Genomic DNA, 57,420 nt, shown 5'->3' on the forward strand with positions numbered 1-57,420 from the left:
GCCGGGATGCTGGCCTTTCGCGGTGTACTCATCGGCATTACCAACGGCACGACCATATCGCCAACCAGCGCGGCGATGTCGCAAATTGGCCAGAGCTACCTGCCGGACGGTATCGGCTTTGGCGTTGGCGTCATCGGGCTGATGGGGTTCATTGCCTGGCAGTGGCGGCTGCGCATGCGCCGCCAGGCACTTGGGCTTGTCGCTCCTGCATCCAGCGGCATGGTGAGTCGCCAGGCGATAACCGCCGTGATTATCCTCGGGGCTATCTGGCTGCTGAACGACTACCGTGGCGTGCCAACCCCGGTATTAATCCTCGCCCTGCTGCTGCTGGCCGGCATGTTCATGGCGACGCGTACCGCCTTTGGCCGCCGTATTTACGCCATCGGCGGCAACATCGATGCCGCGCGCCTGTCCGGGATTAACGTCGAACGCACCAAGCTCGCGGTCTTCGCGATTAACGGCCTGATGGTGGCGATTGCCGGGCTGATTTTAAGCTCGCGCCTCGGTGCGGGTTCCCCTTCTGCCGGGAATATTGCCGAACTGGACGCCATCGCCGCCTGCGTTATCGGCGGCACCAGCCTGGCAGGAGGCATCGGCAGCGTGGCCGGCGCGGTAATGGGGGCTTTTATCATGGCCTCGCTGGACAACGGCATGAGCATGATGGATGTGCCCACCTTCTGGCAGTACATCGTCAAAGGGGCCATTTTGCTGCTGGCGGTATGGATGGATTCCGCGACCAAACGTCGAGCTTAAACGACCAGCGGCAAAACGTGCAAGCGATCACAATGCCGGGGCGGCGTTCCCCGGCGCTGTTATGGCTGTGATATTGAGACACGAGGCTATTTTCAGGAAACCATCAGCATGTTTGAGAAACGTCATCGCATCACGCTGTTATTCAATGCCAACAAAGTGTACGACCGCCAGGTGGTCGAGGGCGTCGGTGAATATTTGCAGGCGTCTCAATCCGAGTGGGATATTTTCATCGAAGAGGATTTCCGCGCTCGTATCGACAACATAAAAGAGTGGCTGGGCGACGGCGTTATCGCCGACTTCGACGACCGGGAAATTGAGCGCCTGCTGGCCGGTGCCGGCGTACCAATTGTCGGCGTGGGCGGTTCATATCATCTTCCTGAGCACTACCCGCCGGTGCATTACATCGCCACCGACAACCACGCGCTGGTGGAAAGCGCTTTTTTGCATTTGAAAGAGAAAGGCGTACAGCGCTTCGCTTTTTACGGGCTGCCTGGCTCCAGCGGTAAGCGCTGGGCCGCGGAGCGTGAGCACGCCTTCCGCCAGTTAGTGGCGCAGGAAAAATATCGCGGCGTGGTTTATCAGGGCATCGAAACCGCACCGGAAAACTGGCAGCACGCGCAAAATCGGCTCGCCGACTGGGTGCAAACCCTGCCTCCGCAAACCGGGATAATCGCGGTGACGGATGCGAGGGCGCGCCACCTTCTCCAGGTTTGCGAGCATCTTCATATCCCGGTGCCGGAAAAGCTGTGTGTCATTGGAATCGATAATGAAGAATTAACCCGCTACTTATCGCGGGTGGCACTCTCCTCCGTTGCCCAGGGCACCCGCCAGATGGGCTACCAGGCGGCCAAGCTGCTGCACCGGCTGCTGGCTGATGAAAACCTGCCTTTGCAGCGCGTGCTGGTGCCGCCGGTGAGGGTGGTGGAGCGCAGCTCAACCGACTACCGCTCGCTGCACGATCCGGCGGTCATACAGGCGATGCATTACATCCGCAATCATGCCTGCAAGGGTATTAAGGTCGAGCAGGTGCTGGATGCGGTGGGTATTTCTCGCTCCAATCTGGAGAAGCGCTTTAAAGAGGAAGTGGGGGAAACGATCCACGCGGTTATCCACGCGGAAAAACTTGAAAAGGCGCGCAGCCTGCTAATTTCGACCTCGCTCTCTATCAACGAGATATCACAAATGTGCGGCTACCCTTCTTTGCAATATTTCTATTCGGTATTTAAAAAAGAGTACGACGCGACGCCAAAAGAACACCGCGACCGATTTAGCGAAGTTTTAGTTTAACACCATAAATAACAATGCCCTCCTGAGAGGGCATTTGTATTATTTCGCTAGCGTACCGACTTTAATTTGGCACCATTAAACGCTGGTTAGTCTGGAACATAGCAAACAGATAATTGTTATAGCTTGAACCCTTAGTCGAATACCCTTTCAGCTTATGGATCATATTGTTGGCGGTAACTTCCTGGTCCGCTTTACGCAGCTTGGCGCGCTCTTTGCGGAACGAAGAATAGGCCGGATGGGTATTCAGATTGGCAACATAAGAGCTCACGCCTTCTTTCAGCGAGCCGTAATGCAGGTAGCCCTTCACTTTTCCAGGCTCGCTGTTGCAGTGGCGCTTAGTGCACTTCATGCCAAACAGGTTGTTATTGCTTCGCGCCAGCTTCGAGGTTCCCCAGCCGCTTTCTGCAGCCGCCATCGTCGCCACCATATTGGTAGGGATGATATCAACCTTCTCCAGCAGATTGTTCCACGGCACGCGATTGGTGTTGCCGCGCCATGCTACCTTGTAGCGCTGGGTGATTTCTTTCAGACGAGCACGTTCGCTCGGCGACCAGCGCTTCTCGTACTGTTTTGAAATCAACCAGTTACGATCTGCGGTAATCGCTGCATTTTGGCGGGTAATATATGGCATGACCGTCCGGAGAAACGCTTTTTTCCTTGGTGTTCCGGAAGGGTATTTTCGCAAATCAGGAAGCGAACCATTTTCACTATTGCGAGAATACTCTTTTTTACTACTTGCCAGTTTACTACTTACCGTTTTTTTACTGCTTACTTTCGTTATATGGGCTTTACTGTGCGACTTAGGCTCATGTTTACTGGCTAATACCTGGCTTGAAAAGCCCACGGTCAGTAACATGAGTATCGCGGCCCCGAATCGTCGGAATGGGGGTGATATCATGAGTTCTCCTAGTCGGATCGATCGTTTCCAGTGCCTTATTTTATAAAAGGTTTTAGAAAATTAGGGGCGAATACTATCAAATTTAACCGTTCAGAGCACGTTAAGAAATAGTCCCATTCCGAAACAATGTCACCTAAGAACTTCTTATAGTGGCAAAAAGTATTGTAAAATTCGGGGGTTAATCACAGTTCAGCATTTCAGTAAAAAATGGACTGTTGAGGCTTATTCCTGGGTTTAGAGAGTTTAATTTTTGGTTATATTTTTAAGATGGCGGCAGCTGTGCTTCGGCGAGGTGTGACCGGGCAAAAGCGCTCAGATAACATTTAATACAGGAAAACTGGCAAACATGAGCCTGGTTCAGAACCTGATAAAAAAAGCCTTCGCTACCGCTAATGCAAATGAAGCCGCAAGCTTCTTAGCCAGCGCATGCAACCGTATGAAGATGCATAATAAAGAGCAAATTCAGGCGGAAGTCAGCGCGGCCCTGGTGAACGTGAATCTGGTGCGCATTAGCGAGAAACCGCCGCAGGCCAAAACGGTTTATCAGGACTCTCCGGAAACCCTCAAACGCCTCAGAGAAGCCGAGTCGCTCTCCGCCAGCCTGCTTGCCCAGTTGCGCCAGGCGCAACAAAACGCAGGTCAACAACCCTTACAGCAGGACAGGCCGGAAACCACCGAGCGCCTGCGTAGATATGAAAAACAGGTCTCCGAACTGCAAAAAGCCCTGAACATTAGCCAGGAGATGCACCTTAAGGAGTCGGCCCTGGTGCGCAGCGTCATGCAGCGCGAAATCGACGAGCTTAAAAGCCTGTTTAACCGCCAGAGGGAGTCAGGCTCCGGGCTAGTTGAAAGCCACCAGCGTGAAAAAGCCGAGCTAAACCAGCGCCTGCAAGCCGCCGACGAGCTGATCAAAACCCAGCAGGAAGCACGCCACAGGGCCGAGGCGGAAGTCGCCAGCCTGCACGAAAAACTCGAAAATCTGCGTGCCGACAGCCATTACAACTTCGAACAGTGTGAAACCCTGAACGCCAGGCTGACCAAAACCATCGACGAACTGCTGGCGACCCGCAATACCCTGAGCGCCCATTTCGGCCAGTGGCTGCCGAACAAATAGCAAAACGTTATCTCCGTCACTCACCCTCTCTGCTCCACCCCGCATAACGGGCAGGCGGGATGAGCGAAAAAACTTCATCCGGTGGCACACTGCGCAATAAATCCTCACCGGACGACGCGTATGAAACGGCTTACCCTCAGTCTGCTACTCGCTCCCTGCCTGGCCCATGCGGGCTGGAGTGCCTCTGGCCTGCCTCCCTTTCAGGAAACCAGCCCCGGCCTGTTTATCAGCAATGCTCAGTTGGATAAAGGCGCGCGTCCGCTGAGCCTGATGCTGGATAGCCGCTGCTGGCAGCCCGCAGAAGCCATCAGGCTGAATCAGGTACTCTCGCTTAAACCCTGTGAAGGCGATGCACCCCAGTGGCGGCTTTTCCGTGCCGGGCAGTATCAGATTCAGGTGGATACCCGCAGCGGCACGCCAACCCTGCTGCTGAACGTTAAACAGGAAACCAGCAGCGAGCCTGAGCAAATCGTCAAACAGTGCCCGCGATGGGATGGCCAGCCGCTCACGGTTGACGTCAGCAGCACCTTCGCGGAAGGCTCTACGGTGCGGGACTTCTACAGCGGCGCAACGGCGAAAGTCGAACAGGGCCACATTACCCTGACTCCGGACGCAGGAAGCGGCGGCCTGCTGCTGCTCGAGCAGGCCGCCACGACCGGCACCGCGCCGTTCAGCTGGCATAACGCCACGGTTTATTTCGTCCTTACCGACCGCTTTGAGAACGGCAACCCGGCCAACGACAACAGCTATGGCCGCCATAAAGACGGCATGCAGGAAATCGGCACCTTCCACGGCGGCGATCTCGCCGGGCTAACCGGCAAACTGGACTATCTTCAGCAGCTTGGGGTCAACGCGCTGTGGATAAGCTCGCCGCTGGAGCAAATCCACGGCTGGGTTGGCGGCGGCACTAAAGGCGATTTTCCACATTATGCCTATCACGGTTATTACACCCAGGACTGGACGCGTCTCGACGCCAATATGGGCGACGAGGCGGATCTACGAAGACTGGTCGATGAGGCGCACAAACGCGGGATGCGTATCTTATTCGACGTAGTCATGAACCACACCGGTTATGCCACGCTCGCCGACATGCAGGAATACCAGTTTGGCGGACTCTATCTCAAAGGCACAGAGCTTACGGCGATTCTCGGCAAGCGCTGGACAGACTGGAAGCCGGGTCCCGGCCAGAGCTGGCACAGCTTTAACGACTACATCAATTTCAGCGACAAGGCCGCCTGGGATAAATGGTGGGGAAAAGCGTGGATAAGAACCGACATCGGCGACTACGACAACCCCGGCTTTGACGATTTAACGATGTCTCTGGCCTTCCTGCCAGACCTGAAAACCGAAGCTACTGCGCCCGCAGGGCTGCCAACCTTCTACGCCCATAAGCCGGATACCCATGCTAAGGCGCTGCCCGGTTATACCGTGCGGGACTACCTGACCCATTGGCTTAGCCAGTGGGTACGCGACTACGGCATTGACGGGTTCCGCGTGGATACCGCCAAACACGTTGAAAAGGCCGCGTGGCAACAGCTAAAAGACCAGGCCAGCGCGGCATTAGTCGAATGGAAAAAAGCGAACCCGGAGAAAAAACTCGACGACGCGCCGTTCTGGATGACCGGCGAATCCTGGGGCCACGGCGTGATGAAAAGCGATTACTACGCCAGCGGCTTCGACGCAATGATCAACTTCGACTATCAGGAGCAGGCGGCGAAGGCGACGGACTGCCTGGCAAACATCGGCCCCACCTGGCAGCAAATGGCGGAGAAGTTGCAGCAATTCAACGTGCTAAGTTATCTATCCTCCCACGACACCCGCCTGTTCCGCGAGGGCGGCCAGAAAGCGGCTGAGCTATTAATGCTCGCACCCGGCGCGGTGCAGATATTTTATGGCGACGAAACCGAACGCCCATTTGGCCCAACAGGCTCCGACCCGCTGCAGGGCACGAGGTCAGACATGAACTGGCAGGATATCAACGGCAAGAGCGCCGCCACGCTCGCCCACTGGCAAAAACTCAGCCAGTTCCGCGCCCGCCACCTGGCCGTGGGAGCCGGAAAACAGACGACGCTAAGCGCGAAGCAGGGTTACGCCTTTAGCCGGAAGAGCGGAGATGACAAGGTGATGGTGGTTTGGGCGGGTAACCGGTAGCCGCCATTATGAAAGTAAGCGTGGCGTTGAATCCCGCAGCGATGCCCTTATCCCCGGCACTCAACGCACACGGGTTTAACCCGGTGCAGGTGGGGTGGAGCTGCCGTTTATGTAAATCCGAAGATGATTCCGTTCACTTCCAGCGCTGCTTCATATGCAGCCACCGAACCGGTGAACGTCTCAGGGGAGTCGCCGTCACTCCCCTGAGAACCCGGACTCCCGGCGAGATAAATCGCCGCAAGCGGTAAACCTCCGTTTTATCTCCCAGCCCTGGGTCGGCTGCGATGCGTTCCCGACGCTCACAGCCTCCGCCCGCTCCCGGCGTCCGGACCCTGGTCAGTCGGAGAGAAAACGGAGGCGATTTAAGCCGGAACAAGTGCCGCGCCTTAATCCCACAGCCACTCTGAACCTCCGCGTCGATTAAATCTCGCAGCCACGCCCTTGTCCCCGGCTCTCAGCGTCCCCGGCGTTGACCCAGTACAGGCGGGGTGGAGCTGCCGGGAGCAGCGAAAGAGAGCGATCGTCGGGAACGGATCGCGAACGACCGTGACTGTTGGGTGACAGCAGGGGGTTTACCGCTTTAGCGGCGATGAGTTTGCCGGCGCCGGGGGTTGTCAGGGGGAATGGCGTAATTTCCCCTGACACGTTCACCGTTCTCTGCGCGTGCAGGGAAAACAAATTTACGGGTGAACGGAATATAACCGGGCTTGCAGAGGTTATTTGTTCTGTTTAGCTAACAGCCATCCTGAAAGTAAGCGTTGCTTTCAATCTCGCAGCTATGCCCTCACCATTCAACAGATCCTGCTGCATAGCACGAATCACACAGCACATTCACAAATAGAGGCTACGATTACCGGGTTTGCACGGCGTTATTTGTAGCGCTATGGTTAGCCTCTTTCTAAAAGTATTCAGCAGACCCACGTTATGACGTTTTCACTTTTCGGCGACAAATTTACCCGCCATGCAGGCATTACACGCCTGATGGAGGATCTCAACGACGGTTTACGCACCCCCGGCGCTATCATGCTCGGCGGCGGCAACCCTGCGCAAATTCCGGCGATGAACGATTATTTCCAGCAGCTGCTCTCCGGGATGCTGGCCAACGGCCAACTGACCGATACGCTCTGCAATTACGACGGTCCGCAGGGGAAAAGTGAACTGCTAAAACTGCTGGCCGAAATGCTGCGCGAAGAATTAGGCTGGGATATCGAACCACAGAATATTGCACTGACAAATGGCAGTCAGAGCGCGTTTTTCTACTTGTTTAACCTTTTCGCCGGACGTCATGCGGATGGCAGCACCAAAAAGGTGCTTTTCCCGCTTGCTCCTGAATACATTGGCTACGCGGATGCCGGGCTTGAAGAAGACCTGTTTGTCTCAACCCGCCCGAACATCGAACTGCTGCCGGAAGGCCAGTTTAAGTATCATGTTGACTTCGAACACCTGCATATCGGCGAAGATACCGGCATGATTTGCGTTTCGCGTCCGACCAACCCAACCGGCAACGTGATAACAGACGAAGAGCTGATGAAGCTCGATGCGCTGGCAAATCAGCACGGCATTCCGCTGGTTATCGATAACGCCTACGGCGTGCCGTTCCCCGGCATTATCTTTAGCGAAGCTCGCCCCCTGTGGAACCCGAACATCATTCTGTGCATGAGCCTTTCCAAGCTCGGTCTGCCGGGAAGCCGCTGCGGCATCATTATCGCTAACGAGAAAATCATCTCCGCCATCGGCAACATGAACGGCATTATTAGCCTGGCGCCAGGCGGTATTGGCCCGGCGATGGCCTGCGAAATGATTAAGCGCAAAGACCTGCTGCGCCTGTCAGAGACGGTTATCAAACCGTTCTACTACCAGCGCGTGCACGAAACTATCGCCGTTATTCGCCGCTATCTGTCGCCAGAACGCTGCCTTATCCACAAGCCGGAAGGCGCAATCTTCCTGTGGCTGTGGTTTAAAGACCTGCCTATCACTACCGAGCTGCTGTATCAGCGCCTGAAAAAGCGCGGCGTGCTGATGGTGCCGGGGGACTACTTCTTCCCGGGGCTGGATAAGCCGTGGCCGCACACGCATCAATGCATGCGCATGAACTACGTGCCGGAGCCGGAGAAAATTGAAGCCGGAGTGAAAATTCTGGCAGAAGAAATTGAGCGAGCCTGGGCGGAAGCTTAAAAACAAAACGGGGCTTTGCGCCCCGTTTTTCATATTAATGAACAGCTAAAGAGTCATACCCCTTCCAGCGGTAGTTGAGCATCGAAATCCCCCAGCAGGCGATAAACAGCGCCACCACCACAAAACCGGCGTTGCCGAGGTTGTCATTCAGCATGCCGACCCATTCCCAGACGCCGCCCTGAAGATCCAGCTTATCCACCAACAGGCCAAGCGCCTCAAGGCCGCCGATGAACAATGCCACCACCACGGAAGTGCCGGTGATGGTCATGTTGTAGTAGAGCTTGCGCTGCGGCTTGTTGAAGGCCCAGCCGTACGCGCCCACCATAATCACGTTGTCGAGGGTGTCTATCAGCGCCATGCCGCTGGCAAACAGCGCCGGAAATACCAGAATTGACCAGATGGACATCCCGCTGGATGCGCTGGCGGCCGAGATACCAAGCACCCCAATTTCGGTGGCGGTGTCAAAGCCCAGGCCAAACAGGAAGCCCACCAGATACATATGCCAGCTTTTACCAATCAGTCGGAAGGTGGAGTTAAACAGCCAGCTCATCATGCCGCCGCCGGTGATTTCCGTCTGCTCGGCCGTTAACGCTCCGCCGCGCCTGAACTGGCTGAAGTTACGCCAGATGCCTTTCAGGATAATCAGGTTCACCAGCGCCATTGCCAGCAGGAAGCAGGCCGATACCGCCGTACCGATGGTGCCGCCGACATCATGGAACCAGCCCATATTTTTCTGGAAAGCCGCCGCCGTGGCGGCAATCGCTATCGACGCCAGGATAACAATGCTGGAGTGCCCGAGCGAGAACCACGCGCCGACGCCAAACGGGCGCTTGCCCTCCTGCATCATCTTGCGCGTAACGTTATCGATAGCCGCGATATGGTCGGCATCTACCGCATGGCGCAGGCCATAACACCAGGCGAGCAGGCTTGCCGCCATCAGCGCCGAACTGTGGTGAAAGGTCACCAGCGCCCAGGCCCAGGCCGCAAGATTAGCCGCCGCTAAAACCGCCAGCAGGAGACCGGCGCGTGGATTGGCACGAAGAACACGCAAAAACATCTTTTTATCCTTGTGGGTCGTTCATAAGACGGGCGGCAGCAACCACTGCCTGCCCCAGAGAAAGAGCACCGTCGCCCGCAGGCAACCGTGTCGGGAACAAAACATTTAAATCGCAGAGATAGAAGGCGAGACGTTCGCGCATCAGGCGGTTATGCAGCACGCCGCCGCAGCAAACAACGGTTGTTGTACCGGCAAGTGCCGCATGGTGGCGAGCCAGCTCCGCCAGGCCTTTAGCCAGCGCGTCGTGGAACGCCCAGGCGCGGGCAGCGGGCGGCGCCTGCCAGCCAAGCCACTGCTGCCAGAAAACGGCCATATCGTGATGACCGTTCATCAACCGCAGCGTCACCGGGTGGCGGCAAAAGCCGCTTTCCAGCGCCAGCGTTTCAAGTCGGCAGGCGGCCTCGCCTTCGTAGCTTTGCTCAAGGGGTGCGCAGCCAAGCGCGGCGGCAACCGCGTCGAAAAGGCGGCCACAGGAGGAGGCAAGCGGCGAGTTAACACCGCGCACAATGGCCTTCGCCAGCGGCTGCCAGTTCTGCTCGCGCAGCACCGCAGTTTCACAATACTGCTCCCAGCCGGGGACAAACGCCTCGCACTGAGCCAGCAGGTTGCGCCAGGGCTGCCGCGCCGAGAGGTCACCGCCGGGCAGCGCTACCGCAGGCAGGCCGCCAGCGTGAACGCACGTCTGGTAATCCACCAGCAGGCATTCCCCACCCCAGAGCTGGTCATCCGCGCCGTAGCCAATTCCGTCCAGCGCCAGGGCGATAATCTTGCCGCCGTCTAAAGGCCAGCCATGCTCGGCCAGGCAGGCGGCGGCGTGGGCGTGATGATGCAGAACCGGGCTAACCGGGAGCGCCATCTCGCGCCCCAGGCTCGCACTACGGTAAGCAGGATGAGCATCCAGGGCGACGTGCTCCGGCCTGAAGCTGTAAATATCGCACATCAGCGTCAGCGCCCTCCGCCACTGCTGCTCTACGCCTTCCTGAGCGAGATCGCCCAAATGCTGACTCAGCACGGCCTGCCCGCCGCGAACCAGGCAGAAGGTATTTTTGAGATCGCCCCCCAGCGCCAGAATCGGCGGCACGCCGCTAAATCCCGGCGGGAGAGGCAGGGCATCCGGCACAAAACCTCGGGCGCGGCGCAGCACCTCGCCGCTGGCGCGCACCACGGAATCATCCATGCGCTGGAGTATGTCCCGGTTATGCAGCAGCCAGCCGTCGGCAATCTCCGCCAGCTCATCCAGAGCCTGCTGGTTGTCGATAGCGGGCGGCCTGCCGTTCACATTCCCGGAGGTCATCACCAGCGGGCCGTCGAAATCCTGCATCAGCAGGTGCTGAAGCGGGTTGGCGGGCAACATCACGCCGATTTCATTACGCCCCGGCGCAACGGCGCCGCTCAGCCCTTCCAGAGTGCTGCTCGCCACAAGAACAATGGGCGAGGCAGGCGTGGCAAGCTGGCTGACGGCCTGAGCCGGTAATCCTTCGGCATCCGGCACCATCACGGCCAGCGGTTTTGCAGGCCGCTGTTTACGCTTGCGCAGCCGCTCAACCGCAGCGGTGTTGCGGGCGTCCACCGCGAGATGGAAGCCACCCAGCCCTTTGATTGCGACAATACCGCCGCTTTTCAGGATGCTAACGGCCCGCTGAAGCCCCTGCTCACCCCCAATACGCTGCTTGCCGCACTGCCAGAAGATCTGCGGCCCGCAGTCCGGGCAGGCCACCGGCTGGGCGTGAAAACGCCTGTCCATCGGGTTGCGATACTCTTCATCGCAGGCGGCGCAGAGCGGAAATGCCGCCATCACGGTTGCCGGGCGGTCATAAGGCATGGCGCGGATAATGGTAAAGCGCGGCCCGCAGTGGGTGCAGTTGATAAACGGATAGCGATAGCGCCTGTCAGCTGGATCGTTGAGTTCCCGCAGGCACGCCGGGCAGGTTGCGGCATCCGGCACAATCTGGGTATCCATCGAGCCGCTATTGCTGTGGCGGATAGTAAAGCCCTGGGGCAATGCCTCTCCCTCTAAGGGCCACTGTTCCACGCTGTCGATCCGCGCCAGCGGAGGGCATTCACGGTAAAGCGCGGCAATAAGCTCGTCCGGGCCGCAGCCAAGGCGCACCAGTACGCCTTCGCCGTCGTTGCAGACGTCGCCGCTTAGCTTAAGGCGCTGTGCAAGCTGCCAGACGAATGGCCGGAAGCCAACACCCTGCACTTTGCCGCGAATACGGAGTACGGTGCCCCTCACCCTCTGCCCAAAGGGACTGGAGGACGGATCGAGTTTTGGCTCTGCTCCGGACTCCGATCGTCCCTCGCTCTCTTCCAGAGAGAGAGCCGGGGTGAGGGTAAAGATCACGCTTCTACCGCCTCGCGCAGGCGAGCTTTCATCGCGTTATAGGTCGTTTGCGCATAATTCTCAGCCCAGGTCTGGTCCTCAATCGCGCTCACGTTTACCGCGCAATATTTGGTCTCCGGCGTTTTGGAGATAGGGTCGAGGTTGTCCTGGGTAAGTTCGTTGCAGGCCCCGATCCACCACTGGTAGGTCATATATACCGAGCCTTTGTTAATGCGCTCGTTGACGTCCGCCCGGCTAATCACCTTACCCCGGCGAGAGCTAACCCAAACCAGCTGATTGTTTTTGATCCCCAACTCGTCGGCATCCTGCGGGTTGATTTGCATAAAGCCAGGCTCGTCGGCGAGGGTTTGCAGCGCCGCGCAGTTGCCGGTCATTGAACGGCAGGAGTAGTGGCCCACCTCGCGCACGGTACAAAGCACCAGCGGGTAAGTCTCGTCCGGGACCTCGGCAGGCGCACGCCACTCGGCGGCAAACAGCTGGCCTTTGCCGGTCGGCGTATCGAACTTGCTGTCTTTGTAGAGATAAGGCGTACCGGGGTGATCCAGCGTCGGGCACGGCCATTGTACGTGCCCCATATCGCCCATTTTTTCGTAGGTCACGCCGTAGAACAGCGGGCATAGCTCGCGCAGCTCGTCCCAGATTTGCTGGTTATCTTCGTAGTGCATCGGGTAGCCCATCTCTGTGGCGAGAAGGCTGATGATTTCCCAGTCACGCTTGACGTTGTATTTCGGCTCAATGGCTTTTTCGAAGCGCTGGAAGCCGCGGTCGGCGCAGGTAAACACCCCGCCGTGCTCGCCCCAGGAGGTCGCGGGCAGCAGCACGTCGGCCACTTCGGCGGTCTTGGTCATGAAGATATCCTGCACCACGACAAAATCGAGCGCCTCAAAGCCTTTGCGTACCTGGCCCAGGTCCGCTTCGGTCTGAAGCGGGTCTTCACCCATGATGTAGTAGGCTTTTACCTTGCCTTCCATCGCCAGGTGCGGCACTTCGGTAATGCGCACGCCGACTTTGTCATCCATCACCGCCGGGTCGATTCCCCAGGCTTTGGCGAATTTAGCGCGAACCTCCGGGTCAACCACGTCCTGGTAGCCGGGGAACTGATTTGGCAGCACGCCCATATCACAGGCACCCTGCACGTTGTTCTGGCCGCGCACCGGGCCAACGCCGACATTCTCACGCCCGAGGTTGCCGGTCAGCAATGCCAGGCTCGACAGCCCTTTCACCACGTCTACGGCCTGGCCAAACTGGGTTACGCCCATGCCCCACATAATGGTGGCGGACGGCGCGGCGGCGAAGGTGCGCATCGCCTGGCGAACCTGCTGAGCAGGAATGCCGGTTAAATGCTCCACGTCTTCCGGGGCATAGCCTTTAACGGTTTCGCGGTAGGCCTCCAGCCCTTCGGCATATTTCGCCACGTATTCTTTGTCGTACAGCTGCTCTTCCAGCAGCACATAGCCAAAGGCGTTGACCAGCGCCATATTGCAGCCGTTTTTGATTTGCAGATGCTGGTCTGCGATGCGGGCGGTTTCGATGCGACGCGGGTCGCAAACGATAATTTTTGCCCCGTTGCTTTTGGCCTTAATCACCCGGCGAGCCACGATGGGATGCGAGTCGGCGCAGTTGTAACCCACCACCAGCAGGCATTTGGAGTTTTCGATATCGCCGATGGAGTTGCTCATCGCCCCGTTCCCTAACGTGGCTTGTAGCCCGGCAACGGACGGCCCGTGGCAAACGCGGGCGCAGCAGTCTACGTTGTTGGTATTCAGCACCGCGCGGGCGAATTTCTGCATCACGAAGTTGGTTTCATTCCCGGTACCGCGGGAAGAGCCGGTAGTCATAATGGCGCGAGGGCCAAACTGTTCTTTAATCGCCTTCAGGCGTTTCGCGGTGTAGCTAATCGCCTCTTCCCAGCTTACCGGCTGAAGCTTGCCGCCTTTCTCGTAGCGAATCATCGGCTGAGTGAGCCTTGGCGTCAGCAGCTTGGTGTCGTTGAGAAAATCCCAGCCGTAATAGCCTTTCAGGCACAGCTGGTTCTGGTTAGTGACGCCTTCTGCCGCTTCGGCGCGAATGATTTTATTGTTCTCTACGACCAGTTTCAGTTTGCAGCCCGCACCGCAGTATGGGCAGACGCTGGTAATCTTTTTCATCAGTAACAGACCTGTTAAAAGTTGAAATGCTTGGGATTAAAAACTCAGGGAGACGTTGGTATCGAACGCGGCACGGCGGCGTTTTTCGGCGCTCATCTGCTCCAGCATATTGCGGTCAATGCAGAGGATGGCGTTGGTCGGGCAGGCTTCCATACAGGCAGGGCCAGCCTCGCGGTGATGGCAAAGGTCGCACTTGTTGGCTTCGGCTTTTTCAGCGCGCACCTTAAGCCCTGCGCCGCTGTTGCGGATAACCGGGCGGACAACGACTTCCATCGCACCGTACGGGCAGGCAACAACGCAGGTTTTACAGCCGATGCAGCGTTCCTGCATGACGTGGACAAAGCCTTTATCGCGGCTGATTGCGCCGTTCGGGCAGACGTTAGCGCAGGGCGCGTCTTCGCACTGGCGGCACATGGTTGCGGTGGAGATATCTACGCCTTTGATGACGTGAATACGCGGCAGAAAAGTTTGCGCGGTCAGCGCAGAGCAGTCCTGTTCTTCCTGGTGGGATACAACACAGGCTACCTCACAAGTGCGGCAGCCAATACATTTGCTCGAATCAGCAATGATGAAGCGGTTCATCATAAACTCCTGCAATAAGTGCGTTATTGCTGACTCTTATTCATAAACCGTGCCAGTTTTTAAAACTCAATATTTTCATTATGTTATAGAGAATCCCTTCTCTAACTTCGGTGACGTCGACACTTATGACGATGACATCACGGGCGACTTAGTCACCCGTGTCCTCGAAGGAAGCCTCCAGCGCCGCAAAACCACCGTCACCTTCCCAGCTCGCCAACCGCTGATAAACGGTTTCCACCGCCGTTTTTATCGCTTCGGTCATCGGGTAGTAAAAACCGACGATATCCGGCTGAATGCCCAGGAAAATAACTTCACCCACATCTTCTTTAAGCTGATCGACCAGATAATTCAGCGGCATATTGTGGGTGGTCATCATAAACATCTCGGCAATATCGTTCGGGTCGATAGTGCGAGTCTCGCCGGGACTGAGCATCATGTCGGTAGCATCGACAATCAGCAGCAGCTCCGGGCGCAGCTCGCGAATAGCAACCACGTCGTTTTCCGGCGCGGTGCCGCCGTCAATGACAATCCAGTCGCCCTGAGGGGAAGCCTGGCACTTTTCTGCCAGTAGCGGGCCTGCGCCGTCGTCGCCCATCATGCTGTTGCCGACGCAGAGTAAAACTTTAGTCATAACGCCTCCGAACCATCAGGTAGATGGCGGGTTCCTGTTGAATGGCCTGAAGCATGTCGAGCAGCGCCTGGCTCCAGGCCTGCTGCTCCGGGGTCTGAGTCGGTTTGGCCGCATCCAGCGCCCGCGCCAGCATCACAACGTGGTTCTGGTCGATGACGATTTCGCCGTAGCGCGGCACGCCTTCCATTTTGCGCCGCGCCTCGCTGCCGCCTTCAAGCGTGGAGATCCACTCCCGGTAAGCCTCATACGGGCAGACCAGACTCTCTTTCAGGCAATCAATGATGCCAAGATGATGGCCGATAGCCAGGCTGTAATAGACCACCTGCTGCGCGTCAGCCGGGGTATTGTCGTTATCATCGACAAATTTGCGGCTGAGCTGGCAAAACACCACCGACTCGCTCATTACACGCGCTCCTGATGCACCAGATTTTCAAGATTGGCCACAATCTCGGTCAGGCGCGGATCGTTTTCCGTACTCAGCCACCGCTGCACGGCATCGCCGCCTGCGGTCAGGTTTGTCATGTAGTTGTCGGCAATCTGGCGGCCATAGCGGTAGCCCGCCAGGCGACGAGCGGCCCGGTCAATGCGCACGCGCAGCGGCTGAACCATATCCGGGTGCAGGATTTTAGCCGGTTCCACATCCAGCTCGCTTGCCGGACGGGCCTGAATTTTCTGCTCCAGCAGGCCGAGCGCCATCGCAAAGCCGTACAGCGTGGCGGCGGGCGACGGCGGGCAACCTGGGATATAAACGTCTACCGGCACTATTTTATCGGTGCCGCCCCATACGCAGTAAAGGTCGTGGAAGATACCGCCGCTATTGCCGCACGCGCCGTAGGAAATGCAGATTTTAGGGTCAGGAGCCGATTCCCACGCCCTCAGCGCCGGGGAACGCATAGCGCGGGTTACCGCTCCGGTAAACAGCAAAATATCGGCATGACGCGGAGAAGGAACCACTTTGATACCAAAGCGTTCTGCATCGAAAAGCGGAGAAAGTGTGGCAAAAATCTCAATTTCACAGCCATTGCAGCCGCCGCAGTCCACGCGGTAAACGTAGGCCGAGCGTTTGATGTTTTTCAGCAACGAAGCCTTCATGCTGGCGATGGACTCGTCCACCGTCAGCGGCACCGGAATGCCGTTATGGTCGCGTGGCCCAAGTAAATCACTCATTAGCTGGCCTCTCTCATCTGGCGGGTAAAATCAATACGGTCGGAAGACACCAGGCTCTGCTGGCGTTTGCAGTCCGGGCAGGTTTCAAAGCCCTGGCGGCGAGCCTGCGCGCGTGCATCGCCGTTGTGCTCCAGCAGCGCAATCGCGTAGTCGATCTCTTTTTGAACCGCGAATGGCCGCCCGCACTCCCGGCAATGACACAGCGGGAAATGGGCTTCCTGGAGGAAGTCCGCCTTGTTCCACACCGCCAGCTCGTACTGCTGAGAAAGCTTAATGGCGGCGGTCGGGCAGACTTCTTCGCAGCGGCCGCAGAAGATGCAGCGTCCGAGGTTAAAGCGCCATGCCAGTTGCCCTTTAGCCAGATCGGTTTCCACGCTAAGAGCGTTGGAAGGACAGGCATTTACGCACGCCGCGCAGCCGATGCACTGCTGCGGGTTATGTTCCGGTTTACCGCGGAAATTTGGGTCAACGGCAATCGGCTGAAGCGGATATGACTCGGTTGCGACGCCGCCCTTGATGGCTTTTTTAATGAAGTTAAACATGCGTTTTCCTTGTTTGCCTGGTCTTAGTGATTGACCCTCACCCCGGCCCTCTCCCTGGAAGGGAGAGGGGGGAAAGCTAGCTCGATCCAGTTCCCTCTCCCCTTTGGGGAGAGGGTTAGGGTGAGGGGCTACTCATCACCGACCAGGCATCAAAATCATTTCAGCGGCGAATTCGTGCGCTCAATGCTGTAGCGCTCCAGCTCTTTGTAAGGCACCACCTTGCTTTTCTTCTTGCGTACATCGACCACCGTCATGCGGTCGGTGCAGGAATAGCAGGGGTCGAGGCTGCCGATAATCAGCGGCGCGTCCGATACCGTGTTGCCACGCAGCATATAGCGCAGCGTTGGCCAGTTGGCATAGGTCGCCGCACGGCAGCGCCAGCGGTAGAGTTTTTGGTTGTCGCCGGTCATGCTCCAGTGGATATCATCCCCGCGAGGCGCTTCGGAGAAACCGAGCGCAAAGCGGTTTGGAATATAGGTGAAACCCTCCACGGCAAGCGCGCCGCCCGGCAGGTTATCCAGACCAAAATCAATCATATTCAGCGCGGTGAAGACTTCGTTGATACGCACTTTCAGGCGTGAGAGCACGTCGCAGCCGTCGAGGCTGTGTACTTCCATCGGCAGCAGGCCGTAACCCACAAAGGGATGATCGGCTCGGGTATCCCTTGCATGGCCGCTGGCGCGAACCATCGGGCCAACGTTGCTGAAGTCGCGCGCGATTTGCGGGTCGAGGCGGCCAATCCCGACGGTGCGCTGCTCAATGTTCGGCGTACTCATCAGGATATCCACCAGATCCTTCACTTCCCGGCGCATCTGCTGCGCCAGTTGCCGGGTCTGGATCATGTCGTCTTTCAGCAAGTCGCGGCGGATGCCGCCGATCAGGTTAAGGCCGTAGGTTTTACGCGCGCCGGTGAGGATTTCCGCCATCTTCATCGACATTTCACGCACCCGGAAGAACTGCATAAAACCGGAGTCAAAGCCGACAAAGTGGCAGGCCAGGCCGAGATTAAGCAGGTGGCTGTGCAGACGTTCGACTTCCAGCAGGATGGCGCGGATCATTTGCGCACGCTCCGGCACCACAATCCCCATCGCGTTCTCGACTGAAGTGGTATAGGCGGTGCTATGGGCAAAGCCGCAGATGCCGCACACGCGGTCGGACAGGAAAGTCACTTCGTTGTAACCCATGCGGGTTTCCGCCAGCTTTTCCATGCCGCGATGGACGTAGAACAGGCGGTAATCGGCGTCGATAATGTTTTCGCCGTCTACAAACAGACGGAAGTGGCCGGGTTCATCGGAGGTGACGTGCAGGGGGCCAATCGGCACCACGTTGTTCTTTTTCGTCCCCAGTTCGTTAATGAACTCGTAGGTTTCTTTATCCGTGGTTGGAGCCGGGCGCTGGCGGTAGTCCATGCTGTCTTTACGCAGCGGATACAGGTCGTCCGGCCAGTCGTCCGGCAGCACCAGGCGGCGCTCGTCCGGCAGGCCAACCGGCTGAAGCCCGTACATATCACGCACTTCACGTTCGCCCCATACGGCGGCGGGCACGCGCGGCGTAACGGACGGGAATTCAGGCTTGTCGGCATCCACTTCCACACGCACGGTAATCCAGCACTTCACGCCGCTTTCCATCGACAGCACGTAATAAACCGCATAGTTGCCGCACAGCTGGCGCTCGTCGTTGCCAAACAGCACCGACAGCCAGCCGCCCTGCTGGTAGTAAAGCCACTCCACCACTTCCGGCAGCATGTTGAGCTTCACGGTGACGGTGATTTGATCTTTAGTCTGCCAGGCCTCGTCGATCACGGCATGCGGAAATTGCTGATGCAGCGCGGCGAGGTAATGTTGACCAATCTTTTCTTCAGACATCGATAAATTCTCTTAAATCACGCCGCCAGCAAGGAGACGAAGGCTAAAAAGGCAAAGCCAAAACCGGCCCAGGTAATGCGGGAGGTTTCGAGCATCCGCAGGCGCGCCATGCTGTTTTCGAACAGCGCGATGATAAGTACGCCCGCCACCAGCTTCACGACCGCCAGCACCACGGCGATAGCCAGCCCGCTCCAGCTGAAGGCGCTCATCTGGCCCCACGGCAGGAACACGCCGACAAACATTTGCAGCACCACTAACTGCTTGAGGGAAATGCCCCATTTGAGCACCGCAAAGCCCGCGCCGCTGTATTCGGACAGCGGGCCTTCCTGTAGCTCCTGCTCGGCTTCAGCGAGGTCAAACGGCAGCTTGCCCATCTCGATGAAAGTGGCAAAAGCGCAGGCGGCAAACGCCAGAATCAGCGTCAGGCTCTGGGCAACCGGCCAGGCATGAATCGTGCCTGCGATATTGCTGATGTGCGTGCTGCCGGCAACCTGCGCGGCAACCCACAGGCCAAGCAGCAAAATCGGCTCCACCAGCACCCCAAGCATGGCTTCACGGCTGGCACCGATGCCGGTGAACGGGCTACCGGTATCCAGCCCGGCAATCGCAAAGAAGAAACGGGCGATGGCGAACAGATAAATTAAGGTGATCAGGTCACCTAATGACGGCAGCGGCGAGGCGAGAGTGACAACGGGCAGCGCGGTGGCGATAGTCAGCATCACGCCGACCATCACAAAAGGCATCAGGCGGAATACCCAGCCGGACGCCGCCGGTGCCACACTCTGGCGGCCAAACAGCTTGAACAAATCACGGTATTCCTGGAGCACGCCAGGCCCGCGGCGGTTATGCAGCCGGGCGCGGGTTACGCGGGTAATGCCGGAGAGCAGCGGCGCGGCCAAAAACAGCACCAGCGCCTGGGTCAGGGCAAAGTAAAACGTAGTCATATCAGCTCCTCAGGCAACCATCGCGACCAGCAGAATCGCCAGCTCGACCATCGCCAGGCGGCGGAACGTACCGGCGAGGCAGTCACACTGCCAGCCCGGCACCCATTTCCCCGGATTCAGGGTATTGCGCAGCCTGAGCAGGGGCGCAAAAGCCGCTTTCACCGGCTGTGCGAAGCCCGTCGCGGTGATAACCATCGCCTGTTCATGATCGTAGCCGCAGACCCATGCCGCGCCGCGCGAACGGTTCGGTAAACGGTCGCCACGGAAAACGATCATCAAAATAAACGGCAGCAGCGGAGAGGCCACCAGCAGCAGCGTAATCATCGGTTGGGAAACGGCGGTATGCGCGGTTTGCAGCGGCAACGGAACGGCATGTTGCAGCAGCGGCAGCAGCCACGGAGCGGCAACACCTGCGGCAACGCAGCTCAGCGCCAGCAGGCCAACGGAGAGGTTCATCAGCCACGGCGCAGAGGTGGCGTTTTCAGCCTCCTTGCTGCGCGGCGCGCCGAGGAAGGTCACGCCGTAAACCTTCGCCATGCACATCACGGCCAGCGCTCCGGTTATAGCCAGCCCGACGGCCAGCAGCGGGCCGATAAAACGCCCGACAAACAGCGGCAGGCTGCCAAGACGGAAGAACGACTGGTAAATCACCCACTCACCGGCGAAGCCATTGAGCGGAGGCAGGGCCGCCATCGCCATCAAACCCACCAGCATAAAGAGCGAAATCAGCGGCATACGTTTGCCGATCCCGCCCAGTTTTTCGATGTCGCGATGCCCGGTGCGGAACCACACCGCGCCTGCGCCGAGAAACAGCGTGGTCTTAAAAAGGCTGTGGTTGAACAGGTGATACAGCCCACCAGTCATGCCAAGCGCCAGCAGCACCGGCTCGTTAAGCGCGATGCCTATCATGCCGCAGCCCAGGCCCAGCAGAATGATGCCGATATTTTCCAGCGAGTGGTAAGCCAGCAGGCGGTTGATATTGTGCTCCATCAGCGCGTACAGCCCGCCGATGAACGCCGTCACCATGCCAAGCACCACGATAAGCACGCCCCACCACAGCGGCAGCACGTTGCTGATAAGCGAGAAGCACATAATGCCGTAGAGGCCGATTTTCAGCACCACGGCGGAGAACAGCGCGGCGGCAGGAGCCGAAGCATTGGCGTGCGCCTGCGGCACCCAGCCATGCAGCGGGATTATTCCTGCGAGAAGGCCAAAGCCGAGCAGCGCGAGAATCAATACCTGCGGAGGAAGAGAGGCCCCGCTGGTTAAATGGCGCAACTCGCCATAGCCGAGCGTGCCGAATTCCCGCCACAGCAGCCAGCAGGCAATCACCAGCAGCACGGTGCCAAGGCGCCCGAGCGCAAACCAAAGCTGCCCGGACTTCTGGCAGCCGGTAAGGAAGTAGCCCGCCAGAGAGATGATTTCCGCCATCGCCACCAGGGTGACGAAGTTATCGGCCACCAGGGCAGCCACGCTGGCGGCCAGGATCAGATTAATCAGCAGTCCGTTGGCTTTTACCGCGTGATGGCGATGCCATGAGAGGTTAAACAGCGAGATAAACAGGCCGCAGAACGCCACGGTGACCAGCCAGATGCCGTTGAAGGCGTTAAGCTGAAGGTGCCAGTGCCAGATTTCTGCGTCGCCGCTGAACCCGAGCAGGCCCTGCGCGCCAGCAATCAGCAGCAGTACCGAGCTAATTGCACCGCCAATTCCGGCGATAAAGCCGCTAACTGGCTTATAAAATGCGCTAACACCGGCCAAAACAGCGCTAATAACAAATCCCAGTAGCGCCCAGTGAATCAATAGAAAAGCATTCATTTTCTCGCCTCTGGCTGGGTAAACAGGGTCAGATCGCCGAGCGAGGCCCCAAGAGTTAGCTCACGTTTACGCTTGCTCGCCTGCGCGATGTCGCTATTGTCGATAACCCGCAGCGCGCCGGTCGGACAGGTGCGAACGCACGCCGGGCCGCTTTCGTCGAAGCTGCACAGGTCGCATTTCACCGCGATAGCGCGAATGCCGGGAACCCAGTCAAGCAGGGTGCTGACGCGGGCAGGAGCCGGTGGCGCAGGTGGGGCTTTCGGGCTGTTGACGTTAGCGGGGATGTGCAGCGGGCGGCTGCCGGAAAATTCAATAGCGCCGAACGGGCAGGCAATGCCGCAAAGCTTGCAGCTTACGCACAGGCTTTCATTCAGCTGTACCGCGCCGTCCACCCGGGTAATTGCGTTCACCGGGCAGACCCCGGCGCAGGGCGCATCTTCGCAGTGGTGGCACATCTGCGGTGCGGATTCTGTCGCACTGCGCATAACTTTCAGGCGCGGCATAGACTGCAAACCGTGCAGGCGGTGCGTCTCTGCACAGGCGGCTTCACAGGTGTGGCAGCCGATACATAATTTGGAATCAGCGATTACAAAACGGTTCACCAGGACTTCCTCAGGTGACTGTCGTCATTTTTGACGAAAACATGCCGAAAAGCTGTCGTTTCGACAGGCTTCCGACACCCCAGAGCGCATTCACGCCACGGCAGACTGCTGAAGCAGCGCCAGGGAAAGCGGGGTGTTGTCATGCACCGCCTGATAAAGGCTGTCGTACACCGGGCGAATAAGCTCGAGGTAATGGTCGAGCACTTTTTCGCGATCGCGGTTGCTGATGAGGTTGTCGATACGGCCATCGTCATCGATAACGGCTTTTGCAATCAGCACCTTATCGCTACCGTCCCGCAGGGCAATGGCGTACTCAATGGTGTGGCTGTTAAAGCCTTCGGCCAGGCTGATATGGATGGCGAAGTGGTCAAATAAAAAGAAGCGCAGGCTTTCGTCGGCATTGCAGCCCACGGAGTGGTGCAGCTTCGCTTTCGACAAGGTTATTCCCTGAATCAGGGTGTTACCGTAGTGATGCCACTGCGAAAGTAAGCGCTGATGCTTATCGGCAATATATTCAGCTTTCTCGCTCAGTTCCCAAATGTTCATTCTTTATTCACTCTGTATGTACTTGTTCCTCCGTAAGGCATGTTTCATGCCATGTTTTTAATTAACTGTATTTAAAGGGTTTTATAACTTAATCCTTCGGAATATGTGCGGGAGTGACATGTCATTTCGTCATCTTTGACTTTCAGTGACGGAGGTTTTTACCCTCACCCTAACCCTCTCCCTGGGAGGGAGAGGGAACAAACAAAAGGCCCTCTCCCACGCGAATTCCCCAGGGTAGAGAGGCAAAGAAAAGGCCTGGCACCGTCTTTGCATTACCTCCCCCAGTTAACCCGGAGGCACCATGCACGAAATCACCCTCTGCCAGCGCGCAGTCGAATTAATTGATACCCATGCCCGTCAGAATCATGCCCGCCGCGTCACCGGCGTCTGGCTGGAAGTGGGTGCTTTTTCCTGCGTAGAAATCAGCGCCATGGAGTTCTGTTTTGAACTGGTCTGCCGGGGCACGCTGGCGGAAGGCTGTGAACTCCACATCCACCAGCAGGAAGCGGAATGCTGGTGCTACGACTGCCAGCAACACATCACCCTGCTGACCCAGCGAGTGCGGCTTTGCCCGCTCTGCGACGGCAGCAACCTGCGTATTGTGGCGGACGATGGCGTGCAGATTAAGCGTCTGGAAATTGATCAGGAGGTAGCTCATGTGTAGCACTTGCGGTTGCGGCGAAGGCAACCTGTATATCGAAGGGGATGAACGTAACCCGCATTCAGGATTTCGCAGCGCCCCTTTTTCCCCGGCATCCCGTCCGGTATTACAAATTACCGGCGTAAAATTTGCCCCAACGGCGGACGAGCAGGGTGACCTGCATTACGGCCACGGCGCGGCGGGAACCCATGCGCCCGGCATCACCCAGCGCAAAATGCTGGAAATCGAACTCAACGTGCTGGATAAAAATAACCAGTTGGCGGCCCATAACCGGGAGCAATTCGCCAAACAGAATCAGCTTGTGCTTAACCTCGTCTCAAGCCCCGGCTCCGGCAAAACCACCCTGCTGACCGAAACGCTAAAACGGCTCAATGGCGATGTGCCCTGCGCGGTCATTGAAGGAGACCAGCAGACGGTTAACGATGCGGCGCGCATTCGTGCCACCGGCACCCCGGCAATTCAGGTGAATACCGGCAAGGGCTGCCACCTTGATGCCCAAATGATCCGCGACGCCATGCTGCGCCTGCCGCTGGAGCGAGACGGCGTCTTGTTTATCGAGAATGTAGGTAATCTGGTGTGTCCGGCGAGTTTTGACCTTGGCGAACGCCACAAAGTGGCGGTGCTGTCGGTAACCGAAGGGGAAGATAAGCCGCTGAAGTATCCGCATATGTTTGCCGCCGCCTCGCTGATGCTGCTGAACAAAATCGATCTGCTGCCATACCTGCAATTCGACACTGAAAAGTGCATGGCTTACGCCCGGGAAGTTAATCCGGACATCAAAATTATTCTGGTTTCCGCCACCAGCGGCGAAGGCATGAACGACTGGCTGGCCTGGCTGGAGGCGGAAAGATGTGCATAGGCATTCCCGGCCAAATCGTTGAGCGCCTGGCGGACGGCAGCGCAAAAGTTGACGTCTGCGGCGTGCAGCGCGATGTCAACCTGGCCCTGGTGGGAGACGCCACCGTCGGGCAATGGGTGCTGGTTCACGTAGGCTTTGCCATGAGCGTTATCGACGAAGCGGAAGCGAGGGACACGTTAGACGCTTTGCAAAACATGTTTGAAGTAGAGCCGGACGTGGGCGCGCTGCTGTACGGCGAGGAGCGTAGCTAATGCGCTATGTGGACGAATATCGCGACCCCGAACGCGTGATGCAGCTGATTGAGACCCTGAAACAGCGCGCACCGCTGCTGGCTAACACCGCTTCACGCCCGCTGCGCATTATGGAAGTCTGTGGCGGCCATACTCACGCTATTTTTAAATTTGGCCTCGACCAGTTGCTCCCGGAAAACGTTGAGTTTATCCACGGCCCCGGCTGCCCGGTTTGCGTCCTGCCGATGGGCCGCATCGACAGCTGTATCGAAATAGCCAGCCACCCGGAAGTGATTTTCTGCACCTTTGGCGACGCTATGCGCGTGCCGGGTAAAAATGGCTCGCTGATGCAGGCGAAAGCCCGCGGAGCCGACGTGCGGGTAATTTATTCGCCGATGGACGCCCTGACGCTGGCGAGCCAGAACCCGCAGCGCAAAGTGGTGTTTTTCGGCCTCGGATTCGAAACTACCATGCCCGCCACCGCCATCATGTTGCAGCAGGCGAAAGCTCAGGGGCTGGAGAACTTTTACTTCTTCTGCCAGCACATCACGCTGATCCCAACTTTACGCAGCCTGCTTTCCGAGCCGGACAACGGTATTGATGCATTCCTCGCTCCCGGCCATGTCAGCATGGTGATTGGTACAGCCGCCTACGATTTTATTGCCTCGCAGCACCAGCGCCCGCTGGTTGTCGCCGGTTTTGAACCTATGGATCTTATGCAGGGCGTGCTGATGCTGGTGGAGCAAAAAATTCGCCAGCATAGCGAGGTGGAAAATCAGTACAAACGCGTGGTGCCCGACGAAGGCAACTTGCTGGCGCAGCGAGCGATTAGCGAAGTCTTCAGCGTGCAGGGCGAGGCCGAATGGCGCGGCCTGGGCGTTATCAGTGAATCCGGCGTGCGGCTTACCCCTGCCTATCGCCAGTTTGATGCCGAAGCCCACTTTAAACCGCTTCCGCAGCAGGTTTATGACGACCCGCAGGCACGCTGCGGCGACGTGCTGACCGGGCGCTGCAAACCGCAGCAATGCCCGCTGTTTGGCAGCGGCTGTAATCCGCAAAACGCCTTCGGCGCGCTGATGGTTTCCTCCGAAGGAGCCTGCGCGGCGTGGTATCAGTATCGTTCGCAGGAGTGTGAAGTATGAAAACCATTGAGCTGGCCCACGGCAGCGGCGGCCAGGCGATGCAGCAGCTGATCGCCGGGTTGTTTATGCGGGAGTTTGCTAACCCGTGGCTGGCAGAGCAGGAAGATCAGGCCCGGCTTCCGCTTGCACAACTGACCGCCAGCGGCGACAGGCTGGCGTTTTCTACAGACAGCTATGTTATCGACCCGCTATTTTTTCCCGGCGGGGATATCGGCAAGCTGGCCGTTTGCGGAACCGCCAATGATGTGGCAGTAAGTGGAGCCATACCGCGCTGGCTTTCATGCGGTTTTATCCTCGAAGAAGGGCTGCCGCTTGAAACGCTGGAGCGCGTGGTCACCAGCATGGCCGGAGCCGCCCGCGCGGCGAATATTGCCATTGTTACCGGTGACACCAAAGTCGTGCCGCGCGGCGCGGCGGACAAAATTTTCATCAACACGGCAGGGATAGGCGCCATCCCGACATCCGTTAACTGGGGTGCGGCTCAAATAGAAGCCGGGGATGTGCTCATCGTCAGCGGAACGCTGGGCGACCACGGGGCGACGATCCTTAACCTGCGCGAGCAACTGGGAATGGACGGCGATTTACAAAGCGACTGCGCGGTGCTGGCACCAATGATTGTCCCGCTGGTTAACATCCCGGGCGTAAAAGCCCTGCGTGACGCCACCCGCGGTGGAGTGAATGCGGTTCTGCACGAATTTGCCGATACCAGCGGCTATGGTATGGAAATCGTTGAAAATCAGCTTCCGCTAACGCCCGCGGTGCGCGGCGTTTGCGAACTCCTGGGGCTGGATGCCTTAAATTTTGCTAATGAAGGCAAGCTGGTTATTGCCGCCTCACGCGAGGCCGCTCCCGCCATTTTAAACGCGCTAAAGCAGCATGAGCTCGGTAAACAAGCCGCAGTTATCGGCGAAGCCGTAGAACGCAAAGGCGTAAGGGTGACGGGGCTTTATGGCGTTAAACGCTCACTCGACCTGCCGCATTTTGAGCCGTTACCGCGCATTTGTTGACCTGTGCCATGACGCGTCCGCCCGGCACTGATTAAACTTAAACTATATTTATATTAATAAAATATTTTAACCCTGTGTTTTGCACAGGGTTTTTCAATGGAAAGCAAAATGCCATACACCCCGATGAGCGATCTCGGGCAGCAGGGGTTGTTTGATATCACCCGGACTCTGCTGCAACAACCCAGTCTTACTGAACTCGCTACCTGCCTGACCCGGCTTGCAAAACAGTCCGGCCTGGCGGAGCGGGTCAACGTCCTGCTTTACCACCCTCAGCACCAGCGGGTGAGCTTTTATGGCAAGGATAAGCAGGGTAAAGAGCTGCACTACGAAGATGAGATGGCGCTGGCAAACGGCCCTGTCCGCCGGGTACTTTCACGCCCGGAGGCGCTGGTTTGCAGCCAGGATGAATTTTATGAAACCTGGCCCCAGATGACAGACCTGGAGCTGTATGCGCCCTTTGGCCGCTACTGCCTGCTGCCGCTGGCCGCCGAGGGGCGGATCTTCGGCGGCTGCGAGTTTATTCGCAATAGCGAGACGCCCTGGAGTGAAAAAGAGCTTAACCGCCTGCACACTCTGGCCCAGGTTGTAGGCCTGGCGGCCGAACAGATCCAGACCCGGCTGGACACCAATCACGACCACCAGCTTTTATGCCGCGAGCGTGATGATTTTCGCATCCTTGTTGCGGTAACCAATGCGGTGCTGTCGAAGCTCGATCTGGACGAGCTGATTAGCGAGATTGCCCGCGAGATCCATTACCACTTCTCCATTGATTCCATCAGCATTGTGCTGCGAAGCAGCCGCAAATCCCGGTTAACTCTCTACTCAACCCATTTTGTTGATGAGGCCTCACCGATTCATGAGCAGAGCGATGTGATTGAAGCGGGCACGCTCTCGGAACGGGTGTTTAAAAGCGGCGAAATGCTGCTGCTTAACCTGTGTCCGGGAGACAAACTGGCGCCTTATGAACGTATGCTGCTGGAGATGTGGCGCAACCAAACCCAAACGCTTTGCCTGCTGCCGCTGAAGTTCGGCAACAATATGCTGGGCGTGCTCAAGCTTGCGAAGTGCGGCGAGCAGGGCTTTACCCCAGCCAACCTCAAGCTGCTGTGCCAGATTGCCGAGCGCATTGCCATTGCGGTGGATAACGCCCTCGCCTACCAGGAAATTAACCGCCTGAAAGAGAATCTGGTGGATGAAAACCTTTATCTCACCGAGCAGATTAACAATGTCGGCAGCGACTTCGGCGAAATCATCGGCCGGGGCGAAGCGATGTCTATCGTGCTCAAACAGGTGGAAATGGTCGCCAATAGCGACAGTACGGTGCTGATCCTCGGCGAAACCGGAACCGGCAAAGAGCTAATTGCCCGCGCCATTCATAACCTGAGCGAGCGCAATAGCCGCAGGATGGTAAAAATAAACTGCGCGGCGATGCCTGCCGGGCTGCTGGAAAGCGACCTTTTCGGCCATGAACGCGGGGCGTTTACCGGGGCCAATACGCAGCGTATCGGGCGTTTTGAACTGGCGGATAAAAGCTCGCTGTTCCTTGATGAAGTCGGCGATATGCCTCTTGAGCTACAGCCCAAACTGCTGCGCGTATTGCAGGAGCAGGAATTTGAACGCCTTGGCAGCAACAAAATCCAGCAGGTGGATGTGCGCCTGATTGCCGCCACCAACCGCAATCTCAAGCAGATGGTGGCCGACCGGGAGTTTCGCAGCGATCTTTATTATCGGCTGAACGTTTTTCCCATCACCCTGCCGCCGCTGCGCGAGCGCCCGGAAGATATCCCTCTGCTGGTGAAATCCTTCACCTTTAAAATTGCGCACCGCCTGAATCGCAATATCGACAGCATCCCGGCGGAAACGCTGCGCGCCCTGAGCCGTATGGAATGGCCGGGCAACGTTCGCGAGCTGGAAAATGTGATAGAAAGGGCGGTTCTGCTAACGCGGGGCAACGTGCTGCATCTTTCCCTGCCGGAGATGACGGTGCAGCCTCCGCTTGAGCGCAACCTATCCTCCTTCGTCAGCGAGGAAGTTCGCGAAGATGAGGACGAGCGCCAGCGCATTTTACGGGTGTTGAAAGAAACTAACGGCGTTGTTGCCGGACCGCGCGGCGCGGCACAGCGCTTAGGCCTCAAACGGACCACGCTGCTTTCACGTATGAAGCGTCTGGGGATTGATAAAGAGGCGCTTTAGCCCGAAACTGGGCATAACCCTGTCTTTCTGCCTGGAACAATAATTATGGCGATTATCCCGAAAAACTATACGCGGCTGGAGAGCGGCTACCGCGAAAAAGCGCTGAAACTCTTCCCGTGGGTATGCGGACGCTGCTCGCGGGAGTTTGTTTACTCCAATCTGCGCGAGCTGACCGTTCATCATATGGATCACGATCATACCAATAACCCGGAAGATGGCAGCAATTGGGAGCTTTTATGCCTGTATTGCCACGATCATGAGCACTCCAAATATACCGAAGCGGACCAATATGGCTCCAGGGTCATTGCCGGAGAAGATGCGCAGAAGGACGTTGGCGAAGCCACCTATAATCCGTTTGCCGATTTGAAATCGATGCTGAACAAGAAGAAATAAGCGCGATTGACCCGCTAAGCTGCCCTACAGAGGGAATTATTTCCCTCTAATCTAAATCATTTCCCCTCTTCCCCTTCATTTTTCCTCGCCGCTGCCGATAACTTATACAGAGTATTTATTCCGCACGGTTAGGTTCTCAGGCCGGGTTATCACTTGAGGTTAAAATGGATAGTTTTCAGAAAGATATCGATGAAAGGGCCAACCTGGCGTTATCCAACAAGTTTGAGCTGCTGCTGTTTCGCTTAGGCGCCAGCCAGCACGACAGCAAATCAGAGCTGTACGGCATTAACGTGTTTAAGCTGCGCGAAATCGTTCCGATGCCGAAGATCAACCGCGCCGCGGGCATGGAGTCACCGCTGCTGGGGATGGCGAATATTCGCGACCAGATTATCCCCGTCATTGACCTGCCTGCCGTGACCGGCTGCAAGCCAACCACCGGCCTGAATCTCTTGCTGATAACCGAATATGCCCGCAGCACTCAGGCCTTTGCCGTTGAGTCGGTGGAAAACATCATTCGCCTCGACTGGAGCCAGGTACACGCCGCCGAGGCCGGCGTCAGCAGCCGCAATATCACCAGCATCGCCACCATTGACGATCCGTTAACCGGCAAGGACCTGGCGCTGGTGCTGGACGTAGAGCAAATTCTCTATGACATCATTCCTTCGGGAAGGGACGTCAATATCGCAGCGATTGAAGAGAAAAATTACACCCTGAAGCCCGGCGCGGTAGCGATAGTCGCGGAAGACTCCAAAGTCGCCCGCTCGATGCTGGAGCAGGGTTTGAAAGGCATGGGTATCCCGGCAATCATGCACGCTACCGGCCTTGAAGCATGGGAGAAAATCAAAGCCATCGCCGCCGAGGCTAAAGCGTCCGGTACGCCGATAACCGACAAAATAGGCCTGGTGTTAACCGACATAGAAATGCCGGAAATGGACGGTTTCACGCTGACCCGTAATATCAAAACTGAGCCTTCGCTGAAGCATATTCCGGTGGTGATTCACTCCTCGCTCTCGGGCAGCGCAAACGAAGACCATGTGAGAAAAGTCGGTGCTAACGGCTACGTGGCAAAGTTTGACGTGGCCGAACTCTCTTCTGTTATCCATAAAGCGCTGGAAGACGCAGCTCAAGGGTAAAACGCGACTTCATTACCTGGGGAAATATCACTATTATCAAAAGGTGATTATTTCCCCATGTTCAGGAAGGATGCGCGGTGAGCCAGGCTAAAAGTATTCAGTCCGTTGAGCGGGCAATGGCGGTGCTGGAAACCCTTGCGGCCCACGGAGGCGAAGCTCGCCTGACCACGTTATCCGAATCGCTGGGGCTGAATAAAAGCACCCTCCATGGCCTGCTGAAAACGCTATTAGAGCTGGGATATATTTCCCGCCGCGAGCAAAACTATACCCTCGGCCTGCGGCTCAGGGAGATAGCCCAGCCGCTTCAGGATGCAGACTCCTTGATTCGCACGGCCTTCAGCCCCGCTCTGCGTAGGCTTTCCGCCATGAGCGGCGAAACTTGCTGGCTGGCCGTCCCCTGCGGTACACGAGAATACCTGTATATTGATGCGGTTGAGGGCGGTAAAAACCTGCGTGTCGCCAGCCCCAGGGGTAAACGTGAGCGGCTCACAACTTCGGCCATTGGTCGCATTTTTCTGGCCTTTAATGACGACCTGCTGCGGGCGCTAAGAAAATCGGATGCGGTCTCCTCTGCACTAAATGGTGAAATATCCCGCATCCGCGAGCAGGGGTATGCCCTGGATACCGGCGAGGCGGAAGAAGGCCTGCATTGCCTGGCTTTGCCGCTACGGCAATCCGGGCAGGTGGTAGCCGCGCTGGGAATGGCGGGGCCAGCCGCCCGACTCCATCCCGATTATATGCGGCGCTTTGCGCAGCGCGTATTAAGCGAAATGTTCGACATTATCAAACTTTAGCCCTGCAACCGCGCTTCTGATTGGCGTGTTTCAAGTCACCTGCCACTATCGCGGCTCCCAACTTTTCAGGAGCCATATCCATGTTTGAACACATTACCCGCGATGCCATTCTCAAAATCACCGAGCTTGCTCAGTCCCGCAAACAGGCAGTCTGCATCAGCGTGGTGGACGATGCCGGGCTGCTAAGAGGATTCCTGCGCATGGACAGCGCGGTTGCTGGCGCGATTGATGTCTCAATTAAGAAAGCCCGCACCGCCGCTCTCTTCGGCAGTGATTCGCTTTCTCTGGGCCAGGAAGCACGCCCCGGCGGCAATATTTATTCCTTAGAATCGACTAACGGCGGCCTGATTAGCTTTGGCGGCGGCATCGTTTTACGCGGTGATAACGGGCAAATCATCGGCGGGCTGGGCGTAGCCGGAGCCACGGTTGATGACGATCAGTCACTGGCACTGGCCGGTGCGGCGGCAACCCAGGCGGCAGGGCGAGTGTAATGGATTCGCGACGGATACATCCGGGCCTGGTTGCGCTTTCGGTTACAGCATTCGCTATCGGGGTAGCCGAGTTTATTGTTGTAGGGATCCTGCCCGATATTGCCGCTGCCCTGAATATTGAGCTGACGCGAGCGGGCAATCTTGTGGGACTCTATGCCCTGGCGCTGGCGCTGGGTTCTCCGGCACTGGTGCTACTGTTGTCCGGGCTACCGCGCAAGCCGGTGCTGATGTCGCTTATCCTGCTGTTTTTGGTCGGCAGCCTTATCTCCGCCCTGTCCAGCAGCTATGCCCTTTTTCTCACCGGTAGAGTGCTTACCGCCGTTGCCCACGGCAGCTTTTTCGCCATCGGGGCAACCATTGCATCCCGCCTTGCACCGGCCGGTCAGGCTGGTAAAGCGATTGCCGTAATGTTTGCCGGGCTGACGCTGGCAATGGTGATTGGCGTGCCGCTGGGCAGCCTTGCAGGCCACACTCTGGGCTGGCGTTTTCCACTTTTCGCCGTCTCGGCTCTCGCCGTGCTGTCGCTGGTTGCCATTGCTTTATGGCTGCCGGAGATGCCGATGGCAAAAGCGGCAAAGATGGCGAAACAGCTGTCAGCGCTCAAGAGTCCGGCGGTGCTCACCATGATGCTGGTGACCATCTTTGGATTTGGCGCCAGTTTCGCGGCATTTACGTTCATCATCCCGCTGCTGACAACCGTAACAGGATTTTCATCAGCCACGGCCAGTACGATGCTGGTAGTGTTCGGGGCGGCAACGCTTGCCGGGAATCTGGCGGGAGGGAAAATGACCTCCGCGCTGGGATGGACTTCCTCATTGAGAATACTGTTTGTGTTGCTGGCGATTATTCTGGCCGCCATGACGCTGACGCTTAACCTCAAAATACCGGTGGTAGTGCTGCTCTTTTTATGGGGAATGATCGCTTTCGCCGTCTCACCCGCCGTTCAGCACGGCATGCTGACGACCGCCACCCGGCACACGCCCGGCGCGATCGACTTTGCCTCGGGCCTGAATATCTCTGCTTTTAATCTGGGGATATTCTTCGGGGAGAACCTCGGCGGATTGCTGGTGAAAATGGAACTAATGCGCTTTACGCCTTTGGCTGGCGTCGCGATGGTACTGGCGGCGCTTTTACCTCTGGCCTGGGTTACGGCTCGCAATCGATAGCTAATCGCTCATATTCTCGTCATCATGACAAAAAGTTATAACCTTATTAAAACTACGGCATTGATAAGCATTTTCAATATCATTTAATTAACTATAATGGACCAACTGATTACGCGGCGTTAACAGCATCACAGCCGCTCTACGTTAATGGAGACGATGAATATGAGCTATACACTGCCATCCCTGCCTTACGCTTACGACGCGCTGGAACCGCATTTCGACAAAGAAACGATGGAAATCCATCACAGCAAACACCACCAGGCTTATGTTAACAACGCGAACGCCGCGCTGGAGTCCCTGCCTGAGTTTGCCAACCTGTCTGCTGAAGAGCTGATTACTAAACTGGATCAGCTGCCTGCTGATAAGAAAACCGTACTGCGTAACAACGCCGGCGGCCACGCTAACCACAGCTTCTTCTGGAAAGGCCTGAAAAAAGGTACCGAGCTGAAGGGCGACCTGAAAGCCGCTATCGAGCGCGATTTCGGCAGCGTTGACGCGTTCAAAGCCGAGTTCGAGAAAGCAGCAGCAACCCGTTTCGGCTCCGGCTGGGCGTGGCTGGTTCTGAAAGGCGACAAACTGGCTGTAGTGTCTACCGCTAACCAGGATAGCCCGCTGATGGGTGAAGCTATCTCCGGCGCTACCGGCTTCCCGATTGTGGGCCTGGACGTTTGGGAGCACGCTTACTACCTGAAATTCCAGAACCGCCGCCCGGACTACGCTAAAGAGTTCTGGAACGTGGTTAACTGGGACGAAGCAGCAGCACGTTTCGCCGCTAAAAAATAAGGTTGCATTGTCGCCGTAGAGAAGCGAGCCTGATGGCTCGCTTTTTTTATGCCTATAACGCAGGGAACCGCTCATGCATCGCAATCCATTACAGGTTTACGTCGGCAAAATTCGTGACTATGACGGCAGCAGGCCAAGCGCCATCGCCAAAGTTCAGGTGGATGGAGAACTCCGGTTAACCGAACTCGGTATCGAAGGCGATGAGCAGGCGGAAAAGGTTATCCACGGCGGGCCGGACAGGGCGCTGTGCCACTATCCGCGCGAACATTATCAGTACTGGGCGCAGCTGTTCCCGGAAAAAGCAGAGCTGTTTAACGCCCCCGCTTTTGGCGAGAATCTTTCCACAGAAGGGATGACTGAGAAAAACGTCTATATGGGCGATATCTACCGCTGGGGCGAAGCGTTGATTCAGGTCACTCAGCCACGCTCGCCGTGTTTTAAGCTCAACTATCACTTTGGCGTCAGCGATATGTCATCAAGGATGCAGGAAGCGGGCTATTGCGGCTGGCTTTATCGCGTGATTCTGGCGGGGAGCGTTTCCGCTGACGCGCCGCTGGAGCTGGCATCACGCCTGAGCGATGTTACCGTGGCCGAAGCGATTGCCATAGCCTGGCATATGCCGTTTGATGATTCGCAATATCATCGCCTGTTGTCAGCCGCCGGGCTTTCGACCAGTTGGACAAGGACGATGCAGAAAAGGCGTATTTCAGGAAAGATTGAGGATAATTCGCGGCGTTTGTTCGGCAAATAATAACGTTGTGATAACCATGCCCTGAAAGCATGGTTATCATCCGTCAAGGCTATTTGATATCAGTATCAATTACCTGATAGAACGCATTACCGGTATCGGCAATATCCCAGACGCCGAGAATAACATGGTAGCCCTTATAATCTGACGGAATGGTACAATCCTTGATGGTAATACTATTTGCAGGAACCTCACCTTTACCGTCCTGATCGCAAATTGGCTTATCAAGGTCAAACTGTGCACGGGTCAATTTCTTGCTTGGATCCCAGTCTTTTTTAGTAATAAAGAAACGCCATCTTTCGGTTTTATGAGCTGCGGTCAAAGTCCAGGTAAAACTTTGCTTACCTGTATTCAATTCCACCTTGTGCCAACGAGTAGGGCTTTGCTCATCAAGTTGCGCATAATTATCATGCCCGGCACTGGCGATGTGACCATCAGCAGGGCCGTTTGCAGGGAACCCTTTAGGTCCTTCCAGCGACTGCGGTTCATACTGAATAGCCCCGCAGTTTTTATTAAGATTACCGGCTTGTGAAGTACAAAGAAAAGCGCGTGAAGGCGGATTACTGACGTAGCCATGGAAAGGTTTTGCCTGCTCGGCATAACTTAGTGAAGATGCCGCCATTAAGGCCAAACCGGCACAAGTAGTTAATACTGTCGTTTTACGCATGAACAGAATCCTCTATTTATTGTGAAAGAGTTAAATAAATACTTTATATATTCAAGGCTGGCTTTCATTCTGCTAATAAAATAAAAGCATGATATTGAACACACGATATAACCTTCGCGCGTGAAATACATAATAACAACCACCCTCAAACCATGGATTTTATTGCAACGACAATTAGTCTAGACCACAAATAAAAACATGAAAAAAATATATCTTTCTGCAACGTCAGGCAGAATAACGTGTAAAAACACAACGAGAAATAATGGGAAAACAATACCCACCCACAAAGAATAAAATATAGTTATCTAACAATATAATAAGAAAATATATTATTCACTGACGATGGTTATTAAGCCATTTCAGGAAACCGGGAGGGAATTTGCAGAAAACGCTCATTTTAAGGGAGAGGCGGATAACTCAGGAATTTGATTAAACGATCATCATCCCTCTCCCTGAGGAGAGGGAAACAGAGAAGCTTATTCTTTTGGATCTTTACCTGCCAGCAGCTTGTCCAGCTCGTCGCCGCCAACGTGACGGAAGTCCTGACCCTTCACGAAGTAGAAAATATACTCACAAATGTTCTGGCAGCGGTCGCCGATGCGCTCGATTGAACGGGCGCAGAACAGCGCGGTCAGCACGCTTGGAATAGTGCGGGAATCTTCCATCATGTAAGTCATTAGCTGACGCACGATGCCTTCGTACTCCTGATCCACTTTCTTATCTTCACGGTAAATACGCACCGCTTCGTCCAGATCCATACGAGCAAATGCATCCAGCACATCGTGCAGCATCTGTACGGTGTGGCGGCCCAGAGACTCCAGGCTCACCAGCAGAGGCTGGTGCTGCTGGGAGAATTTCTCCAGCGCGGTGCGGCAGATTTTATCCGCAACGTCACCAATACGTTCCAGCTCGGCGATGGTTTTGATGATGGCCATCACCAGGCGCAGGTCGCTGGCGGTTGGCTGGCGTTTAGCGATGATGCGCACGCAGGCTTCATCGATAGCCACTTCCATCATGTTGACCTTCTGGTCACCGGCAATAACGCGCTTAGCCAGTTCGCTGTCCTGGTTATGCATGGCGGTGATAGCGTCGGAAAGCTGCTGCTCCACCAGCCCGCCCATGGTCATGACCTGAGTGCGGATGTACTCCAGCTCGGCGTTGAACTGGCCGGAAATATGTTTATTTAAATTGAGGTTGTCCATCGCGCTCTCCAAATCAACCGTAGCGGCCAGTAATATAATCTTCGGTTTGTTTCTTCGCTGGCGTAGTAAACAGCGTATCGGTTTCGCTAAATTCAATCAGCTCGCCGAGGTACATAAACGCCGTGTGGTCAGAACAACGCGCCGCCTGCTGCATGTTGTGGGTCACGATCACCACGGTATAGTCTTCTTTCAGCTCGGTAATCAGCTCTTCAATGCGCCCGGTAGAGATTGGGTCAAGAGCGGAGCATGGCTCATCCAGGAGTAACACTTCCGGGCGAATAGCGATACCGCGGGCGATGCACAGACGCTGCTGCTGGCCACCGGAGAGACTGTAGCCGCTCTGGTGCAGTTTATCTTTAGTTTCGTTCCACAATGCGGCTTTAGTCAAAGCCCACTGCACACGCTCGTCCATATCGCTACGAGAAAGCTTTTCAAACAGGCGAACGCCGAAGGCGATGTTGTCGTAAATCGACATCGGGAACGGCGTCGGCTTCTGGAAGACCATGCCCACTTTGGCGCGCAGCAGCGCGATATCCTGGCTCTGAGTGAGGATGTTTTCCCCATCCAGCAGGATTTCACCTTCTGCACGCTGCTCCGGGTAGAGCGAGTACATTTTGTTAAAGGTGCGCAGCAGGGTGGACTTGCCACAACCTGATGGCCCGATGAAGGCGGTAACCTGGTTCTTCGCGATATCCAGATTGATGTTCTTCAGGGCGTGGAACTTACCGTAGTAGAAGTTCAGGTCACGAACCTGGATTTTGCCTGGGGCTAAATCAACCTTACTCATCTGTTTCTTAATCTCCGTCCGGCGCCGCGATGGCCGCGCCGTAAAATTTAACCGTGTTTACTCTTCGAGAAAATCACGCGCGCCAGAATGTTCAGCAGCAGCACGCAGAGGGTAATAATCAGCACCCCTGCCCAGGCCAGCTGTTGCCATTCGGCAAACGGGCTCATAGCAAATTTGAAAATGGTCACCGGCAGGTTAGCGATTGGCTGCATCATGTCCGTACTCCAGAACTGGTTGGAGAGGGAGGTGAACAGCAGCGGCGCGGTTTCACCGGCGATACGGGCAATCGCCAGCAGCACCCCGGTGATAATCCCGGAGACCGACGCTTTCAGCGTAATGGCGGAGATCATTTTCCACTTCGGCGTACCCAGAGCGTAAGCCGCTTCACGCAGGCTGTCCGGCACCAGTTTCAGCATGTTCTCAGTGGTACGAATCACGATGGGCACCTGCAGCAGCGCCAGCGCAATAACGCCCGCCCAGCCGGAGAAGTGCTCCATTTTCGCCACCACGATGGTGTAAACAAACAGGCCTACAACAATCGACGGCGCGGACAGCAGGATGTCGTTAATAAAGCGAATCACTTCGGCCAGAGCAGATTTGCGGCCATATTCCGCCAGGTAAATCCCGGCCATGATGCCAAGCGGAGTCCCGATAACGGTCGCCCACAGGATAAGCAGGCCGCTGCCCGCGAGGGCGTTCGCCAGGCCACCGCCTGCGGTATTTGGCGGAGGCGTCATTTCGGTGAACAGCGCCAGCGACATACCGTCGATGCCGCGCGTCACCGTTGAAAACAGGATCCATACCAGCCAGAACAGACCGAATACCATGGTCGCCATTGAAAGCGTCAGGGCGATACGGTTTTTTACGCGGCGGCGCGCCTGCATCTTACGGCGCGATTCAGCCAGCGCCGCGTTGCTTTGCATTTCCATCGTGGTCATGAGCGAGCCCCTTCATTTTTCGCCAGGCGCATAATCATGAACTTAGAGATAGCCAGCACGATAAAGGTAATCACGAACAGAATTAAGCCCAGTTCCATCAGCGCGGCGGTATGCAGACCGGATTCCGCTTCGGCAAATTCGTTTGCCAGCGCGGAGGTTATGCTGTTCCCCGGCATATACAGCGATGCGCTGTCGAGCTGGTAGGTGTTGCCGATGATAAAGGTCACCGCCATGGTTTCACCCAGCGCTCGGCCAAGGCCAAGCATCACGCCGCCGATCACGCCATTTTTGGTGAACGGCAGAACGATTCGCCAGATAACTTCCCATGTGGTGCAGCCGATGCCGTAGGCCGACTCTTTCATCATCACCGGGGTTTGTTCGAATACATCGCGCATTACTGAGGCAATGTAGGGAATGATCATAATCGCGAGGATCACGCCAGCAGCGAGGATACCAATGCCGAAAGCCGGGCCAGAGAACAGCGCGCCAACAATAGGCACGGCGGACAGCACGTCGCCTACCGGCTGCTGGAAGTAAGTCGCGAACAGCGGAGCAAAGATAAACAGGCCCCACATGCCGTACACGATACTTGGAATAGCCGCCAGCAGTTCAATAGCAATACCCAGCGGGCGCTTCAGCCAGCCGGGCGCAAGTTCGGTCAGGAACAGGGCGATACCAAAGCTTACCGGCACCGCAATCAGCAGCGCGATGAACGAGGTCACCAGGGTTCCGTAAATCGGCACCAGCGCACCGAAGACTTCGTTAGGCGCATCCCACTCTTTGGTCCAAAGGAAGGAGAAACCAAACTTCTCGATGCTCGGCAGGGAGGAGATAAACAGCGAGATGATAATCCCACCCAGCAGAAATAGCACAATCAGCGCAGCCAGTTTTACCAGCGCACTGAAAATTACATCGCCTTGTTTGCCAGGGGCTTTAAACGTCGGCTTAGTCACAGCCATAGCGTACTCTTTGTAGTTGCTGAATAAACCGGGGTAACATACCCGTTACCCCGGATTTTTGCACTTAGTACAGCGCCTTACCGGAGCTGTCTTTTACATTCGTTTTCCATGCAGCGCGAACCTGCTCAACCACGGAGGCTGGCAGCGTTGCATAGTCCAGCGCGTTAGCTTCTTTAGCGCCAGATTTGTATGCCCAGTCAAAGAACTTCAGCACTTCTGCGCCCTGCTCAGGGTTTTTCTGCTCTTTGTGGACCAGGATAAAGGTGGTGGAGGTGATTGGCCATGCTTCATCACCCTTCTGGTTGGTCAAGTCCTGTGCGAAGGATTTGCTCCAGTCAGCGCCTTTAGCCGCGTTAGCAAAGTTGGCTTCAGTCGGGCTAACCGGCTTGCCGTCAGCGGACAGCAGCTTGGTGTAAGTCAGGTTGTTCTGCTTAGCGTAAGCGTATTCAACGTAGCCGATGGAGCCTGGCAGACGCTGTACGAATGCAGCGATACCGTCGTTGCCTTTACCGCCCAGACCGGTTGGCCAGTTTACGGTAGAGCCTGCGCCGATTTTGGTTTTCCACTCTTCGTTCACTTTAGCCAGGTAGCTGGTGAACACGAAGGAAGTACCGGAGCCGTCAGCACGACGTACAACCGCGATGTTCTGATCCGGCAGTTTGTGGCCAGGGTTCAGTTTGGCAATCGCCGGGTCGTTCCATTTTTTGATGGTGCCCAGGTAGATATCACCCAGGGTTTTGCCGTCCAGCACCAGTTCGCCAGATTTGAAGCCCGGCAGGTTAACTGCCAGCACTACGCCGCCGATAACTGTCGGGAACTGGAACAGGCCTTCTTGCTGTAATTTGTCATCCGCCAGAGGGGCGTCAGAAGCGCCGAAGTCAACGGTGTTAGCAATGATTTGCTTAACGCCGCCGGAGGAACCGATACCCTGGTAGTTAACCTTGTTACCAGTTTCTTTCTGGTAGGTATCTGCCCACTTGGCATACACCGGCGCAGGGAAAGTTGCACCAGCGCCGGTCAGGCTTGCAGCTGCAAACGCAGTAGAAGCGCTCAGAGATAAGGTCGCGGCGACAACAGTTGCGACAGTGGTACGCATAACGTTCATAATGTCTCCTGCCAGATGTTCATAAATTGTTGTTTAATTAAATACAGGGTAGAAAATAGGACAGTTTGGTGACAGTTAAATGTACGAATTATGACAGTTTTATGACAAGGCCAGCCCACAACAAAACCTAAGCTAAATAAGCCCATCATTACAATAAAAATCAGTTAGTTATAATTATCGAGCGGGCAATAAAAAAGCTGCCCGTAGGCAGCCTGGTATTCAACATTTATGACAACAGCTTATTCTACTGTTACCGATTTCGCCAGGTTACGCGGCTGGTCCACGTCTGTGCCTTTGATAAGCGCAACATGGTAAGAAAGCAGCTGTAGCGGCACGGTGTAGAAGATTGGGGCAATCACCTCTTCCACATGCGGCATCTCGATGATGTGCATATTGTCGCTACCGGTGAAACCGGCATCCTGGTCGGCGAAGACATACAGCTGGCCGCCACGAGCGCGCACTTCTTCAATGTTGGATTTCAGTTTTTCCAGCAGTTCGTTGTTTGGTGCCACAACGATAACCGGCATATCAGCATCAATTAACGCCAGCGGGCCATGTTTCAGCTCGCCTGCGGCGTAGGCTTCAGCGTGAATATAGGAAATCTCTTTCAGCTTCAGCGCACCTTCCATCGCGATCGGGTACTGATCCCCACGACCAAGGAACAGAGCATGATGTTTGTCGGAGAAATCTTCGGCTAAAGCTTCAATGCGTTTGTCCTGAGACAGCATCTGCTCGATGCGGCTCGGCAGCGCCTGCAGGCCGTGAACGATTTCGTGCTCAACGGAAGCATCTACACCCTTCAGACGCCCCAGCTTAGCCACCAGCATCAGCAGAACGGTAAGCTGGGTGGTAAATGCCTTGGTGGAAGCTACGCCGATTTCCGTTCCGGCTTTGGTCATCATCGCCAGGTCGGATTCGCGCACCAGAGAAGAACCCGGCACGTTACAAATCGCCAGAGAGCCAAGGTAACCCAGCTCTTTGGAAAGACGCAGCGCAGCGAGCGTATCGGCCGTTTCGCCAGACTGGGAAAGGGTGATCATCAGGCTGTTACGGCGAACCGCAGATTTGCGATAGCGGAATTCTGAGGCAATTTCGACGTCACAAGGTACGCCAGCAAGCGCTTCGAACCAGTAACGGGAAACCATACCGGAGTTATAAGAAGTTCCGCAGGCGACGATTTGAATGTGCTCAACCTGAGACAGCAGCTCGTTGGCTTTTGGCCCCAGCTCGCTCAAGTCCACCTCACCGTGACTGATGCGCCCGGTTAGCGTATTTTTGATGGCGTTTGGCTGCTCGTAGATCTCTTTCTGCATATAGTGGCGATAAATACCTTTGTCGCCCGCGTCATATTGCAGGTTTGATTCGATGTCCGGGCGCTTAACCTGCTCGCCTGTATTATCGAAAATCGTCACCGAGCGGCGGGTGACTTCGGCAATATCCCCCTCTTCCAGGAAGATAAAGCGACGGGTCACCGGCAGCAGCGCCAGCTGGTCGGAAGCAATGAAGTTTTCGCCCATGCCGAGGCCGATAACCAGCGGGCTACCGGAACGAGCGGCCAGCAGGGTGTCAGGATGACGAGTATCCATGATGACCGTGCCGTAGGCACCGCGCAGCTGAGGGATGGTGCGCAGCACGGCTTCGCGCAGCGTACCGCCCTGTTCCAGCTCCCAGTGCACCAGGTGAGCAATCACTTCGGTGTCGGTTTCGGAAACAAAGACGTAGCCGCGCTGTTGCAGCATTTCGCGCAGCGGTTCGTGGTTTTCAATGATACCGTTGTGCACCACCACGATGTAGTCAGAGACATGCGGGTGAGCATTGGTTTCTGAAGGTTCGCCGTGGGTTGCCCAGCGGGTGTGAGCGATACCGGTGCCGCCGTGCAGCTCGGTTCCCTCAGCCGCTTCGGCAAGCTTCTGTACTTTACCCAGGCGACGCAGACGGGTCATATGACCCTTTTCGTCCACAACCGCCAGACCCGCAGAGTCATAACCGCGGTATTCCAGGCGACGTAACCCTTCAAGAAGGATTTCAGCGATATCACGTTGCGCTACTGCGCCAACAATTCCACACATAATTTTAAGTCCTGATAATGGCGTTAGCCATGTGTTGTCGCTGACCTGTTTTTTCCGGTTTTCCGGAGCCCCGAGCCTTGTAGAGAGTGGGGTTATTTTTATGCTTACTGCTTTTGGGTGGAGGATTATGTTATCCCCTCACCCCGGCCCTCTTCCCAAAGGGGCGAGGGAGAAAAACACCGCACCGAACGATCCCCTCTCCCCTGTGGGGAGAGGGTTAGGGTGAGGGGTATAAATCCGTTACTTTTTCTTCACCGGACGCTGCCAGCCCTGAATATGGGTCTGCTTCACGCGGCTAATCACCAGCTCGTTTTCCGCCACATCACGCGTGATTGTCGTCCCGGCGCCAATAGTTACGCCGCGAGCCACGGTGACAGGAGCCACCAGCTGAGTGTCGGAGCCGACAAAGACATCGTCGCCGATGATGGTTTTGTGTTTGTTTGCACCGTCGTAGTTACAGGTGATGGTGCCCGCGCCAATGTTTACGTTGTCGCCAATTTCCGCATCACCGAGGTAGCTCAGGTGGCCAGCTTTAGAACCTTTGCCCAGGCGAGCTTTCTTCATTTCAACGAAGTTACCGACGTGTGCGCCTTCTGCCAGCTCGGCGCCTGGGCGCAGGCGGGCAAACGGCCCAATGGTGCAGGCTGCTTCAAGCGTGGCGTCTTCGATAACGGTATAAGGACTGATTTCACAGTCATCACCGATTACCGCGTTCTTGATAACGCAGCCGGTGCCAATTTTGACGCGATTGCCCAGCGTGACCTTGCCTTCCACAATGACATTAGTATCGATTTCAACATCGCGTCCGTGAACCAATTCACCGCGCAGATCGAAACGTGCCGGATCGCGCAGCATGACGCCGGCCAGCAGCAGCTTGTCCGCCTGTTCGGTCTGGAATACGCGCTCCAGGCGGGAGAGTTGCAGGCGGTTATTCACGCCCTCAACTTCACTCAGTCGATCCGGATGAACGGCGGCGATTTCGCGCCCTTCACCGTGGGCCAGGGCAATAATGTCCGTGATGTAGAACTCGCCCTGGGCGTTGTTATTATCCAGCTTACCAAGCCAACGCTTCAGGTCTGCGCCGTTAGCCACCAGAATCCCGGTGTTGATCTCGTTGATTTTGCGCTGCTCTTCGCTCGCGTCTTTATGTTCAACAATGCCGACAACTTGCCCGTTTTCACGCGCAATACGGCCATAGCCGGTTGGATCGTCAAGCTTAACGGTCAGCAGGCCAATGCCGCCTTGCGGTTTGGCTTCACGCAGGCGCCGTAAAGTATCAACAGAGATCAGCGGCACGTCGCCGTAAAGCATCAGAATGTCTTCGTCATCGGCAAAGAAAGGCGCGGCCATTTGCATTGCGTGGCCGGTTCCCAGCTGTTCTGCCTGAAGCACCCAGTTCAGCGAGTCATCGCTCAGGGTCTGCTTAAGCAGTTCGCCGCCGTGGCCGTATACCAGGTTAACCCGCTGAGCGCCCAGCTTATTAGCCGCATCAATAACATGCTGAACCATTGGCTTTCCGGCCAAAGTGTGCAGCACTTTCGGGAGGTCTGAATACATGCGGGTCCCTTTGCCTGCGGCAAGGATAACCACGCTCATTGCACTGTTTGACATACGTGTCCTGAATCGTGTGAGTTCGAGAAGTAAACCGATTTAGCCTTGAAAATTCTACATATTTTGCAGCAAAAAATGCATTGCCGCTAAATCATCCATTACCGGGCGTTTTGGGGCCTGTTTTTGATAAACATCGGCACCAGCCTGAGGGTAAAAAGTAGAAATTTGGCCTAATCTCTCTTTGTTACAGCTATATAGCGAGTTTAGAGCTTATTTTAGCGCCGGAATAAAGCTGAGGGATAAAAAAAATGCCAGTCTGGTTTCCCGGACTGGCATTTGTCTTTTCAAGCAGGTAGTTACATCGCTTTTCTGGTTAACTCGATAACGCGCAGTTTGGCGATAGCCTTAGCCAGTTCAGCAGAAGCCTGAGCGTAGTCCACGTCGCCGTGGGAGCTATGCATGTGTTCTTCAGCTTTACGTTTCGCTTCCAGGGCTCGCGCTTCGTCGAGATCCTGGCCGCGAATCGCTGTGTCAGCCAGTACGGTTACGTTACCCGGCTGCACTTCCAGAACACCACCGGACAGGTAGATAAACTCTTCATGTCCGTGCTGCTTCACGATGCGGATCATACCAGGCTTAATGGCGGTGAGCAGCGGGGCGTGGCCCGGGAAAATACCCAGTTCACCTTCGCTACCCGTTACCTGGATCTTCTCGACCAGACCGGAGAACAGTTGCTTCTCCGCGCTGACGACGTCCAGGTGATATGTCATAGCCATGTCACCCTCCGATTAGGCGTTAAAGTTTTTTAGCTTTCTCAACGGCTTCGTCGATAGAGCCAACCATGTAGAACGCCTGCTCTGGCAGATGGTCGTATTCGCCGTCCATGATGCCTTTAAAGCCACGGATGGTATCTTTCAGCGAAACGTATTTGCCTGGAGAACCGGTAAAGACTTCTGCTACGAAGAACGGCTGGGACAGGAAGCGCTGGATCTTACGCGCACGTGCCACAACCAGTTTGTCTTCTTCAGACAGTTCGTCCATACCCAGGATGGCGATGATGTCTTTCAGTTCCTGGTAACGCTGCAGGATAGACTGTACGCCACGAGCGGTATCGTAGTGTTCCTGACCAACAACCAGCGGGTCCAGCTGACGGCTGGTGGAGTCCAGCGGGTCTACTGCCGGGTAAATACCCAGAGATGCGATCTGGCGGCTCAGCGTAACAGTTGAGTCCAGGTGCGCAAAGGTGGTCGCCGGAGACGGGTCAGTCAAGTCATCCGCAGGAACGTAAACGGCCTGTACGGAGGTGATGGAACCGGTCTTGGTGGAGGTAATACGCTCCTGAAGAACACCCATCTCTTCCGCCAGAGTTGGCTGGTAACCTACCGCAGAAGGCATACGACCCAGCAGCGCGGATACTTCAGTACCGGCCAGGGTGTAACGGTAGATGTTATCAACGAACAGCAGAACGTCACGACCTTCGTCACGGAATTTCTCCGCGATGGTCAGACCGGTCAGCGCTACGCGCAGACGGTTACCCGGTGGCTCGTTCATCTGGCCGTAAACCAGGGCAACTTTGTCCAGAACGTTGGAGTCGGTCATTTCGTGATAGAAGTCGTTACCCTCACGAGTACGCTCACCCACGCCCGCAAACACGGAGTAGCCGGAGTGCTCGATCGCGATGTTACGGATAAGCTCCATCATGTTTACGGTTTTACCCACGCCCGCACCACCGAACAGACCTACTTTACCGCCCTTAGCGAACGGACAGATAAGGTCGATTACTTTGATGCCGGTTTCCAGCAGTTCCTGAGAGCTGGACAGCTCTTCATAGGAAGGTGCAGCGCGGTGAATAGCCCAACGGTCTTCTTCGCCGATATCGCCTTTCATGTCGATCGGCTGACCCAGCACGTTCATGATACGGCCAAGGGTCGCTTTACCTACCGGGACTTCGATCGGGTGCTCGAGGTCTTTAACTTCCAGACCACGACGCAGACCGTCGGAAGAACCCATAGCGATGGTACGCACGATACCGCCGCCGAGCTGCTGCTGAACTTCCAGCACCAGCTGCTCGCTGTTATTTTGTACTTCAAGCGCATCATAAACGCGCGGTACGCCGTCCTGAGGGAACTCGACGTCCACCACGGCGCCGATTACCTGGACAATCTTTCCAGTAGCCATCTTGAATCCTCTACGTAATTCGTTTACCCGTCATATTTCAATTTGCAGACGCGTTGACTGCCTTCCCTCACCTCAGTCACTTACTTAAGCAAGCTCCGAAGGATTCGCTCAGTTGCCGTCTTTCTGCAAACCGAACTATTTAGGGTAATAACCTGGTTAAACCGCGGACGCGCCACCGACGATTTCGGTGAGTTCCTGAGTAATGCTGGCCTGACGAGCTTTGTTGTAGACCAACTGCAGCTCTTTAATCAGGCTGCCGCCATTATCGGTCGCGGCTTTCATCGCCACCATACGCGCGGCCTGCTCGCTGGCCAGGTTTTCTACGACGCCCTGATAAACCTGAGATTCGACATAACGACGCAGCAGGGTGTCCAGCAGCGCTTTCGGATCCGGTTCGTACAGGTAGTCCCAGGATTTACGCTTCAGCTCCTCATCTTCTGATGCCGGTAACGGCAGCAGCTGAGTGATGGTCGGAACCTGAGACATGGTGTTGATAAATTTGTTGCTTACAACGTACAGCTTGTCCAGACGACCTTCGTCGTAGGCCTGTAACATCACTTTCACCGGGCCAATCAGTTCGGACAGGGAAGGGTTATCTCCCATGCCGGTCACCTGAGCAACCACGTTGCCACCAACGGAATTGAAGAAAGACACGCCTTTTGAGCCGATCATCGCGAGTTCGCTCTGAACGCCTTTATCGGACCATGCTTTCATATCCGCCAGCACTTTTTTGAACAGGTTGATGTTCAAACCACCGCACAGACCACGATCGGTCGACACCACCAGGTAGCCCACGCGCTTAACGTCGCGTTCTTCCAGGTAAGGGTGCTTATATTCCAGATTACCGGTTGCAAGGTGACCAATCACTTTGCGCATGGTATCTGCATAAGGACGGCTGGCCGCCATGCGATCCTGCGATTTACGCATTTTGGAAGCGGCGACCATTTCCATCGCTTTGGTGATCTTCTGCGTGTTCTGGACGCTTGCGATCTTACTACGTATCTCTTTTGCGCCGGCCATGAGCTTCTCCTCAATGCCTCGCGGCCTGCCCTAAGGCAAGCCGCCAGACGTTACCAGGACTGGGTTGCTTTAAACGAGTCGAGGATGCCTTTCAGCTTGCCTTCGATCTCATCGTTATAGCCACCGGTCTGGTTAATCTCTTGCATCAGCGGAGCGTGATCACGGTCAGCGTAAGCCAGCAGAGCGGCTTCGAAGCTACCGATTTTCGCCAGTTCCACGTCTTCGAGGTAACCGCGTTCAGCCGCGAACAGCACCAGGCCCTGCTGTGCAACAGACATTGGGGCATACTGTTTCTGTTTCAGCAGCTCGGTCACTTTCTGACCATGGCTCAGCTGTTTACGGGTTGCTTCGTCCAGATCGGATGCGAACTGAGAGAACGCAGCCAGTTCACGATACTGTGCCAGCGCGGTACGAATACCACCGGACAGTTTCTTGATGATCTTGGTCTGAGCAGCACCACCAACACGAGATACCGAGATACCCGGGTTAACTGCCGGACGAATACCGGAGTTAAACAGGTTGGTTTCCAGGAAGATCTGACCATCGGTAATCGAAATTACGTTGGTCGGAACGAACGCAGAAACGTCACCAGCCTGAGTTTCGATGATCGGCAACGCGGTCAGGGAGCCGGTTTTACCTTTTACTTCACCTTTGGTGAAGTTCTCGACGTATTCAGCGTTAACGCGGGATGCGCGCTCCAGCAGACGGGAGTGGAGGTAGAACACGTCGCCAGGGAAGGCTTCACGGCCCGGTGGACGACGAAGCAGCAGGGAAACCTGACGGTAAGCAACAGCCTGTTTGGACAGGTCATCGTATACGATCAGCGCATCTTCACCGCGGTCACGGAAGTATTCACCCATTGCACAACCGGCATATGGTGCCAGGTATTGCAGTGCAGCGGATTCAGAAGCGGTCGCCACAACAACGATGGTGTTAGCCAGCGCGCCGTGCTCTTCCAGCTTACGAACTACGTTAGAAATGGTGGACGCTTTCTGGCCGATAGCCACGTACACACATTTGATGCCGGAGTCACGCTGGTTGATGATGGCGTCGATTGCCATCGCGGTTTTACCGGTCTGACGGTCACCGATGATAAGTTCACGCTGACCACGACCGATTGGGATCATGGCATCAACGGATTTATAACCCGTTTGAACCGGCTGATCGACGGACTGACGTTCGATAACGCCCGGTGCGATAACTTCGATTGGCGAGAAGCCATCGTTATCAATCGGACCTTTACCGTCAATTGGCGCACCCAGGGTGTTCACCACGCGGCCCAGCAGGCCACGGCCAACCGGTACTTCGAGGATACGGCCAGTACACTTAACTTTCATGCCTTCGGCAAGGTCAGCGTATGGGCCCATAACTACGGCACCTACGGAGTCGCGCTCCAGGTTCAGTGCGATAGCGTAACGGTTTCCCGGCAGGGAAATCATCTCACCCTGCATACAATCGGCCAGGCCGTGAACGCGGATAATACCGTCACTTACAGATACAATTGTACCTTCGTTGTGAGCTTCACTCACAACATTGAACTGAGCAATGCGCTGCTTGATCAGTTCGCTGATTTCGGTGGAATTCAGTTGCATGCTCCAGTCCCCTTAAGACTGCAAGACGTCTGCAAGGCGTTCAAGACGGCCGCGTACGCTACCGTCAATGACCATATCACCCGACTGGATGATAACGCCCGCCATAACAGACTTATCGATTTTGCAATTCAGCTTAACTTTGCGTGACAGACGTTTTTCCATTGCAGCGGTAATATTCGCAAGCTGTTCATCACTCAGGGAAGCCGCAGAAGTTACTTGAACTTCAGCAATGGCTTCGCTCAGGGCGCGTAAATGCGCAAACTGCTCGAGAACATCCGGGAGCGCTTTCAAACGACCATTATCAGCCATAACCCGAATCAGGTTTTGGCCGTTGGCATCCAGCTGCTCGCCGCAAATGGCGATGAACGAATCTGCGAGCGTTTCAGGTGCCAGTGCACCGGAAAGGAGCTCTTCCATTTGTTCGTTTTTCGTTACCTCGGCAGCAAACGCCAGCATGTTCTGCCAGCGGTCTACGCTCTGGTGTTCGACGGCAAAGTCAAAAGCTGCTTTGGCGTAGGGGCGAGCTACAGTAACAAATTCAGACATCAGCCCCTCCCTCCTTACAGTTCAGCGACCAGTTTATCGACGATGTCGCTGTTAGCAGCTTCATCTACGGAACGTTCGATTATCTTCTCGGCACCGGCAATTGCCAGCAGAGCGACCTGCTTACGCAGCTCTTCACGAGCGCGCTTACGCTCCGCGTCGATTTCTGCCTGAGCCTGTTCAACGATTTTATTACGTTCCTGCTCTGCCTCAGTTTTCGCTTCATCAAGGATCTGCGCACGGCGTTTGTTCGCCTGCTCAATAATCACCTGAGCTTCCGCTTTGGCTTTTTTCAGCTGGTCGGTCGCGTTGGCCTGTGCAAGGTCAAGGTCCTTGTGAGCACGTTCAGCAGAAGCAAGACCGTCAGCAATTTCTTTTTGACGTTTCTCGATGGCTGCCATTAAAGGCGGCCATACATACTTCATGCAGAACAGAACAAACAGGACAAACGCGATGGCCTGGCCGAGGATTGTTGCGTTAATGTTCACAGCACAATGCCTCTTTGTTAGTTAACGTTCTGATATTGCTTGATGACTCAAACATCGCTCACTACGCGACGGCGAACATCACGTACAGACCCAGACCAACAGCGATCATTGGGATTGCATCCACCAGACCCATAACGATAAAGAACTGAGTACGCAGCAGTGGAATCAGATCTGGTTGGCGTGCAGCGCCTTCCAGGAATTTGCCCCCGAGGATGCCGATACCGATCGCAGCACCGATTGCCGCCAGACCCATCATCACAGCGGCAGCCATGTACAGCAGATCCATATTCAGGTTTTCCATGACAGTCTCCAAGTTTGTTTCAGTTAAACGCAGTAGTGGTAAGTAAATTAATGTTCTTCAGACGCCATCGACAGATAGACGATCGTCAGAACCATGAAGATGAAGGCTTGCAGCGTAATAATCAGGATGTGGAAAATGGCCCATGGCACATTCAGAATCCACTGTGACCACCACGGCAGCAGGCCAGCAATCAGAATGAAAATCAGCTCACCGGCATACATGTTGCCGAACAGTCGCAGACCCAGCGATACAGGTTTGGACAGCAGGCTTACCCCTTCAAGGATTAAGTTGAACGGAATAAATGCCCAGTGATTGAACGGCTGCAGCGTCAGCTCTTTCGTGAAGCCGCCAATGCCTTTCATTTTGATGCTGTAGAACAGGATCAGGACAAACACGCCCAGCGCCATTGAGAGGGTGATATTCACGTCAGCAGACGGCACCACACGCAGGGCAGGGAGGCCAAAGATGTGCTCGCCGATGTACGGCAGCAGATCGATTGGCAACAGGTCCATCACGTTCATCAGGAAGACCCAGACGAAAATCGTCAGAGCCAGTGGAGCGATAACCTTGCTTTTGCCATGGTACATGTCTTTCACACTGCCATGTACAAAGCCAATGATCAGCTCTACAAAAGTCTGAAATTTACCCGGGACGCCGCTGGTCGCGGTTTTCGCCACTTTACGGAACAACACCAGGAACACCAGACCCAGAAATACTGAGAAGAACATGGAGTCGATGTTGAGCGTCCAGAAGGTAGCCGGGGGGTTATGCGGATCCACCAGCGAGAAAGTACGCAGGTCCAGCTGAAGGTTATTCAGGTGGTGACCTATATACTCCTGCGGTGTAGAGATTTCTCCTGCAGACATGATGCCTCTTACCCTTTGTTGTTAATTACAGCTGGTGCGAGTATCTGCACAACCAGCACCGAAACCCACGTCACTATTAGCGGCAAAAACACCGCCTTAAAGTACGCCAGCGCCACCACCAGAATAGTAAAGGTCGCAATCACCTTCAGCACTTCGCCGATGGCGAATGTCCAGGCCACGCGGCCTTTAGAGGGTGTATGCGCCTGATGGCGCCAGGCAAAAATCATAAACAGTACGTTTGGCAGCCAAACTGCCATGCCTCCGCCAACGGCAGAAGCGCCCCATGAGGGAGCTTTCAGGCAAAACAGCAGTCCGATTGCCACTACAGCCAGAAGTTGGATGAACAGAAGCTTACGGGCTACGTTCTTACTCAAGAGCGACACTGACATGACGTTTCCTAACTCCTGCCACCTATGAGGTATGTCGCGTGTCGTATAAAACTGTCTTTGCGACTCTGAGTCAAGCCTCAAAAAGCGAGCAAATTATACGGTGCGGCCCAGTGATTTCAAACAATAAGTAGCGAAAAGGTGAACAAATGTTTAATTAATTTTCCGCACGGCCATTTTCTTACTTTTGATGAATCCCGTCAGCTTCCTCAAAAAGTGCAAATAAGCCGAAATAGCCAGCAGCAAAGCGTGCACGGGATCACAAATTAAACATCTTATCCCCGGCCGCGATTTTGCTGCCTCATAAAGCACTAATTACATATGACTGATAATTAAGCTGATTAATGCATACTCTGTTTAAAACAACCTGAAACGTCATTTAAACCTTTCATTGACATCGCAGTAAAACTTTTAACATCCAATACAGACCATTCTGCGACGTAATTTTAGCCGGATGATATTTTCAAATAAAACTATTACCCTGGTAATTAACTCATCCGGCGTTAAGGTTAGGATAATTCCTGGTTAAAGTTTGGTTAAATGTAACCAACCATTTCATCGGTAACGATGGGGAATTTTAACCTGGGTGAAACATCTCTATCGCGTCGTTTTTTGACAAATATTAAGTTTTGTTTGGCTTAATGCGCACCAAATGCCTCTCCCCTTCCAGGCCGGGGACCTCAAGTTTGACGATATCTTCGACGGCAAACCCTGCCGGTAAAGCGCTTATCTCGTCATCCGGGCGAATGCCTTTCAGCGCATAGAAGCGGCCGTGCTCACCCGGCAGGTGGTGGCACCAGGTCACCATGTCGTTCAGCGAAGCGAAAGCGCGGCTGATAACCCCGTCAAACGGCGGTTCTGCCGGGAAATCTTCAACCCTGCTCTGCACCGGCGTGATGTTCTCAAGCTTAAGTTCGTGCTGGACCTGGCGCAGAAAACGCACGCGCTTGCCGAGGCTGTCCAGCAGGGTGAAATGCGAGTCCGGACGAACGATCGCCAGCGGAATACCCGGCAGGCCAGGACCCGTGCCAACGTCGATAAAGCGACTCCCCTGCAGGTGAGGCTCAACCACGATGCTGTCGAGAATATGGCGTACCAGCATCTCGTCCGGATTGCGGACCGAAGTGAGGTTGTAAGCCTTGTTCCATTTGTCGAGCAGCGAGACGTAGCCCACCAGCTGCTGCTGCTGAGTTTCCGGTAGAGTGATGCCCGCTTCTTTCAGCAGACGGGATAATTTAGTCAGCACGTTGTAAAACCCATAAAAAAATAGGCCAGGTTTGCCTGGCCCGTTATCGTTTATTTTCAGGCGCTGCGTCGCAGCAGACCCTGTTTTTTCAGCCAGATAAGCAAAATAGAGATCGCCGCAGGGGTAATACCCGAAATGCGTGTCGCCTGGCCAATAGAAACCGGTTTGTGATCGTTAAGCTTGGCAATCACTTCGTTGGACAGCCCGTTAACCTGGCTGTAATCAAGCGTCGCAGGCAGCAAAGTATTCTCGTTACGCTGCTGTTTTTCAATCTCATCCTGCTGGCGAGCGATGTAGCCTTCGTATTTCACCTGGATCTCAACCTGCTCTGCCGCCTGAGGATCTTCAAGCCCCGGAGCAAACGGCGAGAGCTGCATCATGGAAGCATAGGTCATTTCCGGGCGACGCAGCAGATCTTCACCGTTAGCTTCCCGCGAGAGCGGTGCGCTAAGGCGAGCATTCACTTCTTCGATTTGCTCAGAGTGCGGGTGCAGCCAGACATCTTTCAGGCGCTGACGCTCACGCTCGATCATTTCAAGCTTGTCGTTAAAGCGTGCCCAGCGCTCGTCGTCAACCAGGCCCAGCTCGCGGCCCGCTTCGGTCAGACGCAGGTCGGCGTTGTCTTCACGCAGCATCAGGCGATACTCGGCGCGTGAGGTAAACATGCGGTACGGCTCTTTGGTCCCCAGAGTGCACAGGTCATCGACCAGGACACCAAGGTAAGCCTGGGAGCGCGCTGGTGCCCAACCGTCTTTTTCGGCCGAAGAGCGCGCGGCGTTCAGACCCGCGAGCAGACCCTGGGCAGCGGCCTCTTCATAGCCGGTCGTCCCGTTGATCTGTCCGGCAAAGAACAGGCCCTGAATATATTTACTTTCCAGCGTAGGTTTCAAATCACGCGGATCGAAGAAATCGTACTCAATAGCGTAGCCAGGACGAACGATCTTCGCGTTTTCCATCCCTTTCATCGAGCGGACGATTTGCATCTGCACGTCAAACGGCAGGCTGGTGGAGATGCCGTTCGGGTAAATTTCGTTGCTGGTCAGGCCTTCCGGCTCAAGGAAGATCTGGTGTGCGTTGCGGTCGGCAAAACGCATTACTTTATCTTCGATAGACGGGCAGTAACGTGGGCCAATACCTTCGATAACACCCGCATACATTGGGCTGCGGTCGAGGTTATTACGAATAACCTCGTGAGTTTGCTCGTTGGTATAGGTCATGTAACACGGCACTTGCGCAGGATGCTGGTTAACGTTCCCCATGAACGAGAACACCGGCATTGGATTATCGCCATGCTGCTGGGCAAGTACGCTGAAATCGATAGTGCGTGCGTCAATACGCGGAGGCGTGCCGGTTTTAAGGCGACCGACGCGCAGCGGGAGTTCACGTAAACGACGGGAAAGCGGGATCGAAGGAGGATCGCCTGCACGTCCGCCGCTGTAGTTATCCATCCCGATGTGGATCTTGCCGTCGAGGAAGGTGCCTACGGTGAGCACAACCGCTTTGGCGCGGAATTTAAGCCCCATCTGGGTTACGGCGCCGACAACGCGATCGTTTTCAACGATCAGGTCTTCAACCGCCTGCTGGAAGATCATTAGATTAGGCTGGTTTTCCAGTGCGGTACGAACGGCTTGCCGGTAAAGCACGCGGTCTGCCTGAGCACGAGTGGCGCGAACCGCCGGGCCTTTGCTGGCGTTTAGTATCCTAAACTGGATGCCGGCACTGTCGATGGCCTTCGCCATCAAGCCACCGAGGGCGTCCACTTCCTTAACCAAATGTCCCTTGCCAATACCGCCAATTGCCGGGTTACAGGACATCTGTCCCAGCGTGTCGATATTGTGTGTCAGAAGCAGGGTCTGCTGACCCATACGAGCTGCGGCCATTGCCGCCTCTGTGCCTGCATGACCCCCGCCGATGATGATGACGTCAAAAGGATCTGGATAAAACATGGTAACTGCCTCGGTTGCGCGATGAGGGTTTGTGACTTCCCGGGCTGGGGATTCTACTCAACTTTAGTCTTTCGAGAAAGCATCGGGATCTTTGGTAATTAAAAGAAGATCTTTTTTATTTAAAGATCTCTTTATTATGATCTCTTATTAGGATCGACCACATCTGTGGATAACCCATTTTACTGCATCAGGATCAATGACCTGGAAAGGATCGTTTGCTGTGAATGATCGGTGATCCCAGACAGTATAAGCTGGGATCAGAATGGAGGTTTATACACAACTCAAAAAGTGAACAGGAGTTGTTATTTGGATAACTACTGCTTAATCCAAGCTTTTAACCAGACTTATCCACATCTGATCGGACGATCTTTACACTTCAGGGAGTAAATTTTTCCATGATCCGACCCAAACCTCTGCCGGATCTTCAGGAATATCGTGTTCGAGGATGTTTATTTTGAGCAATTCCCCCAAACGGGTGGCCCCACATTCACTCAGCAACAGGTCTATCTTCTCTATTGCACCGCAAAACGTATCGTATTCGCGGCTGCCTATTCCGACTGCGCCGTAGATTACGCCGCTCAAGTTCGGACGCTGTTCATTTATAGCGTCATATAAAGGCTGCAGGTTATCCGGCAGATCGCCAGCGCCGTGCGTAGAGGAGATAACCAGCCAGATACCGCTGGTGGACAGATCTTCCAGCAGAGGGCCGTGCTGAATTTCAGTGCTATGCCCCGCTTCCTCCAGCTTTTCAGCCAGGTGTTCTGCTACATACTCGGCGCTGCCAAGCGTACTGCCGCTAATCAGAGTGATATCTGCCATTATGTCCCGCCTTTTCAGATCGAGGCGTATTGTACGCTGTGAAAGGGCGGGGATCTACCTGTGGATAATATGGGTATTAAAATTAACGCTTAGGGGCGGATGGTGCGCATGATCGGGTTTTGCAGGGAGATCAGCGTTTCCGTGGACTGAATTTCATCGATTGTTTGGATCTTGTTGATAAGTACCTGCTGCAGGGCATCAATAGATCGGCACATGACCTTAATAAAGATGCTGTAGTGGCCCGTGGTGTAATAGGCCTCGGTCACTTCGTCGAGGTTTTCCAGCTTGGTCAGCGCCGAGGGGTAATCTTTGGCGCTCTTAAGAATAATGCCGATAAAGCAGCAAACGTCATAGCCGAGCTGCTTTGGACTGATGTCGATGCGTGCCCCGGTAATGATGCCAGCCTGCTTCATCTTCTCTACGCGAACGTGAATCGTCCCCGGGCTGACGCCAAATTGTTTGGCCAGTTCGGCATAAGCGGTGCGCGCATTTGCCATTAATGCTTCCAGTATCCCGCGATCGAGATTGTCGATCTGATAATTATCCATCACTTTTTCCTATGATAAATGCCGATTCTCCATTTTTTATAGCCTTAAATTCGTCGATTAAAAAGAGGAAGGGCTTTTTTATTATTGATTATTGAATCTGATGCCATGTTTGTTGCTTAATCGTTGACAGAAACAACACAACAAAGAGAAAAGCCATGAAAACTGCCTACATTGCTAAACAGCGCCAGATTAGTTTTGTGAAAGCTCATTTTTCCCGTCAGCTGGAAGAGAAGCTTGGTCTGATTGAAGTCCAGGCCCCGATTCTTAGCCGCGTGGGTGATGGCACACAGGACAACCTCTCAGGCAGCGAAAAAGCGGTGCAGGTAAAGGTGAAAACCTTGCCTCAGGCGCAGTTTGAAGTGGTGCATTCGCTGGCCAAATGGAAAAGAAAAACGCTCGGCCAGCATGACTTCAGCGCGGGCGAAGGGCTTTACACGCACATGAAGGCCCTGCGCCCCGATGAAGACCGTTTATCACCTATTCACTCGGTATATGTGGATCAGTGGGACTGGGAACGCGTGATGGGAGACGGCGAGCGTCACCTGGGGACGTTGAAACAGACGGTAGAAAGCATTTGGGCGGCAATAAAAGCCACCGAAGCTGAGGTAAGCGAGCATTTTGGGCTGGACGCTTTCCTGCCGGAGCAGATTCATTTTGTTCACAGCGAAACCTTGCTACAACGCTTCCCTGAGCTGGACGCCAAAGGCCGCGAACGTGCGATTGCCAAAGAACTTGGCGCGGTATTTTTGATGGGCATCGGCGGCAAACTGTCGGACGGCAAGCGTCACGATGTTCGCGCCCCGGATTATGATGACTGGTCTACTCAGGCTGAAGGCGGCCTGGCCGGTTTAAACGGCGATATTCTGGTGTGGAACCCGGTGCTTGAAGACGCTATCGAGCTCTCTTCTATGGGGATCCGCGTGGATGCTGAAACCCTGAAGCGCCAGCTGGCTACAACCGGCGATGAAGATCGCATGGCGCTGGAGTGGCACCAGTCGCTGGTAAAAGGCGAGATGCCGCAAACTATCGGCGGCGGTATCGGTCAGTCACGCCTGACAATGTTGCTGCTACAGCTGCCGCACATCGGCCAGGTTCAGTGCGGCGTATGGTCGCCAGAGATTCAGGGCAAGGTCAGCGGTCTGCTGTAATTCTCAGCGCCGCCAGCGACGCAGCAGGCGGCTTCTCATCCCGGTATCAAAGCGCCAGATATGGTCGAAAATACGCATGATGCCGGGTTTCCCGTGCCCCGACATTGCCACGGCATGAAAACGGTTCTGATACTGGCGCTGTAGCGCTTTCACGCTGCTGACAACGTCGTCTGGCAGTCGCTGGGCGATGAAATCAGAAATAACTACCGCATCGGAGTCGTGCCAGTCCCCGGTTTGCATTTTTTCAAGGATCGAGCGGAAGCAGCTGGCCAGATCGGTGCCGCCGCTGAAATGCTGGCTTAAAAAACGGATAGCCTGATCGATGCCGTCCCGGCCGCTCACCTCGTAACGCACCACTTCGCTGGAAAACAGCATAATGAAGCAGCGCCGGTTATCGGCCAGCGCGATGCGCATCAACGCCAGGCAGAAAGCCTTTGCGCACTGCTCGTTGAAACCGCCCATTGAACCGGAAGTGTCCACGCAGACGATAAACGGGCCGCGTGGCTGCTCGTCGAAGTCCTGGTGAGCAACCGGACGCTCCACTATCTTCTCTCGCCACGCGTCGCCATGGAGCCGGTAAGTGAGTAACTGCTTCTCCACCAGCCGCCGGTAGAACTCAAATTCGAGCTCGGTAATGCCCAGCGTTGCAAGCTCGGGGGGCAGCAGGCGCAGGATATCGTCGCTGCGTTGCAGGCCGTCTACCTGCTCCGGCACTGTTGCAGGTTCACGAACCAGCATACGCCAGGGCTCGGTGGGAGAATCTTTACGCGGGACCGATTTGGCTTCGCGAGAGCGGCCAAGCTGTTCGGCAAGCTGCATCAGCTCCGGCTGGCCGGTA

At 55.5% G+C, this 57,420-nt stretch carries 55 protein-coding genes (2 of these 55 cut by a window edge); 19 read left to right on the forward strand and 36 right to left on the reverse strand.

The genetic code is table 11. From position 1 onward, the window contains the following. Both xylH and xylR read left to right on the forward strand, forming a co-directional pair. Positions 1-753, forward strand: the 3' portion of a protein-coding gene (xylH, locus tag HMPREF0201_RS20980) for a xylose ABC transporter permease XylH (protein ID WP_016538782.1). It extends 429 nt beyond the left edge of the window; only the last 753 of its 1,182 coding nucleotides appear in the window; its start codon lies off the left edge, out of view; the stop codon is at positions 751-753. Between the two features lie 108 nt (positions 754-861). After that, the gene (gene xylR, locus HMPREF0201_RS20985; protein ID WP_016538783.1) at positions 862-2,040 is read left to right on the forward strand and encodes a D-xylose utilization transcriptional activator XylR; all 1,179 of its coding nucleotides are present in this window, start codon (positions 862-864) and stop codon (positions 2,038-2,040) included. A 61-nt stretch (positions 2,041-2,101) separates the two neighbouring features. Here the strand turns inward: xylR and HMPREF0201_RS20990 are convergent, their stop codons facing one another. Next, positions 2,102-2,938 (reverse strand): protein bax, encoded by an 837-nt coding sequence (locus HMPREF0201_RS20990; RefSeq protein WP_039898967.1) that lies wholly within the window; start codon positions 2,936-2,938, stop codon positions 2,102-2,104. Between the two features lie 346 nt (positions 2,939-3,284). Here HMPREF0201_RS20990 and HMPREF0201_RS20995 point away from each other — a divergent pair, with 346 nt between their 5' ends. From HMPREF0201_RS20995 to avtA, 3 genes are all read left to right on the forward strand, one after another. After that, positions 3,285-4,052: a hypothetical protein gene (locus HMPREF0201_RS20995; RefSeq protein WP_016538785.1), complete on the forward strand. Its 768-nt coding sequence runs from the start codon at positions 3,285-3,287 to the stop codon at positions 4,050-4,052. Positions 4,053-4,172: 120 nt separating this feature from the next. Further along, on the forward strand, positions 4,173-6,203 hold the full coding sequence (locus HMPREF0201_RS21000) for an alpha-amylase (protein WP_016538786.1): 2,031 nt from the start codon (positions 4,173-4,175) through the stop codon (positions 6,201-6,203). 924 nt (positions 6,204-7,127) lie between these two features. After that, positions 7,128-8,378: a valine--pyruvate transaminase gene (avtA, locus tag HMPREF0201_RS21005; protein WP_016538787.1), complete on the forward strand. Its 1,251-nt coding sequence runs from the start codon at positions 7,128-7,130 to the stop codon at positions 8,376-8,378. A gap of 34 nt (positions 8,379-8,412) precedes the next feature. On the opposite strand, the gene HMPREF0201_RS21010 is transcribed toward avtA, so the two are convergent. From HMPREF0201_RS21010 to hycA, 13 genes are all read right to left on the reverse strand, one after another. Next, entirely contained in the window at positions 8,413-9,435 is a 1,023-nt protein-coding gene (locus HMPREF0201_RS21010; protein ID WP_016538788.1) for a HoxN/HupN/NixA family nickel/cobalt transporter, read from the reverse strand. Between the two features lie 4 nt (positions 9,436-9,439). Continuing rightward, positions 9,440-11,671: a carbamoyltransferase HypF gene (gene hypF / locus HMPREF0201_RS21015; protein ID WP_039898969.1), complete on the reverse strand. Its 2,232-nt coding sequence runs from the start codon at positions 11,669-11,671 to the stop codon at positions 9,440-9,442. A gap of 104 nt (positions 11,672-11,775) precedes the next feature. After that, positions 11,776-13,926, reverse strand: a complete 2,151-nt coding sequence (gene fdhF / locus HMPREF0201_RS21020) for a formate dehydrogenase subunit alpha (protein ID WP_016538790.1) — start codon at positions 13,924-13,926, stop codon at positions 11,776-11,778. A gap of 36 nt (positions 13,927-13,962) precedes the next feature. Next, on the reverse strand, positions 13,963-14,508 hold the full coding sequence (gene hydN, locus HMPREF0201_RS21025) for an electron transport protein HydN (protein ID WP_016538791.1): 546 nt from the start codon (positions 14,506-14,508) through the stop codon (positions 13,963-13,965). A 148-nt stretch (positions 14,509-14,656) separates the two neighbouring features. Beyond that, positions 14,657-15,139, reverse strand: a complete 483-nt coding sequence (gene hycI, locus HMPREF0201_RS21030; protein ID WP_016538792.1) for a hydrogenase maturation peptidase HycI — start codon at positions 15,137-15,139, stop codon at positions 14,657-14,659. Further along, the gene (locus HMPREF0201_RS21035) at positions 15,132-15,542 is read right to left on the reverse strand and encodes a formate hydrogenlyase maturation HycH family protein (protein ID WP_016538793.1); all 411 of its coding nucleotides are present in this window, start codon (positions 15,540-15,542) and stop codon (positions 15,132-15,134) included. Before HMPREF0201_RS21035 ends, hycI begins: the two co-directional genes overlap by 8 nt. Continuing rightward, positions 15,542-16,306 carry an NADH-quinone oxidoreductase subunit B family protein gene (locus HMPREF0201_RS21040; protein ID WP_016538794.1) on the reverse strand — a complete coding sequence of 255 codons (765 nt, stop codon included), beginning with the start codon at positions 16,304-16,306 and terminating at the stop codon, positions 15,542-15,544. The genes HMPREF0201_RS21035 and HMPREF0201_RS21040 overlap by 1 nt, the downstream gene beginning before the upstream one ends. Further along, complete coding sequence (locus tag HMPREF0201_RS21045; RefSeq protein WP_016538795.1) at positions 16,306-16,848, reverse strand: formate hydrogenlyase complex iron-sulfur subunit; 543 nt, start codon at positions 16,846-16,848, stop codon at positions 16,306-16,308. The genes HMPREF0201_RS21040 and HMPREF0201_RS21045 overlap by 1 nt, the downstream gene beginning before the upstream one ends. Positions 16,849-17,003: 155 nt before the next feature. Further along, positions 17,004-18,713 carry a hydrogenase large subunit gene (locus tag HMPREF0201_RS21050; protein WP_016538796.1) on the reverse strand — a complete coding sequence of 570 codons (1,710 nt, stop codon included), beginning with the start codon at positions 18,711-18,713 and terminating at the stop codon, positions 17,004-17,006. Between the two features lie 17 nt (positions 18,714-18,730). After that, the gene (locus tag HMPREF0201_RS21055) at positions 18,731-19,657 is read right to left on the reverse strand and encodes a respiratory chain complex I subunit 1 family protein (protein WP_016538797.1); all 927 of its coding nucleotides are present in this window, start codon (positions 19,655-19,657) and stop codon (positions 18,731-18,733) included. A 9-nt stretch (positions 19,658-19,666) separates the two neighbouring features. Beyond that, a complete protein-coding gene (gene hycC, locus HMPREF0201_RS21060) occupies positions 19,667-21,475 on the reverse strand; it encodes a formate hydrogenlyase subunit 3 (protein WP_016538798.1) in 1,809 nt (602 codons plus the stop codon). After that, positions 21,472-22,077 carry a 4Fe-4S dicluster domain-containing protein gene (locus tag HMPREF0201_RS21065; protein WP_039898971.1) on the reverse strand — a complete coding sequence of 202 codons (606 nt, stop codon included), beginning with the start codon at positions 22,075-22,077 and terminating at the stop codon, positions 21,472-21,474. The genes hycC and HMPREF0201_RS21065 overlap by 4 nt, the downstream gene beginning before the upstream one ends. A gap of 90 nt (positions 22,078-22,167) precedes the next feature. Then, positions 22,168-22,623 carry a formate hydrogenlyase regulator HycA gene (gene hycA / locus HMPREF0201_RS21070; protein ID WP_016538800.1) on the reverse strand — a complete coding sequence of 152 codons (456 nt, stop codon included), beginning with the start codon at positions 22,621-22,623 and terminating at the stop codon, positions 22,168-22,170. Positions 22,624-22,924: 301 nt separating this feature from the next. Here hycA and hypA point away from each other — a divergent pair, with 301 nt between their 5' ends. From hypA to yiiM, 13 genes are all read left to right on the forward strand, one after another. After that, the gene (hypA, locus tag HMPREF0201_RS21075; protein WP_016538801.1) at positions 22,925-23,287 is read left to right on the forward strand and encodes a hydrogenase maturation nickel metallochaperone HypA; all 363 of its coding nucleotides are present in this window, start codon (positions 22,925-22,927) and stop codon (positions 23,285-23,287) included. Then, on the forward strand, positions 23,280-24,143 hold the full coding sequence (gene hypB / locus HMPREF0201_RS21080) for a hydrogenase nickel incorporation protein HypB (RefSeq protein WP_016538802.1): 864 nt from the start codon (positions 23,280-23,282) through the stop codon (positions 24,141-24,143). Before hypA ends, hypB begins: the two co-directional genes overlap by 8 nt. Beyond that, positions 24,134-24,394, forward strand: a complete 261-nt coding sequence (locus HMPREF0201_RS21085) for a HypC/HybG/HupF family hydrogenase formation chaperone (RefSeq protein WP_016538803.1) — start codon at positions 24,134-24,136, stop codon at positions 24,392-24,394. The genes hypB and HMPREF0201_RS21085 overlap by 10 nt, the downstream gene beginning before the upstream one ends. Next, positions 24,394-25,515 (forward strand): hydrogenase formation protein HypD, encoded by a 1,122-nt coding sequence (gene hypD, locus HMPREF0201_RS21090; RefSeq protein ID WP_016538804.1) that lies wholly within the window; start codon positions 24,394-24,396, stop codon positions 25,513-25,515. The genes HMPREF0201_RS21085 and hypD overlap by 1 nt, the downstream gene beginning before the upstream one ends. Beyond that, a complete protein-coding gene (hypE, locus tag HMPREF0201_RS21095) occupies positions 25,512-26,522 on the forward strand; it encodes a hydrogenase expression/formation protein HypE (protein ID WP_016538805.1) in 1,011 nt (336 codons plus the stop codon). Before hypD ends, hypE begins: the two co-directional genes overlap by 4 nt. Positions 26,523-26,630: 108 nt before the next feature. Continuing rightward, positions 26,631-28,715, forward strand: a complete 2,085-nt coding sequence (gene flhA / locus HMPREF0201_RS21100) for a formate hydrogenlyase transcriptional activator FlhA (protein ID WP_039899479.1) — start codon at positions 26,631-26,633, stop codon at positions 28,713-28,715. A 45-nt stretch (positions 28,716-28,760) separates the two neighbouring features. Next, positions 28,761-29,108 carry an HNH nuclease YajD gene (gene yajD, locus HMPREF0201_RS21105; protein ID WP_016538807.1) on the forward strand — a complete coding sequence of 116 codons (348 nt, stop codon included), beginning with the start codon at positions 28,761-28,763 and terminating at the stop codon, positions 29,106-29,108. A gap of 164 nt (positions 29,109-29,272) precedes the next feature. Then, positions 29,273-30,241, forward strand: a complete 969-nt coding sequence (locus HMPREF0201_RS21110) for a chemotaxis protein (RefSeq protein WP_016538808.1) — start codon at positions 29,273-29,275, stop codon at positions 30,239-30,241. Between the two features lie 77 nt (positions 30,242-30,318). Continuing rightward, positions 30,319-31,035 (forward strand): IclR family transcriptional regulator, encoded by a 717-nt coding sequence (locus tag HMPREF0201_RS21115; RefSeq protein ID WP_039898974.1) that lies wholly within the window; start codon positions 30,319-30,321, stop codon positions 31,033-31,035. Positions 31,036-31,115: 80 nt separating this feature from the next. Next, entirely contained in the window at positions 31,116-31,526 is a 411-nt protein-coding gene (locus HMPREF0201_RS21120; RefSeq protein WP_016538810.1) for a GlcG/HbpS family heme-binding protein, read from the forward strand. Beyond that, entirely contained in the window at positions 31,526-32,692 is a 1,167-nt protein-coding gene (locus HMPREF0201_RS21125) for an MFS transporter (RefSeq protein WP_016538811.1), read from the forward strand. The genes HMPREF0201_RS21120 and HMPREF0201_RS21125 overlap by 1 nt, the downstream gene beginning before the upstream one ends. 162 nt (positions 32,693-32,854) lie before the next feature. Then, complete coding sequence (sodA, locus tag HMPREF0201_RS21130; RefSeq protein ID WP_039899480.1) at positions 32,855-33,475, forward strand: superoxide dismutase [Mn]; 621 nt, start codon at positions 32,855-32,857, stop codon at positions 33,473-33,475. Between the two features lie 73 nt (positions 33,476-33,548). Further along, positions 33,549-34,226 (forward strand): 6-hydroxyaminopurine reductase, encoded by a 678-nt coding sequence (gene yiiM, locus HMPREF0201_RS21135; protein ID WP_016538813.1) that lies wholly within the window; start codon positions 33,549-33,551, stop codon positions 34,224-34,226. Between the two features lie 49 nt (positions 34,227-34,275). Here yiiM and HMPREF0201_RS21140 read toward each other — a convergent pair whose 3' ends face one another. The 21 genes from HMPREF0201_RS21140 to asnC all read right to left on the reverse strand — a co-directional run bounded on the left by HMPREF0201_RS21140 (position 34,276) and on the right by asnC (position 55,434). Beyond that, positions 34,276-34,890, reverse strand: coding sequence for a lytic polysaccharide monooxygenase (locus tag HMPREF0201_RS21140; protein ID WP_039898976.1), 615 nt, complete (start codon positions 34,888-34,890; stop codon positions 34,276-34,278). A gap of 476 nt (positions 34,891-35,366) precedes the next feature. After that, entirely contained in the window at positions 35,367-36,092 is a 726-nt protein-coding gene (gene phoU / locus HMPREF0201_RS21145) for a phosphate signaling complex protein PhoU (protein WP_008457720.1), read from the reverse strand. Positions 36,093-36,105: 13 nt separating this feature from the next. Beyond that, on the reverse strand, positions 36,106-36,879 hold the full coding sequence (pstB, locus tag HMPREF0201_RS21150; RefSeq protein ID WP_008457722.1) for a phosphate ABC transporter ATP-binding protein PstB: 774 nt from the start codon (positions 36,877-36,879) through the stop codon (positions 36,106-36,108). A 47-nt stretch (positions 36,880-36,926) separates the two neighbouring features. Continuing rightward, positions 36,927-37,817, reverse strand: coding sequence for a phosphate ABC transporter permease PstA (gene pstA / locus HMPREF0201_RS21155; protein ID WP_016538817.1), 891 nt, complete (start codon positions 37,815-37,817; stop codon positions 36,927-36,929). Then, positions 37,814-38,776: a phosphate ABC transporter permease PstC gene (pstC, locus tag HMPREF0201_RS21160; protein ID WP_016538818.1), complete on the reverse strand. Its 963-nt coding sequence runs from the start codon at positions 38,774-38,776 to the stop codon at positions 37,814-37,816. Before pstC ends, pstA begins: the two co-directional genes overlap by 4 nt. A 64-nt stretch (positions 38,777-38,840) precedes the next feature. After that, positions 38,841-39,881, reverse strand: coding sequence for a phosphate ABC transporter substrate-binding protein PstS (pstS, locus tag HMPREF0201_RS21165; RefSeq protein WP_016538819.1), 1,041 nt, complete (start codon positions 39,879-39,881; stop codon positions 38,841-38,843). Positions 39,882-40,120: 239 nt separating this feature from the next. After that, positions 40,121-41,950, reverse strand: a complete 1,830-nt coding sequence (gene glmS, locus HMPREF0201_RS21170; RefSeq protein WP_016538820.1) for a glutamine--fructose-6-phosphate transaminase (isomerizing) — start codon at positions 41,948-41,950, stop codon at positions 40,121-40,123. 240 nt (positions 41,951-42,190) lie between these two features. Further along, a complete protein-coding gene (glmU, locus tag HMPREF0201_RS21175; protein ID WP_039898978.1) occupies positions 42,191-43,561 on the reverse strand; it encodes a bifunctional UDP-N-acetylglucosamine diphosphorylase/glucosamine-1-phosphate N-acetyltransferase GlmU in 1,371 nt (456 codons plus the stop codon). A gap of 296 nt (positions 43,562-43,857) precedes the next feature. Then, positions 43,858-44,277, reverse strand: a complete 420-nt coding sequence (locus HMPREF0201_RS21180; protein WP_016538822.1) for a F0F1 ATP synthase subunit epsilon — start codon at positions 44,275-44,277, stop codon at positions 43,858-43,860. Between the two features lie 19 nt (positions 44,278-44,296). Then, a complete protein-coding gene (gene atpD, locus HMPREF0201_RS21185) occupies positions 44,297-45,679 on the reverse strand; it encodes a F0F1 ATP synthase subunit beta (RefSeq protein ID WP_016538823.1) in 1,383 nt (460 codons plus the stop codon). Positions 45,680-45,835: 156 nt separating this feature from the next. Then, positions 45,836-46,699 (reverse strand): F0F1 ATP synthase subunit gamma, encoded by an 864-nt coding sequence (atpG, locus tag HMPREF0201_RS21190; protein ID WP_016538824.1) that lies wholly within the window; start codon positions 46,697-46,699, stop codon positions 45,836-45,838. Positions 46,700-46,749: 50 nt separating this feature from the next. Next, entirely contained in the window at positions 46,750-48,291 is a 1,542-nt protein-coding gene (atpA, locus tag HMPREF0201_RS21195; RefSeq protein ID WP_016538825.1) for a F0F1 ATP synthase subunit alpha, read from the reverse strand. A gap of 12 nt (positions 48,292-48,303) precedes the next feature. Continuing rightward, the gene (gene atpH / locus HMPREF0201_RS21200) at positions 48,304-48,837 is read right to left on the reverse strand and encodes a F0F1 ATP synthase subunit delta (protein ID WP_016538826.1); all 534 of its coding nucleotides are present in this window, start codon (positions 48,835-48,837) and stop codon (positions 48,304-48,306) included. Between the two features lie 14 nt (positions 48,838-48,851). After that, on the reverse strand, positions 48,852-49,322 hold the full coding sequence (atpF, locus tag HMPREF0201_RS21205) for a F0F1 ATP synthase subunit B (RefSeq protein WP_016538827.1): 471 nt from the start codon (positions 49,320-49,322) through the stop codon (positions 48,852-48,854). A 61-nt stretch (positions 49,323-49,383) separates the two neighbouring features. Then, positions 49,384-49,623 (reverse strand): F0F1 ATP synthase subunit C, encoded by a 240-nt coding sequence (gene atpE / locus HMPREF0201_RS21210; RefSeq protein ID WP_000429386.1) that lies wholly within the window; start codon positions 49,621-49,623, stop codon positions 49,384-49,386. A 47-nt stretch (positions 49,624-49,670) separates the two neighbouring features. Then, the gene (atpB, locus tag HMPREF0201_RS21215) at positions 49,671-50,489 is read right to left on the reverse strand and encodes a F0F1 ATP synthase subunit A (RefSeq protein ID WP_016538828.1); all 819 of its coding nucleotides are present in this window, start codon (positions 50,487-50,489) and stop codon (positions 49,671-49,673) included. 8 nt (positions 50,490-50,497) lie between these two features. Beyond that, entirely contained in the window at positions 50,498-50,878 is a 381-nt protein-coding gene (gene atpI, locus HMPREF0201_RS21220; RefSeq protein WP_016538829.1) for a F0F1 ATP synthase subunit I, read from the reverse strand. A 619-nt stretch (positions 50,879-51,497) separates the two neighbouring features. Beyond that, complete coding sequence (rsmG, locus tag HMPREF0201_RS21225) at positions 51,498-52,121, reverse strand: 16S rRNA (guanine(527)-N(7))-methyltransferase RsmG (RefSeq protein ID WP_016538831.1); 624 nt, start codon at positions 52,119-52,121, stop codon at positions 51,498-51,500. A 56-nt stretch (positions 52,122-52,177) separates the two neighbouring features. Beyond that, on the reverse strand, positions 52,178-54,067 hold the full coding sequence (gene mnmG, locus HMPREF0201_RS21230; RefSeq protein WP_016538832.1) for a tRNA uridine-5-carboxymethylaminomethyl(34) synthesis enzyme MnmG: 1,890 nt from the start codon (positions 54,065-54,067) through the stop codon (positions 52,178-52,180). 369 nt (positions 54,068-54,436) lie between these two features. Continuing rightward, positions 54,437-54,886, reverse strand: coding sequence for an FMN-binding protein MioC (mioC, locus tag HMPREF0201_RS21235; RefSeq protein WP_016538833.1), 450 nt, complete (start codon positions 54,884-54,886; stop codon positions 54,437-54,439). An 89-nt stretch (positions 54,887-54,975) separates the two neighbouring features. Continuing rightward, entirely contained in the window at positions 54,976-55,434 is a 459-nt protein-coding gene (gene asnC, locus HMPREF0201_RS21240; protein WP_008457765.1) for a transcriptional regulator AsnC, read from the reverse strand. A gap of 155 nt (positions 55,435-55,589) precedes the next feature. On the opposite strand from asnC, the gene asnA reads away from it, so the two are divergent. Further along, positions 55,590-56,582: an aspartate--ammonia ligase gene (gene asnA, locus HMPREF0201_RS21245; protein WP_016538834.1), complete on the forward strand. Its 993-nt coding sequence runs from the start codon at positions 55,590-55,592 to the stop codon at positions 56,580-56,582. A 3-nt stretch (positions 56,583-56,585) separates the two neighbouring features. On the opposite strand, the gene viaA is transcribed toward asnA, so the two are convergent. After that, a protein-coding gene (gene viaA, locus HMPREF0201_RS21250; protein ID WP_016538835.1) for an ATPase RavA stimulator ViaA crosses the window boundary here: on the reverse strand, positions 56,586-57,420 show its 3' portion. The gene runs 617 nt beyond the window's last position; only the last 835 of its 1,452 coding nucleotides appear in the window; its start codon lies beyond the right edge, outside the window; its stop codon occupies positions 56,586-56,588.

This window comes from Cedecea davisae DSM 4568, assembly GCF_000412335.2.
GTDB classification, from domain to species: Bacteria; Pseudomonadota; Gammaproteobacteria; order Enterobacterales; family Enterobacteriaceae; genus Cedecea; species Cedecea davisae.

Excerpts from the sequence above, each read along its gene's own strand:
- xylR (WP_016538783.1), top strand. The coding sequence starts at position 862 with ATGTTTGAGAAACGTCATCGCATCACGCTGTTATTCAATGCCAACAAA.
- avtA (WP_016538787.1), top strand. The coding sequence starts at position 7,128 with ATGACGTTTTCACTTTTCGGCGACAAATTTACCCGCCATGCAGGCATT.
- yajD (WP_016538807.1), top strand. The coding sequence starts at position 28,761 with ATGGCGATTATCCCGAAAAACTATACGCGGCTGGAGAGCGGCTACCGC.
- HMPREF0201_RS21040 (WP_016538794.1), bottom strand. The coding sequence starts at position 16,306 with ATGAGTGATTTACTTGGGCCACGCGACCATAACGGCATTCCGGTGCCG.
- HMPREF0201_RS21035 (WP_016538793.1), bottom strand. The coding sequence starts at position 15,542 with ATGAGCGAGTCGGTGGTGTTTTGCCAGCTCAGCCGCAAATTTGTCGAT.
- HMPREF0201_RS20995 (WP_016538785.1), top strand. The coding sequence starts at position 3,285 with ATGAGCCTGGTTCAGAACCTGATAAAAAAAGCCTTCGCTACCGCTAAT.
- HMPREF0201_RS21045 (WP_016538795.1), bottom strand. The coding sequence starts at position 16,848 with ATGTTTAACTTCATTAAAAAAGCCATCAAGGGCGGCGTCGCAACCGAG.
- hypD (WP_016538804.1), top strand. The coding sequence starts at position 24,394 with ATGCGCTATGTGGACGAATATCGCGACCCCGAACGCGTGATGCAGCTG.
- pstB (WP_008457722.1), bottom strand. The coding sequence starts at position 36,879 with ATGAGTAAGGTTGATTTAGCCCCAGGCAAAATCCAGGTTCGTGACCTG.
- flhA (WP_039899479.1), top strand. The coding sequence starts at position 26,631 with ATGCCATACACCCCGATGAGCGATCTCGGGCAGCAGGGGTTGTTTGAT.
- HMPREF0201_RS21125 (WP_016538811.1), top strand. The coding sequence starts at position 31,526 with ATGGATTCGCGACGGATACATCCGGGCCTGGTTGCGCTTTCGGTTACA.
- atpG (WP_016538824.1), bottom strand. The coding sequence starts at position 46,699 with ATGGCCGGCGCAAAAGAGATACGTAGTAAGATCGCAAGCGTCCAGAAC.
- atpD (WP_016538823.1), bottom strand. The coding sequence starts at position 45,679 with ATGGCTACTGGAAAGATTGTCCAGGTAATCGGCGCCGTGGTGGACGTC.
- HMPREF0201_RS21120 (WP_016538810.1), top strand. The coding sequence starts at position 31,116 with ATGTTTGAACACATTACCCGCGATGCCATTCTCAAAATCACCGAGCTT.
- hydN (WP_016538791.1), bottom strand. The coding sequence starts at position 14,508 with ATGAACCGCTTCATCATTGCTGATTCGAGCAAATGTATTGGCTGCCGC.
- phoU (WP_008457720.1), bottom strand. The coding sequence starts at position 36,092 with ATGGACAACCTCAATTTAAATAAACATATTTCCGGCCAGTTCAACGCC.
- hycC (WP_016538798.1), bottom strand. The coding sequence starts at position 21,475 with ATGAATGCTTTTCTATTGATTCACTGGGCGCTACTGGGATTTGTTATT.
- HMPREF0201_RS21180 (WP_016538822.1), bottom strand. The coding sequence starts at position 44,277 with ATGGCTATGACATATCACCTGGACGTCGTCAGCGCGGAGAAGCAACTG.
- pstA (WP_016538817.1), bottom strand. The coding sequence starts at position 37,817 with ATGACCACGATGGAAATGCAAAGCAACGCGGCGCTGGCTGAATCGCGC.
- mioC (WP_016538833.1), bottom strand. The coding sequence starts at position 54,886 with ATGGCAGATATCACTCTGATTAGCGGCAGTACGCTTGGCAGCGCCGAG.
- atpA (WP_016538825.1), bottom strand. The coding sequence starts at position 48,291 with ATGCAACTGAATTCCACCGAAATCAGCGAACTGATCAAGCAGCGCATT.
- hycI (WP_016538792.1), bottom strand. The coding sequence starts at position 15,139 with ATGACTAAAGTTTTACTCTGCGTCGGCAACAGCATGATGGGCGACGAC.
- HMPREF0201_RS21110 (WP_016538808.1), top strand. The coding sequence starts at position 29,273 with ATGGATAGTTTTCAGAAAGATATCGATGAAAGGGCCAACCTGGCGTTA.
- HMPREF0201_RS21000 (WP_016538786.1), top strand. The coding sequence starts at position 4,173 with ATGAAACGGCTTACCCTCAGTCTGCTACTCGCTCCCTGCCTGGCCCAT.
- asnA (WP_016538834.1), top strand. The coding sequence starts at position 55,590 with ATGAAAACTGCCTACATTGCTAAACAGCGCCAGATTAGTTTTGTGAAA.
- hypA (WP_016538801.1), top strand. The coding sequence starts at position 22,925 with ATGCACGAAATCACCCTCTGCCAGCGCGCAGTCGAATTAATTGATACC.
- pstS (WP_016538819.1), bottom strand. The coding sequence starts at position 39,881 with ATGAACGTTATGCGTACCACTGTCGCAACTGTTGTCGCCGCGACCTTA.
- sodA (WP_039899480.1), top strand. The coding sequence starts at position 32,855 with ATGAGCTATACACTGCCATCCCTGCCTTACGCTTACGACGCGCTGGAA.
- HMPREF0201_RS20990 (WP_039898967.1), bottom strand. The coding sequence starts at position 2,938 with ATGATATCACCCCCATTCCGACGATTCGGGGCCGCGATACTCATGTTA.
- mnmG (WP_016538832.1), bottom strand. The coding sequence starts at position 54,067 with ATGTTTTATCCAGATCCTTTTGACGTCATCATCATCGGCGGGGGTCAT.
- HMPREF0201_RS21050 (WP_016538796.1), bottom strand. The coding sequence starts at position 18,713 with ATGTCTGAAGAAAAGATTGGTCAACATTACCTCGCCGCGCTGCATCAG.
- atpI (WP_016538829.1), bottom strand. The coding sequence starts at position 50,878 with ATGTCAGTGTCGCTCTTGAGTAAGAACGTAGCCCGTAAGCTTCTGTTC.
- atpB (WP_016538828.1), bottom strand. The coding sequence starts at position 50,489 with ATGTCTGCAGGAGAAATCTCTACACCGCAGGAGTATATAGGTCACCAC.
- hypE (WP_016538805.1), top strand. The coding sequence starts at position 25,512 with ATGAAAACCATTGAGCTGGCCCACGGCAGCGGCGGCCAGGCGATGCAG.
- glmU (WP_039898978.1), bottom strand. The coding sequence starts at position 43,561 with ATGTCAAACAGTGCAATGAGCGTGGTTATCCTTGCCGCAGGCAAAGGG.
- HMPREF0201_RS21055 (WP_016538797.1), bottom strand. The coding sequence starts at position 19,657 with ATGACTACGTTTTACTTTGCCCTGACCCAGGCGCTGGTGCTGTTTTTG.
- fdhF (WP_016538790.1), bottom strand. The coding sequence starts at position 13,926 with ATGAAAAAGATTACCAGCGTCTGCCCATACTGCGGTGCGGGCTGCAAA.
- yiiM (WP_016538813.1), top strand. The coding sequence starts at position 33,549 with ATGCATCGCAATCCATTACAGGTTTACGTCGGCAAAATTCGTGACTAT.
- HMPREF0201_RS21085 (WP_016538803.1), top strand. The coding sequence starts at position 24,134 with ATGTGCATAGGCATTCCCGGCCAAATCGTTGAGCGCCTGGCGGACGGC.
- atpH (WP_016538826.1), bottom strand. The coding sequence starts at position 48,837 with ATGTCTGAATTTGTTACTGTAGCTCGCCCCTACGCCAAAGCAGCTTTT.
- glmS (WP_016538820.1), bottom strand. The coding sequence starts at position 41,950 with ATGTGTGGAATTGTTGGCGCAGTAGCGCAACGTGATATCGCTGAAATC.
- HMPREF0201_RS21010 (WP_016538788.1), bottom strand. The coding sequence starts at position 9,435 with ATGTTTTTGCGTGTTCTTCGTGCCAATCCACGCGCCGGTCTCCTGCTG.
- hypB (WP_016538802.1), top strand. The coding sequence starts at position 23,280 with ATGTGTAGCACTTGCGGTTGCGGCGAAGGCAACCTGTATATCGAAGGG.
- pstC (WP_016538818.1), bottom strand. The coding sequence starts at position 38,776 with ATGGCTGTGACTAAGCCGACGTTTAAAGCCCCTGGCAAACAAGGCGAT.
- hycA (WP_016538800.1), bottom strand. The coding sequence starts at position 22,623 with ATGAACATTTGGGAACTGAGCGAGAAAGCTGAATATATTGCCGATAAG.
- asnC (WP_008457765.1), bottom strand. The coding sequence starts at position 55,434 with ATGGATAATTATCAGATCGACAATCTCGATCGCGGGATACTGGAAGCA.
- HMPREF0201_RS21140 (WP_039898976.1), bottom strand. The coding sequence starts at position 34,890 with ATGCGTAAAACGACAGTATTAACTACTTGTGCCGGTTTGGCCTTAATG.
- atpE (WP_000429386.1), bottom strand. The coding sequence starts at position 49,623 with ATGGAAAACCTGAATATGGATCTGCTGTACATGGCTGCCGCTGTGATG.